62 protein-coding genes and 1 other RNA gene (1 of these 63 running past the window's edge) are annotated in these 56,368 nt (G+C 36.5%); 36 read left to right on the top strand and 27 right to left on the bottom strand.

The genetic code is table 11. The annotated features are described in order from the left end of the window. The 10 genes from ACQWU4_RS06880 to ACQWU4_RS06835 all read left to right on the top strand — a co-directional run. Positions 1–726 carry the 3' portion of a pyruvate dehydrogenase complex E1 component subunit beta gene (locus ACQWU4_RS06880; RefSeq protein WP_034709939.1) on the top strand. Its footprint begins 255 nt before the window's first position, so only the last 726 of its 981 coding nucleotides appear in the window; its start codon lies beyond the left edge, outside the window; the stop codon is at positions 724–726. A gap of 116 nt (positions 727–842) precedes the next feature. After that, on the top strand, positions 843–2,837 hold the full coding sequence (locus tag ACQWU4_RS06875; RefSeq protein WP_429935028.1) for a KUP/HAK/KT family potassium transporter: 1,995 nt from the start codon (positions 843–845) through the stop codon (positions 2,835–2,837). 67 nt (positions 2,838–2,904) lie between these two features. After that, positions 2,905–3,378, top strand: coding sequence for a Fur family transcriptional regulator (locus ACQWU4_RS06870; RefSeq protein WP_034706517.1), 474 nt, complete (start codon positions 2,905–2,907; stop codon positions 3,376–3,378). 3 nt (positions 3,379–3,381) lie between these two features. Beyond that, positions 3,382–5,115 carry an OstA-like protein gene (locus tag ACQWU4_RS06865; RefSeq protein ID WP_429935027.1) on the top strand — a complete coding sequence of 578 codons (1,734 nt, stop codon included), beginning with the start codon at positions 3,382–3,384 and terminating at the stop codon, positions 5,113–5,115. 274 nt (positions 5,116–5,389) lie between these two features. After that, positions 5,390–6,313: a hypothetical protein gene (locus tag ACQWU4_RS06860; RefSeq protein ID WP_429935026.1), complete on the top strand. Its 924-nt coding sequence runs from the start codon at positions 5,390–5,392 to the stop codon at positions 6,311–6,313. Position 6,314: 1 nt separating this feature from the next. After that, on the top strand, positions 6,315–7,139 hold the full coding sequence (locus tag ACQWU4_RS06855) for a hypothetical protein (protein ID WP_429935025.1): 825 nt from the start codon (positions 6,315–6,317) through the stop codon (positions 7,137–7,139). 2 nt (positions 7,140–7,141) lie between these two features. After that, on the top strand, positions 7,142–7,918 hold the full coding sequence (locus ACQWU4_RS06850) for a hypothetical protein (RefSeq protein WP_429935024.1): 777 nt from the start codon (positions 7,142–7,144) through the stop codon (positions 7,916–7,918). Between the two features lie 129 nt (positions 7,919–8,047). Further along, positions 8,048–9,223 (top strand): aspartate aminotransferase family protein, encoded by a 1,176-nt coding sequence (locus ACQWU4_RS06845; RefSeq protein WP_429935083.1) that lies wholly within the window; start codon positions 8,048–8,050, stop codon positions 9,221–9,223. A 189-nt stretch (positions 9,224–9,412) separates the two neighbouring features. After that, positions 9,413–9,799, top strand: coding sequence for an START-like domain-containing protein (locus tag ACQWU4_RS06840; protein WP_040998091.1), 387 nt, complete (start codon positions 9,413–9,415; stop codon positions 9,797–9,799). A 77-nt stretch (positions 9,800–9,876) separates the two neighbouring features. After that, positions 9,877–10,686: an aminotransferase class IV gene (locus ACQWU4_RS06835; protein ID WP_429935023.1), complete on the top strand. Its 810-nt coding sequence runs from the start codon at positions 9,877–9,879 to the stop codon at positions 10,684–10,686. Positions 10,687–10,770: 84 nt separating this feature from the next. Here ACQWU4_RS06835 and ACQWU4_RS06830 read toward each other — a convergent pair whose 3' ends face one another. Together ACQWU4_RS06830 and ACQWU4_RS06825 are read right to left on the bottom strand one after the other, a co-directional pair. Beyond that, a complete protein-coding gene (locus tag ACQWU4_RS06830; RefSeq protein WP_429935022.1) occupies positions 10,771–11,352 on the bottom strand; it encodes an N-acetylmuramoyl-L-alanine amidase family protein in 582 nt (193 codons plus the stop codon). Positions 11,353–11,458: 106 nt separating this feature from the next. Then, complete coding sequence (locus tag ACQWU4_RS06825; RefSeq protein WP_429935021.1) at positions 11,459–12,007, bottom strand: YqgE/AlgH family protein; 549 nt, start codon at positions 12,005–12,007, stop codon at positions 11,459–11,461. A 24-nt stretch (positions 12,008–12,031) separates the two neighbouring features. Here ACQWU4_RS06825 and pdxH point away from each other — a divergent pair, with 24 nt between their 5' ends. Next, on the top strand, positions 12,032–12,673 hold the full coding sequence (pdxH, locus tag ACQWU4_RS06820; protein WP_429935020.1) for a pyridoxamine 5'-phosphate oxidase: 642 nt from the start codon (positions 12,032–12,034) through the stop codon (positions 12,671–12,673). A 316-nt stretch (positions 12,674–12,989) separates the two neighbouring features. Here pdxH and ACQWU4_RS06815 read toward each other — a convergent pair whose 3' ends face one another. Continuing rightward, entirely contained in the window at positions 12,990–13,280 is a 291-nt protein-coding gene (locus ACQWU4_RS06815) for an HU family DNA-binding protein (RefSeq protein WP_002976900.1), read from the bottom strand. A 398-nt stretch (positions 13,281–13,678) separates the two neighbouring features. Here ACQWU4_RS06815 and panD point away from each other — a divergent pair, with 398 nt between their 5' ends. The 8 genes from panD to ACQWU4_RS06775 all read left to right on the top strand — a co-directional run bounded on the left by panD (position 13,679) and on the right by ACQWU4_RS06775 (position 21,200). Further along, positions 13,679–14,029 carry an aspartate 1-decarboxylase gene (gene panD / locus ACQWU4_RS06810; RefSeq protein ID WP_034706528.1) on the top strand — a complete coding sequence of 117 codons (351 nt, stop codon included), beginning with the start codon at positions 13,679–13,681 and terminating at the stop codon, positions 14,027–14,029. A gap of 5 nt (positions 14,030–14,034) precedes the next feature. Continuing rightward, positions 14,035–15,117 carry a lysylphosphatidylglycerol synthase transmembrane domain-containing protein gene (locus ACQWU4_RS06805; RefSeq protein ID WP_429935019.1) on the top strand — a complete coding sequence of 361 codons (1,083 nt, stop codon included), beginning with the start codon at positions 14,035–14,037 and terminating at the stop codon, positions 15,115–15,117. Positions 15,118–15,361: 244 nt separating this feature from the next. Further along, the gene (locus tag ACQWU4_RS06800) at positions 15,362–15,937 is read left to right on the top strand and encodes a TerD family protein (RefSeq protein ID WP_429935018.1); all 576 of its coding nucleotides are present in this window, start codon (positions 15,362–15,364) and stop codon (positions 15,935–15,937) included. A gap of 27 nt (positions 15,938–15,964) precedes the next feature. Further along, positions 15,965–16,636 (top strand): TerD family protein, encoded by a 672-nt coding sequence (locus ACQWU4_RS06795; RefSeq protein ID WP_429935017.1) that lies wholly within the window; start codon positions 15,965–15,967, stop codon positions 16,634–16,636. An 82-nt stretch (positions 16,637–16,718) separates the two neighbouring features. Further along, positions 16,719–17,357, top strand: coding sequence for a vWA domain-containing protein (locus ACQWU4_RS06790; RefSeq protein WP_429935016.1), 639 nt, complete (start codon positions 16,719–16,721; stop codon positions 17,355–17,357). Positions 17,358–17,380: 23 nt separating this feature from the next. Continuing rightward, entirely contained in the window at positions 17,381–18,424 is a 1,044-nt protein-coding gene (locus ACQWU4_RS06785) for a TerY-C metal binding domain-containing protein (protein ID WP_429935015.1), read from the top strand. Positions 18,425–18,455: 31 nt separating this feature from the next. After that, positions 18,456–19,685, top strand: coding sequence for a PP2C family serine/threonine-protein phosphatase (locus tag ACQWU4_RS06780; protein WP_429935014.1), 1,230 nt, complete (start codon positions 18,456–18,458; stop codon positions 19,683–19,685). Positions 19,686–19,688: 3 nt separating this feature from the next. Next, the gene (locus ACQWU4_RS06775; RefSeq protein ID WP_429935013.1) at positions 19,689–21,200 is read left to right on the top strand and encodes a helix-hairpin-helix domain-containing protein; all 1,512 of its coding nucleotides are present in this window, start codon (positions 19,689–19,691) and stop codon (positions 21,198–21,200) included. A 21-nt stretch (positions 21,201–21,221) separates the two neighbouring features. Here ACQWU4_RS06775 and ACQWU4_RS06770 read toward each other — a convergent pair whose 3' ends face one another. From ACQWU4_RS06770 to ACQWU4_RS06755, 4 genes are all read right to left on the bottom strand, one after another. Next, positions 21,222–21,671, bottom strand: coding sequence for a GNAT family N-acetyltransferase (locus ACQWU4_RS06770; RefSeq protein WP_429935012.1), 450 nt, complete (start codon positions 21,669–21,671; stop codon positions 21,222–21,224). A gap of 5 nt (positions 21,672–21,676) precedes the next feature. Continuing rightward, complete coding sequence (locus ACQWU4_RS06765; RefSeq protein WP_429935011.1) at positions 21,677–22,186, bottom strand: exonuclease; 510 nt, start codon at positions 22,184–22,186, stop codon at positions 21,677–21,679. Positions 22,187–22,253: 67 nt separating this feature from the next. After that, positions 22,254–23,447, bottom strand: a complete 1,194-nt coding sequence (tyrS, locus tag ACQWU4_RS06760; protein ID WP_429935010.1) for a tyrosine--tRNA ligase — start codon at positions 23,445–23,447, stop codon at positions 22,254–22,256. 461 nt (positions 23,448–23,908) lie between these two features. Further along, positions 23,909–24,535, bottom strand: coding sequence for a TetR/AcrR family transcriptional regulator (locus tag ACQWU4_RS06755; RefSeq protein WP_429935008.1), 627 nt, complete (start codon positions 24,533–24,535; stop codon positions 23,909–23,911). 88 nt (positions 24,536–24,623) lie between these two features. On the opposite strand from ACQWU4_RS06755, the gene ACQWU4_RS06750 reads away from it, so the two are divergent. Both ACQWU4_RS06750 and ACQWU4_RS06745 read left to right on the top strand, forming a co-directional pair. Further along, positions 24,624–24,758, top strand: a complete 135-nt coding sequence (locus ACQWU4_RS06750; protein WP_429935007.1) for a hypothetical protein — start codon at positions 24,624–24,626, stop codon at positions 24,756–24,758. Next, on the top strand, positions 24,758–25,132 hold the full coding sequence (locus ACQWU4_RS06745) for a hypothetical protein (RefSeq protein ID WP_429935006.1): 375 nt from the start codon (positions 24,758–24,760) through the stop codon (positions 25,130–25,132). The genes ACQWU4_RS06750 and ACQWU4_RS06745 overlap by 1 nt, the downstream gene beginning before the upstream one ends. Positions 25,133–25,138: 6 nt before the next feature. Here the strand turns inward: ACQWU4_RS06745 and ACQWU4_RS06740 are convergent, their stop codons facing one another. After that, positions 25,139–25,777, bottom strand: a complete 639-nt coding sequence (locus ACQWU4_RS06740) for a hypothetical protein (protein ID WP_429935005.1) — start codon at positions 25,775–25,777, stop codon at positions 25,139–25,141. Between the two features lie 267 nt (positions 25,778–26,044). After that, positions 26,045–27,289: a hypothetical protein gene (locus ACQWU4_RS06735; protein ID WP_429935004.1), complete on the bottom strand. Its 1,245-nt coding sequence runs from the start codon at positions 27,287–27,289 to the stop codon at positions 26,045–26,047. A gap of 100 nt (positions 27,290–27,389) precedes the next feature. On the opposite strand from ACQWU4_RS06735, the gene ACQWU4_RS06730 reads away from it, so the two are divergent. Continuing rightward, complete coding sequence (locus ACQWU4_RS06730; protein WP_429935003.1) at positions 27,390–27,953, top strand: TetR/AcrR family transcriptional regulator; 564 nt, start codon at positions 27,390–27,392, stop codon at positions 27,951–27,953. A 60-nt stretch (positions 27,954–28,013) separates the two neighbouring features. Continuing rightward, the gene (locus ACQWU4_RS06725) at positions 28,014–29,393 is read left to right on the top strand and encodes an MFS transporter (RefSeq protein WP_429935002.1); all 1,380 of its coding nucleotides are present in this window, start codon (positions 28,014–28,016) and stop codon (positions 29,391–29,393) included. A gap of 13 nt (positions 29,394–29,406) precedes the next feature. On the opposite strand, the gene ACQWU4_RS06720 is transcribed toward ACQWU4_RS06725, so the two are convergent. From ACQWU4_RS06720 to ACQWU4_RS06710, 3 genes are all read right to left on the bottom strand, one after another. Next, on the bottom strand, positions 29,407–30,483 hold the full coding sequence (locus ACQWU4_RS06720) for a serine hydrolase domain-containing protein (RefSeq protein ID WP_429935001.1): 1,077 nt from the start codon (positions 30,481–30,483) through the stop codon (positions 29,407–29,409). Between the two features lie 111 nt (positions 30,484–30,594). Further along, a complete protein-coding gene (locus ACQWU4_RS06715) occupies positions 30,595–30,945 on the bottom strand; it encodes a hypothetical protein (protein WP_429935000.1) in 351 nt (116 codons plus the stop codon). Positions 30,946–31,340: 395 nt separating this feature from the next. Beyond that, the gene (locus ACQWU4_RS06710) at positions 31,341–32,003 is read right to left on the bottom strand and encodes an NAD(P)H-dependent oxidoreductase (protein WP_429934999.1); all 663 of its coding nucleotides are present in this window, start codon (positions 32,001–32,003) and stop codon (positions 31,341–31,343) included. A gap of 100 nt (positions 32,004–32,103) precedes the next feature. Here ACQWU4_RS06710 and ACQWU4_RS06705 point away from each other — a divergent pair, with 100 nt between their 5' ends. Next, positions 32,104–32,490, top strand: coding sequence for a winged helix-turn-helix transcriptional regulator (locus tag ACQWU4_RS06705; RefSeq protein ID WP_429934998.1), 387 nt, complete (start codon positions 32,104–32,106; stop codon positions 32,488–32,490). Positions 32,491–32,512: 22 nt separating this feature from the next. Here ACQWU4_RS06705 and ACQWU4_RS06700 read toward each other — a convergent pair whose 3' ends face one another. Further along, a complete protein-coding gene (locus ACQWU4_RS06700; RefSeq protein ID WP_429934997.1) occupies positions 32,513–33,337 on the bottom strand; it encodes an alpha/beta hydrolase in 825 nt (274 codons plus the stop codon). Between the two features lie 85 nt (positions 33,338–33,422). Between ACQWU4_RS06700 and ACQWU4_RS06695 the strand changes: the two genes are divergently transcribed. Then, positions 33,423–33,800: a winged helix-turn-helix transcriptional regulator gene (locus tag ACQWU4_RS06695; RefSeq protein ID WP_429934996.1), complete on the top strand. Its 378-nt coding sequence runs from the start codon at positions 33,423–33,425 to the stop codon at positions 33,798–33,800. 38 nt (positions 33,801–33,838) lie between these two features. Here ACQWU4_RS06695 and ACQWU4_RS06690 read toward each other — a convergent pair whose 3' ends face one another. The 7 genes from ACQWU4_RS06690 to ACQWU4_RS06660 all read right to left on the bottom strand — a co-directional run bounded on the left by ACQWU4_RS06690 (position 33,839) and on the right by ACQWU4_RS06660 (position 39,282). Continuing rightward, positions 33,839–34,264, bottom strand: a complete 426-nt coding sequence (locus tag ACQWU4_RS06690; RefSeq protein WP_429934995.1) for a DUF1801 domain-containing protein — start codon at positions 34,262–34,264, stop codon at positions 33,839–33,841. Between the two features lie 93 nt (positions 34,265–34,357). Beyond that, positions 34,358–35,242, bottom strand: a complete 885-nt coding sequence (locus tag ACQWU4_RS06685; RefSeq protein WP_429934994.1) for a hypothetical protein — start codon at positions 35,240–35,242, stop codon at positions 34,358–34,360. A gap of 71 nt (positions 35,243–35,313) precedes the next feature. Continuing rightward, the gene (locus ACQWU4_RS06680; RefSeq protein ID WP_429934993.1) at positions 35,314–35,697 is read right to left on the bottom strand and encodes a YciI family protein; all 384 of its coding nucleotides are present in this window, start codon (positions 35,695–35,697) and stop codon (positions 35,314–35,316) included. Positions 35,698–35,738: 41 nt separating this feature from the next. Then, positions 35,739–36,035: a YciI family protein gene (locus ACQWU4_RS06675; protein ID WP_429934992.1), complete on the bottom strand. Its 297-nt coding sequence runs from the start codon at positions 36,033–36,035 to the stop codon at positions 35,739–35,741. A gap of 40 nt (positions 36,036–36,075) precedes the next feature. After that, positions 36,076–36,582: a hypothetical protein gene (locus ACQWU4_RS06670; protein WP_429934991.1), complete on the bottom strand. Its 507-nt coding sequence runs from the start codon at positions 36,580–36,582 to the stop codon at positions 36,076–36,078. Between the two features lie 44 nt (positions 36,583–36,626). Next, positions 36,627–37,073 carry a hypothetical protein gene (locus ACQWU4_RS06665; protein ID WP_429934990.1) on the bottom strand — a complete coding sequence of 149 codons (447 nt, stop codon included), beginning with the start codon at positions 37,071–37,073 and terminating at the stop codon, positions 36,627–36,629. Between the two features lie 172 nt (positions 37,074–37,245). Next, a complete protein-coding gene (locus tag ACQWU4_RS06660) occupies positions 37,246–39,282 on the bottom strand; it encodes a M3 family metallopeptidase (RefSeq protein ID WP_429934989.1) in 2,037 nt (678 codons plus the stop codon). A gap of 263 nt (positions 39,283–39,545) precedes the next feature. On the opposite strand from ACQWU4_RS06660, the gene ACQWU4_RS06655 reads away from it, so the two are divergent. Beyond that, positions 39,546–40,076 carry an SRPBCC family protein gene (locus tag ACQWU4_RS06655; protein WP_429934988.1) on the top strand — a complete coding sequence of 177 codons (531 nt, stop codon included), beginning with the start codon at positions 39,546–39,548 and terminating at the stop codon, positions 40,074–40,076. A 49-nt stretch (positions 40,077–40,125) separates the two neighbouring features. Here ACQWU4_RS06655 and ACQWU4_RS06650 read toward each other — a convergent pair whose 3' ends face one another. After that, on the bottom strand, positions 40,126–41,421 hold the full coding sequence (locus ACQWU4_RS06650) for a M24 family metallopeptidase (RefSeq protein WP_429934987.1): 1,296 nt from the start codon (positions 41,419–41,421) through the stop codon (positions 40,126–40,128). Positions 41,422–41,497: 76 nt separating this feature from the next. Here ACQWU4_RS06650 and ACQWU4_RS06645 point away from each other — a divergent pair, with 76 nt between their 5' ends. From ACQWU4_RS06645 to rimM, 5 genes are all read left to right on the top strand, one after another. Next, positions 41,498–41,947: a hypothetical protein gene (locus tag ACQWU4_RS06645; protein WP_429934986.1), complete on the top strand. Its 450-nt coding sequence runs from the start codon at positions 41,498–41,500 to the stop codon at positions 41,945–41,947. A gap of 112 nt (positions 41,948–42,059) precedes the next feature. Further along, complete coding sequence (locus tag ACQWU4_RS06640) at positions 42,060–42,698, top strand: DoxX family protein (RefSeq protein WP_429934985.1); 639 nt, start codon at positions 42,060–42,062, stop codon at positions 42,696–42,698. A 41-nt stretch (positions 42,699–42,739) separates the two neighbouring features. Beyond that, entirely contained in the window at positions 42,740–43,252 is a 513-nt protein-coding gene (locus ACQWU4_RS06635; protein WP_429934984.1) for a nitroreductase family protein, read from the top strand. Positions 43,253–43,432: 180 nt separating this feature from the next. Continuing rightward, positions 43,433–43,999, top strand: a complete 567-nt coding sequence (locus tag ACQWU4_RS06630; protein WP_048505936.1) for a 30S ribosomal protein S16 — start codon at positions 43,433–43,435, stop codon at positions 43,997–43,999. 12 nt (positions 44,000–44,011) lie between these two features. Continuing rightward, positions 44,012–44,554: a ribosome maturation factor RimM gene (gene rimM / locus ACQWU4_RS06625; protein WP_429934983.1), complete on the top strand. Its 543-nt coding sequence runs from the start codon at positions 44,012–44,014 to the stop codon at positions 44,552–44,554. Positions 44,555–44,627: 73 nt separating this feature from the next. Here the strand turns inward: rimM and ACQWU4_RS06620 are convergent, their stop codons facing one another. The 3 genes from ACQWU4_RS06620 to ACQWU4_RS06610 form a co-directional block, all read right to left on the bottom strand. After that, positions 44,628–46,274, bottom strand: coding sequence for a serine hydrolase domain-containing protein (locus ACQWU4_RS06620; RefSeq protein WP_429934982.1), 1,647 nt, complete (start codon positions 46,272–46,274; stop codon positions 44,628–44,630). Positions 46,275–46,340: 66 nt separating this feature from the next. Next, complete coding sequence (locus ACQWU4_RS06615; RefSeq protein ID WP_429934981.1) at positions 46,341–47,144, bottom strand: helix-turn-helix transcriptional regulator; 804 nt, start codon at positions 47,142–47,144, stop codon at positions 46,341–46,343. 2 nt (positions 47,145–47,146) lie between these two features. Beyond that, positions 47,147–48,091, bottom strand: a complete 945-nt coding sequence (locus ACQWU4_RS06610; protein WP_429934980.1) for an XRE family transcriptional regulator — start codon at positions 48,089–48,091, stop codon at positions 47,147–47,149. 91 nt (positions 48,092–48,182) lie between these two features. On the opposite strand from ACQWU4_RS06610, the gene ACQWU4_RS06605 reads away from it, so the two are divergent. From ACQWU4_RS06605 to rpoN, 4 genes are all read left to right on the top strand, one after another. Next, positions 48,183–48,824, top strand: a complete 642-nt coding sequence (locus tag ACQWU4_RS06605) for a hypothetical protein (protein ID WP_429934979.1) — start codon at positions 48,183–48,185, stop codon at positions 48,822–48,824. Continuing rightward, positions 48,821–49,420, top strand: a complete 600-nt coding sequence (locus ACQWU4_RS06600; protein WP_429934978.1) for a CDP-alcohol phosphatidyltransferase family protein — start codon at positions 48,821–48,823, stop codon at positions 49,418–49,420. The genes ACQWU4_RS06605 and ACQWU4_RS06600 overlap by 4 nt, the downstream gene beginning before the upstream one ends. 136 nt (positions 49,421–49,556) lie before the next feature. Continuing rightward, positions 49,557–51,005: an asparagine--tRNA ligase gene (asnS, locus tag ACQWU4_RS06595; protein ID WP_429934977.1), complete on the top strand. Its 1,449-nt coding sequence runs from the start codon at positions 49,557–49,559 to the stop codon at positions 51,003–51,005. Positions 51,006–51,164: 159 nt separating this feature from the next. Continuing rightward, positions 51,165–52,628, top strand: coding sequence for an RNA polymerase factor sigma-54 (gene rpoN, locus ACQWU4_RS06590; RefSeq protein WP_429934976.1), 1,464 nt, complete (start codon positions 51,165–51,167; stop codon positions 52,626–52,628). A 336-nt stretch (positions 52,629–52,964) separates the two neighbouring features. Here rpoN and ACQWU4_RS06585 read toward each other — a convergent pair whose 3' ends face one another. From ACQWU4_RS06585 to ACQWU4_RS06575, 3 genes are read right to left on the bottom strand one after another with little or no spacing between them, the layout of a single operon-like run. Then, positions 52,965–54,593: an AMP-binding protein gene (locus tag ACQWU4_RS06585; protein WP_429934975.1), complete on the bottom strand. Its 1,629-nt coding sequence runs from the start codon at positions 54,591–54,593 to the stop codon at positions 52,965–52,967. A gap of 58 nt (positions 54,594–54,651) precedes the next feature. Beyond that, positions 54,652–55,326, bottom strand: coding sequence for a beta-carotene 15,15'-monooxygenase (locus tag ACQWU4_RS06580; RefSeq protein ID WP_429934974.1), 675 nt, complete (start codon positions 55,324–55,326; stop codon positions 54,652–54,654). Next, entirely contained in the window at positions 55,319–55,810 is a 492-nt protein-coding gene (locus tag ACQWU4_RS06575; RefSeq protein WP_429934973.1) for an RNA polymerase sigma factor, read from the bottom strand. Before ACQWU4_RS06575 ends, ACQWU4_RS06580 begins: the two co-directional genes overlap by 8 nt. 194 nt (positions 55,811–56,004) lie before the next feature. Here ACQWU4_RS06575 and rnpB point away from each other — a divergent pair. Beyond that, an RNA gene (rnpB, locus tag ACQWU4_RS06570) (RNase P RNA component class A) lies at positions 56,005–56,328 on the top strand. Positions 56,329–56,368: the final 40 nt, after the last annotated feature.

Raw genomic sequence — 56,368 nt, 5'->3', positions numbered from 1 at the left:
TTCTCATTGGTAGGTATTGATCAGATTATTAACAATGCTGCGAAAATCCGCCAGATGAGTGGTGGACAGTGGAATTGCCCGATCGTTTTCCGTGGTCCTACTGCTTCTGCAGGTCAGTTGGGTGCTACCCACTCTCAGGCTTTTGAAAACTGGTTCGCCAATGTTCCGGGTCTTAAAGTTGTAGTTCCTTCAAACCCTTATGATGCAAAAGGATTATTGAAAACTGCTATCCAGGATAATGACCCTGTAATTTTCATGGAATCTGAGCAGATGTATGGTGACAAAATGGAAATTCCTGAAGAAGAATATTACCTGCCGATAGGTAAAGCAGATATCAAGAGAGAAGGTACAGACGTTACTTTGGTTTCTTTCGGTAAAATCATGAAGCTGGCTATTCAGGCTGCTGAAGATATGGCTAAAGAAGGAATCTCTGTAGAGGTGATTGACCTTAGAACAGTTCGTCCTCTTGACTTTGATACTGTTTTAGCTTCAGTTAAAAAGACAAACAGATTGGTAATCTTAGAAGAAGCCTGGCCATTTGCTTCCATATCTTCTGAAATTACTTACATGGTACAGCAGAAAGCATTCGATTATCTGGATGCGCCTATCAAGAGAATTACTACTCCTGATGCTCCTGCACCATATTCAGCTGCATTATTTGCAGAATGGTTCCCTAAACTTGAAAAAGTGAAAGAGGAGATCAAAAAAGCGATGTACGTAAAATAAACTATTATAGAGAAAAACTTCCGAAAGGAAGTTTTTTCATTTATTATATTCATGAAGAATAATTCTTGACGTCATAAAATTAGTATAAATTTGCGCGTTTAAAAAAATAAGCTGACATGGCAGACCTTACAGAAGATGGTTATCATTTTGACATAAAGAAACTTTCTTTTATTGGAGTTTTAGTATCTCTAGGAATTGTATTCGGAGATATCGGAACATCACCGCTTTACGTAATGAAAGCGATCGTAAACGCAAAAGACGGAGGCAGTAATATGCCTTTCAACGAATATATAGAAGGAGCTCTTTCCTGTATTATCTGGACCCTTACTCTGCAGACTACGATAAAATATGTAATTATTGCTTTAAGAGCAGATAACAAAGGAGAAGGTGGTATTTTGGCTTTATTCTCGTTAGTTAAAAATCTTAAAAAAGGATGGCTGTATCTTATTGCCATTATAGGTGCAGCAGCACTTATTGCAGACGGTGTTATCACGCCATCACTTACAGTAATGTCAGCTATCGAAGGTCTTGAGATATATAATCCACATACCCCTGTTGTCCCTATAACCATAGGAATCCTGATTGTGATTTTTGTGGTACAGCAGTTCGGAACCAGCTTTATCGGGAAATTTTTTGGTCCCGTGATGGTAGTCTGGTTTTTGGTTTTGGGTGGCTTGGGAATAATGCATTTAAGTGAGAATTTCGAAATTCTGAGATCTTTCAATCCTTATTATGCTTACAAGCTTATTGTGAATTCCCCAAGTGCAATTGTTATTCTTGGTGCTGTTTTTCTATGTACAACCGGAGCAGAAGCTCTTTATTCAGACTTAGGACACTGTGGTGCTAAAAATATTAGAGTAAGCTGGGGATTTGTTAAGATCATGCTTATTCTAAACTATCTTGGTCAGGGAGCATGGCTTTTAACCAACCATGGAAAACCTGGATTTTCCGTAGTCAATCCATTCTTTGGAATCATGGAAGAGTGGATGATCGTACCGGGAGTAATTTTGGCAACTGCGGCGGCAATTATTGCAAGTCAGGCCTTGATTACAGGTTCTTTTACTATTTTCTCAGAAGCAATGTCACTTAATTTATGGCCTAATCAAAAAATTGATTATCCTTCCGGGGTTAAAGGACAAATGTACATCCCAAGAATCAACTGGGGACTGCTTATCCTGTGTATCATTGTGGTACTTCATTTCAGAGAGTCAGGAAAAATGGAAGCGGCCTATGGACTTTCCATTACAGTGACGATGCTGATGACTACAGTTCTGTTGGTATTCTGGCTGTTAAAGCATAGAGTAAGCAAAGTATTAATTGTATTTTTCGCTTTAGTGTATATGGCTATTGAGCTGGGCTTCTTCAGTGCAAACATTATCAAATTCATGGAAGGAGGATGGATTACAGTTGTTTTAGCAGGTTCTATTGGAGTTTCCATGTATGCTTGGTATAACGGAAGACTGATAAAAACAAGATTTATCCAGTTTGTGAAAATTGAGAAATACGTTTCTATCATAAAAGATATGAAGCTGGATGAAAGCATTCCAAAGTATGCTACCAACCTTGCCTATCTGAGCAGAGCCAAAAGAAATGATGAAGTAGAATCAAAAATTATCTATTCCATCATCAAAAAACAGCCGAAAAGAGCCGATCATTATTTTATATTAAGTATTGTCAATCAGGAAGATCCGTATACTTTCAAATATACCGTAGATGAAATTCTGCCGGGAACTGTATACAAGGTTAACTTCCTTTTAGGGTTTAAAGTAGACCGTAGAATCAACGATTATTTTAACATGGTATTGAAAGATCTTATGGCAGACGGAACTATCCCTTCAAGAAGCAGCCACCCTTCTCTCAGAGCACATAATATCCCGCCGGATCTGAAGTATGTAATTATAGATAATACATATATTAACGATATACTTTTAACTGTTAAACAGAAGATTACGCTTAATATCTACAACTTTGTGAAGTACATCGGAAGTGATGATTTCAAGGCGTGGGGAGTGTCTACACACAACGTGGAAGTAGAATCTGCGCCGATTACTGAGCTTACGATTTATGACAACAAAATTGAGCAATCCGGTTTCTTCCGTCACAATTCCTAAAAGTACAGATCCCCAACCATAAGGTCTATTTAAATAAAAATCAATAAATTTGTAGATAATTTTTTTGATGGATACAGTACAAAAAGAAAAAAATATTGCTTTGATCAAGGATGTTTTAAGAAATTACCTCTTAGAAAAGGGTTTCAGAAACACACCTGAACGATATACGATATTAGAAGAGATTTACAGTATGGATCACCATTTCAATGTGGATGATCTGTATCTTCTCATGATGCAGAAGAAATATCATGTTTCAAAAGCAACGATTTACAACACTATTGAAATTTTCCTTGATGCAGGCTTAATCCGTAAGCATCAGTTTGGAGAAAAAACATTGACCTCTTCATCTTATGAGAAGTCTTATTTTGACAAACAGCATGACCATTTGGTGATTTACAAAAAAGGCTCTGATAAAGAAATTGAAGAAATTATCGAATTCTGTGATCCGAGAATCCAGGGAATTAAAGAAGCAATTGAAGAAGCATTTGGCGTAAATATTGATTCGCATTCACTGTATTTTTATGGTACCAAGAATGACTAATCAATGAGAATAATCCTTTTTCTGTTAATCTTTATTTCTGCGTTCAGCTCCGCACAGGAGAATAAAACGACGCAGATGGATCCTTATATCCAAAGTAAAGGACAGCCTTCACCTGCCGTAAGACCTGAAGATAAAGTAAAGATTATCCACTCCGATGAATTTAGAAAAGACACCAAGTACGAAGGAAACCAGTACATGGTAGGTCATGTTCAGATAGAGCATCAGGGATCTGTTCTCTATGCCGATGAAGTAATTCTTTATAATGATCAAAGTCTTGTAAAAGCTATTGGTAATGCAAAGCTTCAGAATGCAGACGGTTCCGTGATTACCGCCAGTGAAATGGAATATAATGGAGTAACCCAGAAAGGAGTTGCCAGAAAAGATGTTGTTCTTACCGATCCTAAGCAGACCATTAAAACCGATATCCTTTATTACGACAGACTTGCCAATCAGGCATACTTCAATACCGGAGGAACGATCTCTGACGGACAAAACGTGATGTATACCAAATCTGCAACCTACTTTCTCAACACCAAAATGATAGATTTTGTAGGGAATGTAAAAATTGACAACCCTGATTACATTATAGAAGGCCCCAATATTAAACAAAACCAGAATACAAAGGTTGCTGAGTTTTTTGGACCTACAACAATTACCAACAGAGCCAATCCAAAAAACAGGATTTATACCGAAAGAGGAACTTACAGAATGGAAACCAAGGAAGCTTTCCTTACGAAAAATTCCAAGATATTTTATAACGATAAGATCCTTACAGGTGATGATATGTACTTCAACAACGTCACAGGTTTTGGTAAAGCAACCGGCAATGTTACCCTTGATGATCCCATAGAAAGAAGATATATTAAAGGCGGCTATGGAGAAGTTTTTCAGAAAAAGGATTCTGCTATGATGACTAAAGGCCCGTATGCGGTTAAGATCATGGAAAAAGACTCTATTTATTTTGCAGCAGAAAAGATCCTTTCTTACCAGAAACCCGATGCAGTAGACATAAAAATAAAGAAAAGCTTTCTAAGAGCTTATAAAAAAGCACGTATCTTTAAATCAAATGCCCAAGGAAGGGCAGACTCCATTGCCTTCAACGAAACAGACGGAATCATGCATATGTATACCAACCCAATCCTTTGGAGTGGTGAAAAGCAGGTGACAGGAGACAAGGTAGAAGCTTATTTTAACACGAAGAATGAAAACATAGATTCACTTAAGGTCATTGGAAACGCTTTTGCAATCAGCAAAGTGGATTCACTAAACCTTAAAGATGAATTTAATCAGGTAAAAGGTAAATTCATGACCGTTTACTATGAGAATAATGATATTAAAGAAGCCAGGGTCGTAGGAAATGCCCAGTCAATTGTATATGTGGATGATGTGGATCAGGAGACAAAACAACCTCAGAGAATAGGAATTACACTTTCTACCTGCGGAATCATTGGTGCATTGTTTGAAGAAAGAGCCTTACAGATTATATCATGCAGTATTGGCGCCAATTCAGATACCTATCCCATGAGTAAAATAGAACCGGATAAAAGAAAATTCTCCGATTTTAACTGGAATACCAGAGACCGTATCAGAAAATGGCAGGATATCCTTGTAGACAGCCCGAATTATGAAGAAATAAAGTATTCTGCTGACAATGATCTCTTTAATAAGGCCCAGGAAGCTATAGACAAAGAAAAAGCCAAAGAAGAGGCTAAAAAGCCTAAGCGGGTACGAAAATAAAGTCACTATTTTTCCACAGAAATAATAAATCACCATTTTTTAACTAAGAAATGGTGATTTATTATTTAAAAAAAACAGAAAAAATCTTTGAAATAAAGTAAAATAATTTCTTTTTTTTCAATTTTAAGATAGTTGCTTAGTCTCTGGATCGCCCTTTAATTCTAGGTTTTTTTTGTTTTTCTTTTTATTTAACATTATTTTTTGAAGAATGATATCATTTAAGTTAGAATATTTTATAAATTTAATACACCAAGAATGATAAAAAAATTTAAAAATGAAAATCTACTATTTCCTCTTGGCCCTTATTTTTTGCTTTATAGGGGTCAGCGCACAGGTTGGGATTACTAAAACCGCCGGATTTCAGCCAGACACAAGAACACTTTTGCATGTAAAACAGGATAATAATGCTGCCCGGATGCCAAGATCCAATACCACAGCAGTGCTTCCTGCATCAGCAACAGGTACAACAGGGACCGGTACCCAAGGATCCGTTATTTTCAACAGAGAAACAGGAAGTATAGTACAAAATGACGGTACAACCTGGAAAATTTCTGATGCAATTGTTTCTACGCTGAAAAACAATAAAATGGCCCGCTTTATAAGAAGTGCCGTTATAACAGCAGATTGCGGAACATGCGGATTAGGATGCGGAGGGGTAAACAGGCTTTGTCCTACGGGAGGAGGAGCCATAGATGTTCCTTTTACAACTTCCAGTCCCAGTTATAATGATATTTCTGCAGATGTTTCCCTTGCATCAGCCACAAGCAATGTCATTAACATAAAAACAAAAGGCCTGTATAAAATTTCCTTTAAAAGTGGTGCTATAGATGTTAAGACACCGGCTTTATGTGTGGGAGTAACAATTAATTTATACTCGAAGGTTGATCTTGAAACAAGTACTGCAGCAGCTCCTACAACCTGGAGACCTATCACAAACAATACCTCCAGCTCTACCAGCGGTGCGTTATCTCTGGGAAGTTTAAATCCGACAGCCATTGATGTGGGACAGTCATTAGTGCTTACTTATATAGGCAGCTTTGAAGCAGGTGACAATTTAAGACTTAGATTTTACGGAAACCAGAATATCGGATCAGGAATTTGTACCGGTATCATTGGTGGAAATGTATTGTCTTTCTCTATGAATACTACAGGAAGTGGTGTATCAGAAATTATTGTTGAAAAAATAAATATGCAGTAAGATGAAAAAGATAGTATTAATTTCAGTGCTTTTATTTCAATGTGTTGTAAACGCACAAGTAGTCATTGGAGATAATGTTGCCAGTGGTAAGAATATATTGAAAATCAAGGATGGAACAAGAGGAGCAATACTTCCATATTCCAATACCTATACTACTTTTCCGAAGTATGATGCATCAACAGATCTTTTTAGCGATTATCCTAATCTTGTAGGAGGTCTTATCTACAATAAAGCTGATGATCAGTATTACAAGTACGATGGCTATGCCTGGAATCCTGCGAGACAGATACAGGGAATTTATCAGCCTAAAGGTTCAAGATTAGGAATTTCCTCAGGGATTACAATCCCGTGTATAGCCTTTGGTCTTGGAATATGCCTTGCTTTAGGCTCTCCGGTTTATCTTGCACCGGATGATAAAAGCCAGGTTCTTGTTGATAATCTGCTCCTGAAAAATGCAAGTTCGGTGACCGTAAAGCAAAACGGAATGTATGATATGGCAGCTGCTCTTGGTTTTACCGGTGGAAGTTTAGGGGCTCAGATAGGTGTTACAGAATTTAAATTGACATTACAGGTTAAATATACGCCTGCTTCGGATTGGGAAACTATTGTTACAAAGACCAATTATTCTATTATATTTATTATTGATACTCAGGCAAGTAAAACATCCAGTTTTGCTCAAACCATATCCTTGCCTGCAGGTGCTGAGCTGAGAGTTGTTCCCACTATAACAACAATTGGTGGATCGGGAGGATCTCTGGCTGGGTACGGTACAGATACCAGTTCTATAAACTCATATATTGGAGCACGTTTAATTAAAGCCTATTAATAATGAAAAAATATATATTCTGCCTGTTCCTGTTTTCATTAAGCATATACAGAGCACAAGTCAATTTTACAAATATACCCAATCCTGATTCCAATGCTAACGGGAATGACCAGGTGATGATGTATATAACAAATACAAGTGAAGCAACGGGAGTAAAAGGCTTTGGACTGCCTGCTGTTGAAACTGCTACCGATTTACCTTTTACGGGAGTAAATACCCCGGCAACAAGGATAGAAGTTTTGAGAGGAATGCTTTTATTTGTAAAAAGCACAGGCCAGGCAATGGTATTTGACGGGCTTGTCTGGAGCAAAGCCTTTGAAGTAGAATCCGATAATATTTCCAGATTTACAATAAACCCTGTCAGTACCAGTTCAGGATCTGTAATGTTACCTATTAATTCTTTAATTGATAAGCCCAATTTTTTAGCAGACCCTTTAAGACTTAAAACAAATACAGCAACAACAGGAGCAGACCTGAATAGGCTGTATATTCGCCAGAGTGGTTTGTATAGAGTGAATGTAAACCTGAACTTTACAGGAACTGCAGGATCTTTTAGCAGCAGATTGGGGGCGAGTTTATACGTTAATGATGCTAAGCGATTCCAGCTTTTGGAAAATACGGTGAATTTTGACGGTACAATCAGGAAAATCAGTTTGGATTTTTCTGTATATGTAGTTCAGGGACAGTATATTACTTTAGAAGCAATTTCTGAAGTTGGAGGAACCACTGCATATAACGTAATTGCTAATAGCTTTGTAACGGTGGAAAAAGTGCTATAAAAATAACTTTCTCTCATAAATAAAAAATTACTCTTAACTTATTAAGGGTAATTTTTTTATTAAGGACGGATAATTTCTGCATGTGCTGAATCTTTTTTAGCTTTGCTGAAAATTTTCGCAACAATGGAAATGCATAAAGACTTTTTTACATATCAGGCACAGACCACAAAATTTGCAGCAGGTTTTGAAGTTGAAAAAGCAGAAGGAAGCTTTATCTACGGAACGGACGGGAAAAAATATCTGGATTTCGTAGCAGGCGTTTCTGCCAATACATTGGGGCATTCGCATCCAAAAGTGGTGGAAGCTATCAAAGAGCAGGCAGATAAATACCTGCACGTAATGGTATATGGAGAATATGCGCAGGAAAAACCCATTGCACTATGCAAACTTCTGGCAGAAGCTACTCCTGATCCTTTGGAAATCACTTATCTTGTAAACAGTGGGGCAGAAGCCATCGATGGAAGCCTAAAGCTGGCCAAACGCTATACAGGAAGAGAGGAAATTGTTTCCTTTAAAAACTCATACCACGGTAACACACACGGTGCCCTGAGTGTATCCGGCAACGAAACCCATAAAAGAGAATTCCGTCCCTTACTTCCGATGGTAAGCTTTATAGAATTCAACAATGAAAATGATTTTGATAAAATTACAGATAAAACAGCCTGTGTCATTCTTGAAACAATTCAGGGAGCAGCAGGGTTTTTAGTACCTGAAAAAGATTATCTGATCAAGCTTAAAAAAAGATGTGAAGAAGTAGGAGCACTTTTGATTCTTGATGAGATTCAACCGGGTTTTGGAAGAACCGGTAAATTGTTCTCTTTCGAACATTTCGGAATTGTTCCTGATATACTTGTAATGGGCAAAGGAATGGGAGGAGGAGTACCTGTAGGTGCTTTTATGAGTTCCGGGAAGATTATGGAAACACTCTCACATTCCCCAAAACTGGGGCATATTACGACCTTTGGAGGGAATCCTTTGATTGCAGCAGCCAGCCATGCCACTTTGAAAGAAGTTCTGGAAAGCGGTCTGATGGATGAAACAGCTGAAAAAGAAAAGCTGTTCAGAGAGCTTCTTGTGCATCCTAAGATCAAAAATATCAATGGAAAGGGGCTAATGCTTGCTGTTAATCTCGGAACACCGGAATATACCCTTGAAGCAGCAAAAAAATGCATGGAAAAAGGCCTTATTGTATTCTGGCAGCTTTACAGAAACGAGTATATGAGAATATCACCGCCGCTTACAATTTCTATGGACGAAATCAGACAGGGATGTCAAATCATTCTGGACGTTTTAAATGAAAAATAAACAATAAAATCTCTCCAAAACGGAGAGATTTTTTATGGACTGCATGGCAGTTTCAGGTCTGAAAATTATATTCAATATATATTTAAAATCTGTGATAAATATCATGAAGATTCTTTAAAAAAATAACCGCTTTTTAGTGTAATAAAAAAATTAATTTATATATTGCGGGACGATAAAAACAAAGATTATATGGCGAAACATAAAGTCCATTACGAATTTCCAATGCATTGTTTATCAGAGATTTTATACGAGTATCTGGCGACGGCAGAAGGATTGTCTGAATGGTTTGCGGATGAGGTAACAGAGAAAGGCGATGATTTCTTTTTCAGCTGGGGCGGAGGACCTGCCGAAAAGGCCACTTTGATTAGATATAAGCCTGAAGGTTTCGTACGTTTTAGATGGGAAGAAGATGAAGGGACTAAAAATTTCTTTGAAATGACTATCACAATAGACGACATTACAGAAGACCTGGCTCTGAATATTACAGATTTCTGTGAAGAAGGTGATGAGCAGGAAAATGCACTGTATTGGGAAAACCTTATAGAAAACCTTAGAATAAAATTAGGTGCGGCTTAAGCCGGACGTTATTAAATGGTAAAACTGATGAACGATTTATCGTTCATTATTTTTTTATAAATAAATCACACCAAAAATTGGAAAATCAATATTTTACATCAGACGGATTAAATGTAAAGAACAGAGCGTTTCTTTTGGGCGACGCTGTAAAGGTTTCTTTCTTTGTGAGAAATGGCGGACTGATCATGGATGAAGAATGCTATTTCTTTCTAATGGCTTCCATGAGAAAAATGAGAATGAATATTCCGCTTACCTATACTCTGGAATTTTTCCAGACCCTTTTTCATAAAGATGTAATAGACGGTAAAGGAATAAAAAACGGGATTATCAATTTCCAGGTTTTCAGGAATAATGATGCAGTGACAGCTTCAAAAGCTTCAGTATCCTATTTTTATGAAGTAACAGAGTCGGAAGATGTGCTTACAGTTCATCACAGACCACTGGAACTGGATCTTACCAAAGAAATCAATGTAAATAATAATTTATTAAGTAACATCAGGGTTCACTGCCCGGAAAATATCTACGGTGGAATTTATGCGGAAGAAAATGATCTGGATGATGTGATCCTGCTTAATCCGAATAAAAGAATTGCACGTACTACTTCCGGAAATCTATTGTTTCTGGAAGGAAATATCATCAAAGTTCCCAAGCAGTCTGAAGGAGCATACATCTCTCCTTTAATGGAAAATTTTGTGACTTTTCTGCATAAAAATAACCTTGCAGATATTCAGGAACATGAAATTATTGCCTTTGAATCACAAAAGGCTGAAGAGATTTTAATGATCTCCGACGAGAAAGGCATATTTTCTGTAGGTAAAATAAGAAACAAGACTTTTGAAAGCTCCCGTTTTATAGAAATGGTGGAAAGCTGGAAGAATAGTTTTTAAAAATTGACAAACCCGGTAAACAACAAAGTACCCAAGTCCTTTACCGGGTTTTATTCTGAGTAAATCAGAAATTGTTTCTTTTATTTAATATTCACGGATAATTTCTGTGAATTTTTGAGCGATTTCTTTCTGTCCCTGTTCACTGGTAACATACTCTCTGTCCTTGGTATTATTCATGAAGCCAAGTTCTACCAATACTGCAGGAGCCTTTGTTTCTCTCAGCATATGGAGATTACGTTCCTCAATTTTACCGACAGTAAATTTTTTAGAAATTTTTTCAGCAAGTTTTTTTGAACCGTCAGTATTCTGAACATACACTTCAGTTCCCTGTTTTGGAGTTTCCTTTTGAGGATCGCTGTTCATGTGAAGGGAAATAACGATTTCCGGATTCAGTTTATTGATCATCTCTGTTCTCTCACCCAGAGAAGGGTAAGTGTCAGAATCTCTCGTTAAAACGACTTCATACTGATCCTGATTTTCGTTCAGTTTCTTGATTTCTTTGGCAATGTTTACAGTAATATCTTTCTCCAGAAAATTACCATATACTGTTCCCCTGTCATTTCCGCCATGTCCGGCGTCTATAACGATATATTTTTTGTTGATGGGAGTAAATGATAAAAACGAAGCAGAAAAGGCTGATAAAGCAAGTAATTTGATTCCTTTCATTTCAGTGATTTTAGTTGTTCAAATAACGGAAATTCTTTCTTTAAAATTGGTTAATATAATCTTAAAGTTTGTTAATGTTTTTAAAAGGTATCAGATAGCAATTCAGTTAGTTAAGAGAAATGTCTTCAGGTGAGTTGGCCCAAAGCAGATATTCTCCGCCCAGGTTCTGCATAATAGACTTCCAGAGGGTTTGGTCATTGGGAAGTGTATAGTCTAAATTATAGATATCTACCACCGTCCACATCTTCCTTTGTACCTCATCATCAAGCTGCTCGGCAGACCACCCTGAATATCCTGAAAAAATTTTTACATCATTAATGCTCAGTTCCTTATTAAGAACAGCACTGATGATGCTTTCAATATCTTCCGTAATATAAAAGTCTTTATTGATTTCAGAATAAACCTCAGTTACCTTCTTTTCTTTAACAATAAAAAAGACTTTGTCATTTTCTACAGGTCCGCCATCATATACCTCTATTTTGAAATCAAAAAAATTTTTGAACTTACTACTCATCTGGCTGTTTTTTTTGTTCAATATCAAACCAAACGCACCGCTTTCGTTATGCTCAATGATCAATACCACCGATCTCGAAAAAATATCGCCGGAAATGTCAGGTGTGGAAATTAATATTTTACCTTTGTATGAGTAATTCATACTCAAATTTAATAAAAAATATTTATGGAAAACCTGCACGACAAAAGAAAAGTGTATGAGAAATCCCAACTTATTGAAAGTGAGATAAAACAAAATCCTCTTGAACAGTTCAGGGACTGGTTTTTGGATGCCAGTAATAGCCCGACCGTCTCTGAAGCCAATGCCATGGCGGTTTCTACAGTGGAAGAAGATGGCTGCCCAAGGACCAGAATGGTATTGCTTAAAGAATATACCTACGAAGGATTTATTTTCTATACCAATTACAACAGCAGAAAAGGAAAAGCAATAGAATATAACCATAAGGCCTGCCTGAGTTTTTTCTGGCCACATCTGGAAAGGCAGATCATTATCAAAGCAAATCTTGAAAGAATTGCTGAAAATCTCAGTGATGGATATTTTCATTCAAGGCCTAAAGGAAGCCAGTTAGGGGCAGTAGTTTCGCCTCAGAGCCAGATGATTCCAAACAGAGAGTTTCTGGAAGAAAAATTAAAAGAGCTGGAAAAAGAATACGAAAGCGGTGAAGTACCAAGACCTTCCAACTGGGGCGGATACATTGCAAAACCTTACGAAATTGAATTCTGGCAGGGAAGACCCAACCGTCTTCATGACAGGATTATTTATCAGCTGGAAGGCCTGGATTGGAAGATTTCCCGATTGGCGCCGTAAAGAATAAGAATTTAGATGTTAGAAACTAGAGGTTAGTGGGAAGCTGGAAATTTCATGTAGGTAGACACACTGATCTTTCTATTTCTGAAAAGATATAAATTTAATAGGAGCGGACTTTAGTCCGCTTTTACTTTTAATAGATATACTATAAGCAGCTTTAGCTCAAACTTAAAATAGTAAAATAGAATCCCAAAACTATCCTGTATTTCTTATTGCCGGAACGTTTCTGGGTGGGTGAGGCTCCCGAAGCCTCCTTATCCTAATAAAAAAAGGCCGTTTCCTGAGAAACAGCCCTTGAATTTTTTAATCTGAATGATTATTTTTTCTTAGCACCAGAAACTGCATTTGATAAATCAGCTCCTGCTTTAAATTTAGCAACTTTTTTAGCAGCAATTTTGATTGGTTTTTTAGTTGCAGGGTTGATACCTTGTCTAGCAGCTCTCTCAGCTACTGAGAAAGTACCGAATCCTACTAAAGAAACTTTTCCGTCTTTTTTCTTTAGAGTAGTTGTTACATTACCAATGAATGATTCTAAAGCAGCTTTAGCTGCAACTTTAGTGATTCCTGCATCTTTTGCGATTGCGTCGATTAATTCAGACTTGTTCATAATTTTTAATATTAAGTTAGTTCGTAATTATAGCAAATATAATACTATTTTCTAATTGTGCAATTATTTTATTAAAACTTGTAAAATTTTTTTAGTTTTCATGTAAAACAGTTAAAATATGATAATTTCACTTTTTACGTAAAATCTACGTTACGGCTCACTAAAATCATGCCAAATGCTTATGTGTATTGACTTTAGCAAAAAATTAATATTATTTCCTGTATTTATTAAATCCTGAATTTTGTGTAAACTATTAATATTTTTAATGATATGTTTGCGTAATTTATAAACAATGGCTTGAAAGCTTGTATAATACAAAATTAAATAGCTGGGTTCGTGGGAGTTTTAAAATGATTTCAAAAGCCCGATTTATTAATTTTTATTAATAAATTTGCAGAATGTTAATAGAAGTTTTCAAGTCTAAGATCCACAGGGTACGGGTTACGGCCTCAGACCTTAATTATATTGGGAGTATAACGATCGATGAAGATCTTATAGAAGCTGCCGGTTTGGTAGTGGGAGAAAGGGTCTATATCGTGAATGTGAATAATGGAGAACGTTTTGATACCTATGTTATCAAAGGAAAAAGAAAATCCGGGGAAGTATGCTTAAACGGGCCTGCTGCAAGAAAAGTACAGAGAGATGATATTATTATTATCATTGCTTATGCACAGATGACGCCTGAAGAAGCAAAAGTATTCCAGCCGAAAATCGTTTTTCCGGATGAAAAAACAAATCTTCTCACTTAATCTTCATGGAGAAAAAATCAAAAAATCCTTTAAAACCAATACTAACAATAGTAATCTCGCTTGCTTTTGCAGGCTTTTTTTTATGGCTGGCCTTAAAGGGGCTTGATTTTAAAGTGATCAAGGCATCTTTGGCAAAAGCTAATTATCTGTGGGTATTGTTTGCTTCTGTTTTTGGTATTCTGGCTTACTGGTTCAGGGCTGTACGCTGGAACCTTATGCTTGAGCCAATAGGGCATAGAATTTCCAACTCAAATTCATTGTGGTCCATATCTTTCGGTTATTTAATGAATCTTACCATTCCGAGAAGTGGTGAAGTGGCTAGGGCGACTGCTTTGTATGGTGTGGAAAAAGTGCCGGTTGATAAGTCTTTTGGAACCATTATACTCGAAAGGGTAGTAGATCTTATCTGTATGGTTGCGTTTTTGATTTTAACGTTAATCTTTAAGTTTAATGCAATTCGTTCTTTCTATGATTTTGTAATAAATAAGAAAGATGAGAAAGAGAAATTCATTCCTAATTTTTTTGAAAGACAAATGATGAAGTTGGGAGTGAGGGATTTTGATTCATTTTATTTGTATGCTAAAATTGTTCTGGGAGTATTAGTTTTAATAGGTTTAAGTCTCTTTTATAAATATCAAAAAGAAAAACTGATTAATTTTGGAAAAGGAATTCTTCAGGGATTGACAACAATTTTTAAATTAAAAGAAAAAGGAAAATTTATCCTTTATACTATAGGAATATGGGTTTGCTACTATTTTGCAGCCTATCTCGTATGTTTTGCACTTCCTGAAACTTCTAACTTTACCATTGCTGACGGCTTCTTTATTGTGGTTGTTGGTACCTTGGGAATGATTGTTCCTGCCAGTGGAGGGATCGGAGCATTCAATCTGGCTATGAAATACGGTTTTATGGCTTTGTTCATCTCAATGGGGAAAAATGCAGAGTTAGGTGGTGAAATGGGGTTGACCTATTCATTTATTTCACTTCCTTTACAGATTACTATCATGCTGGTGATGGGACTTATTTCCATTCCTATGCTGGCGAAGGCAAGAGAAAAAGCGGTTGCTGAAAAAGTATTTGAAAATTAATTCAACAATAACTTTTTAATTAATACGGGTCCAATTTTTTAATTGGGCTTTTTTGTGCTTAATGGTTTCGAAAGAGATCAAAGGAGATAGCTAAGTATTGACAGCCATTGTTTTATGTTAAAGTCCTATTAAAATTAAAGATTTATAATAGTTATCACATACCTTTCATTTTTTTATCAATAAATTTGGTCAGTTCACAAATCAAATTTATCTTAAACAAAAAATAATTAATAACTAAAACACTATGGCAATTAACTTACAGAAAGGACAAAAGATCGATATAGGACTGACTAAAATGACGATAGGACTCGGCTGGGACCCGAATGAAGGAACCGGCTTTGATTTCGATCTGGATGCTTCTGCCATCATGATTGACTCTGACAGGAAATTAATAAATGAAGAATGTTTTGTCTTTTATAATAACCTTCAGTCTCCCGATGGGGCACTGACTCACACAGGAGATGACCCGAACGGAAAAAACAGTGATGGTGACGATGATGAGGCAATTATTGTAGATCTTGAAAAAGTAGATCCTAGAGCTGAAGAAATCCTTTTCGTAGTAACGATCGAAGATTTTGAAAGAAGAAAACAGAATTTCGGACAGGTGAGAAATTCATATATCAGAATTGTAGATAACGGGACCAGTCAGGAGATCGCAAAATACGAGCTGGATGAAGATTTCTCTATCGAAACCGGAGTAGAATTCGGAAGATTGTACAAAAGAAACGGAAGCTGGAAATTCGAAGCATCAGGAATAGGCTACAGAGCAGATCTTGCGTTCTTCCTTGAAAAATATTACAAAGGACAAATTATTAAATAATTATTTCAAATACACAAAACTATAACTATGGCAATTAATTTACAGAAAGGTCAAACAATTGATTTAAGAAAAAATGACCGCGGAGAAAGTGTTTACGATCTTTCAAAAGTAACGATCGGTTTAGGATGGGATGTAAGAAAACAGGGCGGTTTCTTTGGGAAACTGTTCAGTAAAGAAGCAGAATACGATCTTGATGCAGTGGCATTTCTTTTAGACGGAAACGGCAAAGTAGCCAATCTCGGAAAAACTGTGCAAACTAATGACGGAAGACAGATCGCTCTTTATCAGGGTGATGTGGTTTTCTTTAATTCCATGCAGCATCCAAGCGGAAATATATGGCTAACCGGAGATAACAGAACCGGAGCAGGAGATGGAGATGATGAACAGATCATTGTTAAACTGGACCAATTAGACGAGAGCTATCAGAAAATCTTATTCCTGGTGACCATTTACCAGGGGAAACAAAATAACCAGCATTTCGGAATGATAGAGAATGCCTTTATCAGAGCAGTAGACGCCAAAGGTAAAGAAATTACAAAATACAGCCTTTCAGGAGATGCAAGCATGAACGGAAAATGTGCTATGGTTTTTGCCGAAGCATACCGTCACAATGGCGACTGGAAATTCCGTGCGCTAGGAGAGCCTCATCAGACAGACAATTTTATTGAGATTCTGAAGCAGTACGCATACAGCAATTAAAATCTGAATTTTATCAAACTTAAAAGCCGGCAGCAGAAGTTGAAAACTTCCCTGCCGGCTTCAGAAATACTATCATCTTACCATGAGCAGGAGATTATTAGCATACTTTTTACTGGATACCTCCGGTTCTATGAACGGAGAACCCATTCAGGCACTTAATAACGGATTTAACGGGCTGATAAGCATGCTCCGTGCAGATCCGCAGGCAATGGACAGCCTTCATCTGAGTGTGATCACCTTCGACCGTGAAGTTAAAAATATTATTCCTCTGACTGATCTGGCCAGTTTTTATCCTATGGAAATCACCTGTCCGGACAGTGGACCTACCCATACCGGTGCAGCTTTGGAAATGGTCTCGGAACTGGTGAAGAAAGAGCTGATCAGAGGGTCTTCGGATGGCAAAGATGACTGGAAACCACTGCTATTTATATTTACTGACGGAAAACCCTCCGATATTCAGAAATACAGACAAATGATCCCGGTGATCAGAGATTTGGAATTTGGGGCTATTGTAGGCTGTGCCGCCGGTCCTAAAGCAGATGAACAGTTTCTGAAAGAACTTACGGATCATGTGGTAAAATTGGATACAACCGACGCCATTACGCTTTCATCATTTTTCAAATGGGTAAGTTCATCCATTACAATGGGAGGAAAATCGCAAGGGACAGGAGAAAGTGCACCGTTGCCTCCACCGCCGTCCGAGCTTAATATTATTATTTAAATCACTTGTCTTTATTATAAATCATGAGAAGACTGCCTATTTATTTTTTAGTCGATGTCTCTGAATCTATGGTTGGAGAGCCTATTGAGCAGGTACAGGAAGGTATTGCCAATATCATCAGAGAATTAAAAAAAGATCCGTATTCGCTGGAAACGGTCTATATTTCTATTATAGGCTTTGCGGGAGAAGCTGAGGTTATTACACCTCTTCAGGATATTATCAGCTTTTATCCACCAAAGATTCCCATTGGAAGCGGAACGTCGCTGTCTCAGGGCCTCATCAAAGTAATGGATTGTATAGACAGGGATATTGTGAAAACTACCTACGATAGGAAAGGCGACTGGAAACCTATCGTTTTTCTTTTTACAGATGGCGTTCCTACCGATGATGCCACAAAAGCTATTGAGAGATGGAACAATAAATATCATGGGAAATCTAATACTATAGCTGTTTCTATCGGTGAGAATACTAACTATAAACTGTTGGGAACTTTATCTGACAATGTTTTACTGTTCAATAACTCTGATGAGAATTCCTATAAAGAATTTTTCAAATGGGTGACAGATTCTATTAAAACAACCAGCCAGAGTGTTACCGAAGCTAATAAAGAAGGAATTAATCTTTCCAAAATTGACTCTATTATTCTGGAAAAAGTAAACCCTGAACTGGAGCAGAAATTTCCGGACAATAATTTTGTGGTCCTGAACGGTAAATGTTCAGAAACGGAAAAATTATATTTAATGAAATTCAAGAAAACATTTGCGGAATCAAGTATACCGGGAATGTCTACAAGATATTACAGGCTGGATGGAGCCTATAAAATTGATGAAAAAGCATATCTGAGACTTTCATCTTCTCAGAAAAACAACCTTAAAATCTCAATCGAAGAGCTTCAGGGAGGTACTTCATGCCCCCACTGTGCCAATCCTATTGCACTGGCAACCTGCTCATGTGGCGGAATTCACTGTCTGAGCGGAGAAGGTTACAATAAATGCCCTTGGTGCGGAACTTCAGATTATTACGGATTTTCCAGTGAAGGATTTGATATTAACAGGACATTAGGATAAGAAAGATCATTTCAGAGGAAAAGGAAGAATCATGGAAAAAGCTGTTATTCACAGGGAGAAGGAAGAATTTAAAGATGTTCATCTGGTGCTTAAAAATGCCAGCTCAAAACAGTTTTATGAATTCAGTTTTGATATGGAGGATTTTCCGAATATAAGGCTCAAAAACATCACCAATCTTCGGGAGACAGGTCTTACCTTCGAAAATAATAGAATATCAGGAATTCCCGGCATAAACAGCCTTCATGAGCTTGATATTGAATTCTATCATACCCATGATGAAAACAATACAGAGACCAAAAAAGTACACCTGCTTGTTAATGCCGACCCAAAAGACCTTTGGAAAAATATACCAAGCGATACAAACGATGCTTATCATAAACCTGACGACACATCTCATAAAGGAAAGTTTTTAGACAGAAAAATTGCTGTTGTATCCAAAAGAGGACGTTCTCATGCCCATGAAGGAAAATTCAGGGATGATGATTTTGCAGTAAACGAACTTCCGGGAGACTGGAATATCATTTCTGTTGCGGATGGTGCAGGCTCTGCAGCTATAGCAAGAGAGGGTTCAAGACTTGCAGCCGTTTCAGTAAATAATTTTTTCAGTTCAGAAGAAATTTTAACCAAAATTGAAAAGAATATTGAAATTACCTACGGTATCACAGAATCATCAGAAGAAACAAAATCCGAAGCAAAAGAGAATATCATAAGACTTTTATATGAAGGCGTTCTGCATGTATATCATGTTTTGGATAAAGCAGCCACAGAAAATTCTTTTACGATAAAAGATCTCCACACTACGCTAATCTTTGCATTAGCTAAAAAATTTGATTTCGGCTATATAGTCCTCACTTTTGGAGTGGGAGATTGTCCGATTAATCTTATCAGCTCCGGTTTTTCTGAAGTAAAGCTTCTGAACCGGATGGATGTAGGCGAATTTGGAGGCGGCACCCGGTTTATTACAATGAAAGAAATATTTACCGATGATATGGTTTCAAGATTCAAAATAAACTGTATCAGAGACTTTTCTTATCTTGTGCTGATGACAGACGGCATTTACGACCCGAAATTCATGACGGAAAGCCGGCTTGAAGATACAGAAAGCTGGAAAGCTTTTTTTGATGATCTCGCCGGAAATAATGATGACCGTGTAAAGGTAGATTTTATCAACGATTCAGACACTGATCAGCAGCTTCTTACATGGACTGATTTCTGGAGCCGAGGAAATCACGACGACAGAACATTGGCCATAATTTATTAAAACATGAAAAAGACCGTTAAAGTTATTTCCATTCTGGATACAGCAAAATCATATGAATATGTAGATGAAAGCCCAATCCGCGGCGGTGTGAAGGACGTTTACTTTTCGCCGGACAGGGAATATGTGGTTGCTTTTTACAGGAATCCTTTAGATGGAGGACAGAAAGAACGTATTATGAGAATTGTTTCCACTTATCTCGGGAATATTAAAAGCGGAAATTCACCGGATTATTTTCTGAACGAAATATTCAGATGGCCATATGATATTGTAGAAAAAAATAAACTGACGGGAATTGTAGTTCCCATTTACCATAATAAATTCTTCTTTGCAAAAGGGTATATAGGATCTGATAATATCCAGGGGCAGGATAAAGTAGGGAAATGGTTTACCGCACCAATGTTCAGAAATCAGCAGTATCCTTTAAGGCTGGATCATTCCGAGCTTGGAGACTGGCTCAGCTATTTTCAGATTACTATCAATATCAGCAGGGGGGTGAAAAAACTTCACCAGATGGGATTAGCACATTCAGATCTTTCCTATAACAATATTCTGATAGATCCGGTAACAAAATCAGCCTGCATTATTGATATAGACGGATTGGTGGTTCCAAAATTATTTCCTCCCGAAGTCATCGGAACTGCAGATTTTATTGCTCCCGAAGTTTTAAAGACCAAGCATCTGAGTATGCAGGATCCCGGAAGACATCTGCCCAATCAGAAAACTGATCTTCATGCACTGGCAGTACTTATTTATATGTACCTGTTCAGAAGGCATCCTTTAAGAGGCGGAAAGATCTGGGATCTGGATTCTGAAAAGGATGAAATTATTTCTATGGGTGAGAAGGCACTGTTTGTAGAGCACCCTAATGATCCGTCGAATAATGTCAAAGCTGATCATCTGAGAAAATGGGACACATTCTGGGGCGATCCTCAAAAGATTCCTTTTACGGCCGCTGGACCTTATCTTTCCGAATTGTTTAAAAAAGCATTTATAGAAGGACTTCACGACCCCATCAGACGGCCTACAGCCAATGAATGGGAAACTGCACTTCTAAAGACTGCTGATCTGATACAGCCTTGCCACAACCCGGAATGTACAGAGAAATGGTACGTATTTGATAACAGCAGCAATCCAAAATGCCCTTTCTGTGGAACATCACATCAGGGAACACTTCCGGTGCTGGACTTATACTATAAATTTGATGATGAGGTATGGAAACCGGAAAATCACAGGCTGATGGTGTATAACAATCAGTATTTATTCAAATGGCATGTTTCCAGAAAAGTGATCAGAAATGAAAACCTTACGATGCAGGATAAAATGCCTGTAGGTTATTTTACTTTTCATAACGGGAAATGGGTATTTGTTAATCAAAGCCTGCTTTCTATGAAAGATGTTACAGAGCAGAAGGAGATTCCACCCGGATCTATGGTTGAACTTACAGATGGAAAAAAGATTCTTTTGTCTTCTGAAGAAGGCGGAAGGCTGATATTGGTGACGATGGCGAATCAGTAAGCTGTATTCTAATCACCCACTCTAGGAATGGGGAGTCTCCTCATGAAATTCCATAAAGAAAGAATGCTCATCTTCACCCACAATTTTAAAGCCAAGGCTTGTATATAAATGTTGGGCTTTATTTGTTTTTAATACACTTAAAGAGACTGTTTTCCCTTCTGAGGAAGCTTCACTCAGGATATCACTCAAAATTGCTTTTCCGAGACCTTTTCCCTGCTGGCCCGGATCGATCTGAAGCTGTAGAACCTCTGTTTTATCCGCAGATCTGTTGATCTTTAACAATCCTGCAGGTTCATTGTTTAAAAGGATGATATTAGCCTTGTCGAACTGATAAAGAATTCTCTGTAACGTAGCTTCCCTGTCCGTTGGAAGATTGGAAGCTGCATAATGCGGATTCATGGTTTTCATTCTTAGATCAAGAAGGTAATCAATATCGTTTTCTGAGGCTTTTCTGTATTGAAGATCTTTCATAATAATTATTTTAATCCGATTTTCAGTCCCATTTCATTTTTCATATGCAGCAGTACCTCTGCATTTCCTCTGGCATCATCTACAGGATTATGTGTGTGTTCTGTTTTACGGAGATGTTTCCATTGGGCAAAAGTATCCTTTTCCAATCCGCAGTACAGATCCGACAGCCTTCTTGAAGAATATCCGAAAGGATTTTTTCCGGTAAAATGATGAAAATACCAGCAGATAAACATCCAGTCAAAACCATTATTGTCACTGATGAAAATAGGTCTTCCCTTCGAATGTTCCCTGATCCATTCTTCAAAAGTCAGCATAACTTTTTCAGGATTATCAAAACCCATGGTTTCCTCCCTGCTGAAACCGGAAACAGCCAGAGCATCAGGATTGAATTTTTCTGAAATAGGTTTCAGTTTTCCGTAAAAAGTAGTATCCAGCTCCTCGTTTACCAGAACTGCTCCGAAACAGATCATTGAAAAATCCCCGGGAATCGGGCCGTCCGACTCGATATCAACCATAAAATAGCTCATCGTTTTTCTTTAATCAAACGAATATATTGAAAATTATTCTTGTACCTCCGAAGTTTTACATAAGTTCAAAAAAACTTCTTCTCCCGATTTTTATTTTAGTTTCCTTTAATAGCTCGATTTCCTGTTCAGGATCCGTTATTTTTATAGTATTGATCTGAATTCCTCCACTTTGGATCAGTCTGCGCACAGCTGATTTGCTGAGCTCACTTTTAAGATGACAGCAAAGTTCTAGCACATTAATTTTTCCGTGACTGAATAAATTTAGATCAACAGGTTCATATACTTTCTCCTCAAAATTTTTACTCTGAAACTGGCTGCTGAAGAATTCTTCTGCAAGTTCTGCCGCTGTTGAATCATGGTATTGGCTAATGATATTTTTAGCAATCAGTTTTTTTATATTCATCGGGTTTTCACCATTTTCTAATCTTAGTTTTATACCTGTCTTTTCTTCGAAGGAAAAATCAGAAGCAAGATCAATGAATTCATCAATCAGACTGTCCGGGATCGACATGGTTTTTCCAAACATGTCATTCGGTTCATCAGTCAGGCCAATGATATTGTTCAGTGATTTACTCATTTTTTCCTTACCGTCAAGACCTTTCAGTAACGGCATACACATTACTGTCTGGGCTGACATTTGATGAATTTCCTGCAATTGTCTTCCCATTGTACAGTTGAACAGCTGATCGGTTCCTCCCATTTCAATATCACATTCAATTTGTACAGAATCAAAGCCCTGAAGAATAGGGTAAACAAGCTCATGCATCGCGATCGGAGTATTTTCTGTAAACCTTTTGCTAAAGTCATTCCTTTGCATCAGCTGGGCTACGGTTACCTTAGACATAAGCTGGATCACTTCCGAAAAACTGAGTGTATCCAACCAGTCAGAATTAAAAACAATTTTAGTTCTTTCCACATTAATCACCTTTGAAAGCTGATTGATATAGGTCTTTGCATTGTGTTCAACTTCTTCGGTATTTAAAGGTTTCCGTGCCTTGTTTTTTCCCGTGGGGTCGCCAATTCTTGCTGTAAAGCTTCCCACTACAATGACGATCTGATGTCCCAGATCCTGAAACTGTTTCAGCTTTTTAAGAACTACTGCATGACCCAGATGAAGATCCGGAGCAGTAGGATCAAACCCCAGTTTGATGATTAATTTCCTGTTCTCTTTTTCAGCCTGTTTCAGTTTCTGTTCCAGACCGTTTTCCGGAAGAATAATGGCTGCATTTTCTTGTAATGTACTGATCATATTGATTTGATTTTAAAATGAAAAAAGCCCGGACAATACTGTCCGGGCTCTATATACGTTAGATTATTTTTTTTAGATTACAGATATAGAAAGTCTTCCCGAACGATTCGCCGGGGAGTAATACTCACTGAAAAAAGGAAGACGTAATATGCTGTTTAAATGTTTCATTGATACAAATGTAAAAGTTTTCTGATACTGATCCAATATTTAAACCACTAAGATTTGCTGTAAAGTTCCATACCAGTTAAGATTTATAAAAAAAACTTACTGTTCTTAACAGTTTATAAGTCTTAATGGTTTAAAATAATGGTTTCAAAACAATTTTACTTAGCGCTTCTGAAGCTAATTCCATGCCATAAATACCTTATGAGCAAAATAAAGAATTGTTATGGATAAATATATTTTGTTGACTTTTTAGTTGGCTATGGCTTTATAAGCAGCACAGAATTACTGATAGGTGATTATAATTCCATAACGTACTTTTCTTCATAAAGTTTCTGCTGTTCTTTCGTAAGTAAAGGATAAAACAGGTTCATCTGGATTAATGCATAGTGTTTTACTGCATCATCTTTGTCCATTTTAAAAGAAAGGCTGTTATGTATGATCCAGTTATCTGCGATGATAAAGATTTGTGTGGTGAGTCCTCTCAGGATAAAATCAGGAATATCGTTTCTGAAAATATTATTTTTCTGGAAGCCCTTGAAAATTACCTGGAACTCATCCTTTCTGCTGATGTTAATAGATTCGTATTGTGATTCTATTGCCGGAATATGTTTCAGAATATCAAAGAAATTCATGAAAAGAAAGCGGTAAGAATAAAAGACATCATAAGTGGAGAAAGTAAAATGATATAGGTCTTCCAGTGTTTTGTCTTCTATTTTCTGCAGATTATTCAGTAAAACGTCCATTTTAAGAACCAATTCAGAAAAAAGGATCTTGATAATATCTTCCGAATGCTTGAAATGATAGTGCAGATTTCCGGGACTAATGTTCAGTTCAGCTGCAATGTGCCTTGTTGTGATATTGTTATAGCCTTTTTCATTAAACAGCTCCATTGCTTTTGATAGTATTTTGTCCTTTGTTTTCATGGTTCAAATATAAGAGAGTTTAAATCATATTTCAAAATTAGAACAATTGTTCTAATTTTAGTATATTTGACTGATTAAATCTACCGGGATGGAAGGAAAGAAAATGTTCAATTATGAAACTGCTGAAAATAAAGATTCGCAAAAAGGGAAGGATATGCAGGAAACCTTGGTGAAGATTCTTCAGGTCCTTATAGGATTCATTATGGCGATACTTCACATGTGATGAAAAATAAAATCTCATATTGGTTTTTGTTGGGGTTGGTGGTCTGGGTGCTTATTATTTTTCTAAGAAGGAAAGGAATTTTTATTCCGGTTATCAGTAATCATTTTACTGATTTCATTACTGTTCCGATGTATACCTGCCTGATAGAATATTTAATGAATGATATCCTGAAATATCAATGGAAACCCGATCTCAAATTTATTTTGTCCTCATTCATTTATTTGTCTCTGCTTTTTGAAGTGGTTTGTCCGATACTTTCAGAAAAATTTACAGGAGATATCTGGGATGTCATAGCCTACCTGACGGGAGGATTAGGATACTATTTTCTGAAACCGAAACTATCTGCATTTCAAGGATTCCATTTTAAATTATAAATGACGTTATCCGGTATGAAGCTGAATAATTGAGCCTTTATAAAACTTTGTAAGATCATATAAATCCCCGAAGTAGCGCTGCAAAGCCGGATCATTTCCCTGATCAGAACCTTTTTTCCGGAACTGGTCTTCTGCAAGAGCATATAAAGCCGGATAATCTGTTTTTAAATAATGGGAAAGGACTGTGGAGTTTCCTTGTTCCTTTAAGGCAATATCTGTGAAAAATAATCCGTAAACAAGGAACTGATTGAAGTTTTGGGCATCTATCATAAAATCCAGATTATGCTTGGAGTAATTTTCGTAATCTGAAAGTATTTCCTGAAATGTTTTTACATTTTGTTCTTTCGGAATTTCATAAAAAAGATCAAGCCCATGGATAAAAAGCTGTGTTTTGGTCTCCTCCCTGTCGGCCGGATAAATACTGCTGAACCATGTTAAAATGCTGGAAAGTTCCTCTTTGGAAAGATTTTCTACAGAATCTTGTATTTTCTTTTTGATGATTTCAAGACTTACTTTGGCATCAGGCTGAAGAAATTTGATAATATTTTCCTCTTCACGGCAAAGTTTATTGTACAAATTGATTTTGGCAACACTGGGATTCGTTTTGATGAAATAAAGTTCTTCTGCCATTGCTCTGTACCACATGATCTTTTTGTAAAGTGGTAACTAAAGATACAAAATATGTCATGATTAAAATGAAAAATGTTATGCAGTGAATTATTAATACCCTTTACGGCTAGCTAATTTATGACCTGTTTAAATTAAAATATAAGGCAAACTTTATTAAAATCTGGGTTTGAATACTTTTATCAGTCTGAGATAGGCTTACCGTCAAGTTCAAAGATTGATTAAAATCATGCTTAATTAAGGTATTTTATTTGAAAAAAGCATCATCATTGAATAAAACAATGTTTAATAATAGGTGAATTCATAAGTCTGATACCATTTCCAGTTTCTCTTATCTGAAGTATCTTCATAATATATCAAATTATCATGCGAATCAAAAATATGGGTAAACTTTTGATCATCATCATCTTTTTCCTGAACTTCAGTTCTGTTTCCATTCTCATATGAAATCCTGGTTATGCTTTTGCTGTCACCGGTTGTGATTTTCTTTATAGTTCTGTTTTCGCTATCAAATTCATAGGTATATTCATAACTTCCGCCGAAATCATGATTCTTTTCCGTTTTACCATAGCTGTGTGCAATTAAAAGATTTCGATCATTATATTTTTTGATGCTGTATTCCAGTAGGGTTAACTGATCTTTACTAAAATGTGGCCAGTAAACATATTTTTTGTAGGAAATCTCCCGGTCCAGATGGTCGTAATCCACATCAGTGAATTCAGTAAAGAAATTTATCGATGGATATCCGGAAAGTTCTTTGCCATCCATATCAAATCTGAATTCGTTGAGTAATTTTTTAATTTCATTGATGCAAGCAAAAGTATCATCTAAAGGAAAGTCTGAAGTTTCCAGTAAACTATTGTCGATACTGTTTTTTAGATCTTCTGTAGTAACTCTAGATTTGTTTTCAGTGTTGTAGGTTTCATAATAATTAATACAGTCATTTTTAATATCATACCTGGAAAATTTAAAGCTCTGTAAAACCCTGTTTTTTTCATCCAAAACCAGATATCGTAGATTTGTCAGACGTCTTTCTGTATCAAATGATTTTCTTGTTATTGTATTTTTGTGGTAAAAATATTGTACAGTATAAATTATATCTCCATGATCCGAAAATGATAATTCTTCAACAGCCTGATTTTTTTTATTAAATTGTTTTTGAAAAAGAACCACATTATCTTTAACAAAACTCACAAGCTTTCCTGTGGAATTATATTTTACTAATGTTTCTCCGAATTCTTTTTTATCCAGAAAATTCTTTTCAGGATCATAATATTCCGTTTTATTACGGTTTCCATGTGAATCAGAATAATGAAGTAGGACCATTTCAGGAGAAGTTTTTCCTAAACGGTGAATTTCTCGGATATTCATACCATCTTTTTCATATCTTTTTTCAGTACTGGACAGAATCCCTTTTCTGTAAAGCTTTATTTCTGAAACTTTCCCTTCAGGTGAGTACATAGTTTCACTCTGAATTACTCCAGCGATGTATTCTTTTACAGATTTTACTTTTCCATGGAACTTACCCATTATCTATTCTTTTAATTGTAAATAAAGATACACAAAGTGAAAAATAAAAAATAGATAGACTTATCTATTTTTTTTGCATAAATTTGTAAAAATTTTTCAGATGAAAAAAGAAAAAGTAAAGGAAAGGATTATCAGGGTAGCTTCGGATCTTTTTTACAGACAAGGTTTTAATTCAACAGGGATTAATCAGATTATTGCTGAAGCTGATATTGCCATAGGATCTCTGTACAACCATTTTTCATCCAAGAATGATCTTCTTCAGGCGTATCTCTTCAAAGAAGAATCTGAATGGTTCAAAGGTTTTGAAGTATATTCTGCAAAAATTTCAGGCTCCAGGGAAAAGATACTTTCTCTCATAGATTATCGTAAAAGCTTACAGAAGTCATCAAAATTTGCCGGCTGTCACTTCATTAAAATCATTTCGGAAGTAGGAGATAGCAGCCCGGTTGTTTCTGATTTTGTAAAACAGCACAAATTGAAGCAGAAAGAAATGATCAGAAAACTGATCGATGAATATGCTGAAAACAAAAAAAATATTGATGCAGATCTGATGACTGAAAATATTTTCCTTTTGATAGAAGGTGCTGTAGTAAGTTCAACCATTAATAAAAATCCGGATTCCTTTGACCGGATCCGAAAAATGATTGAGGCTCAGTTGTCTTAATTTTTTTACTTATTTAAAAATAGATATATCTATATAAAAATGAAAGATAAATATTTGAAAATGATAGTGATATTGTCCGGAAAGTTGCTTACGATCATGGATATTTTTATAATCAATGTTTCCATTCCATCTATTCAGCGTGACCTTCATGCTTCCAATGGTGAAATACAGCTGATGATTGCGTCTTATCTTATCGGTTTTGCCTCATTCCTGATCACAGGAGGAAGGCTTGGAGACCTGTATGGGAGGAAAAGGATATTTATATTAGGTTTGGTATTCTTTATGCTGAGTTCCATTGCCTGTGGTATATCTTCCGGTGTGGTACTTTTCGTAATTTCCCGTTTTGTTCAGGGAACCAGCGCAGCACTTATGTCTCCACAAGTTCTGTCAATGATTCAGGTTCTGTTTACAGGATACGAAGAAAGAACAAAGGTGATGGGGTGGTACGGAATTACTATTGGAGCAGGAACAGTTTTAGGACAGTTTCTCGGAGGCTGTTTTTCATCAATGACCATAATGGAAGAACCCTGGAGGCTTATTTTCCTGATCAACGTTCCTGTATGTATTTTGGCCATATGGCTCAGTCAAAAAATATTAAGTGAGTCTAAAACTTCATCCGGAAAAAATACTTTTGACTTTTTTGGAGTCATTATACTGGCTGCCGGACTTTTCTGTTTTACTTATGCTCTTACGATGTCTGAAAATGGAGAAATCCTTTTTGAAAGAATGCTTCTGATTATTATCTCACTATGCATTCTGATCTATTTTATCAAAAATCAAAAGGTAAGGCTAAAGAAGAGAAAATCCTATCTTATTGATTTTACTCTCTTCAGCTATAAAAATTTTAATCTGGGTATTCTGGCGGTTTCTTTCTTCTTCATTATGCTGGATTCTTATTTTTATATTGTATCACTTTTTTTTCAGGATGGGCTGAGGATAGGGGCAATGGCAGCCGGGGAAATTATCGTTTTCCAGGGATTTGGTTTTATTCTGACTTCTTTATTTTCTGCAAAGCTTGTTTTAAAGTATGGCAAAACGTTTTTAATTGCAGGATTGGGGCTGATTATAAGTATTCTTTTTCTGCAGATCCTTTTATTTGATATGGAAACTCCTTTTTATATACTTTGCCTAGTTCTGTTTATGCATGGTCTTGGTGTCGGCTCCATTATTCCTTCACTGGCTAACATTGCTTTATCCGGATTACCTCAGACACTTGCCGGAAACGCTTCGGGAGTGTACAATACTTTCCAGCAAGTGGCTGCAATAGCCGGAATTATTGTCGTAGGAAGCATTTTCTATTATTTTCTGGGTGTGCAGCCAGATTCAAAAAATTACCACAAGGCTTTTTCAATCGCTCTGGCCGTTAATATAGCCTGTCTGATTGCCGTTTTATTTTCAATTGTGAAAGTTCCGGGATATATACTTCCCAAAAGCAGATGAGGTAAAAGAATGATTACTTTTTCACAGACTGTAAAGTAACTTTTACAATATTCCTGGTGATTTCTGTTGGCGAATGACAGTCGCAGCTGCTCAGTCCTATAACATAAATATCTTCACCCGGAATATAGACTCCCATACTTTTGAACCCAAAAATACTTCCGCCATGCTCCCGAGCAGGTACACCATCCATATCTTTCAGATGCCATCCGTAACCGTAAGTAAATTCCTTACCGCTATTCAGTTTATATTTTTGAAACGCTTTCTGAGTTTCCGAAGCATTGAGCAGTATATTCTGATTAAGAGCCTGTTGCCATTTCAGCATATCATCTACAGTAGACATCAGAGAACCCGATGAAAAAGGAACACTGAAACTGATCACTGTTTTGTTGACAAATCCGTATTCCTTCTGATGATAGCCATAAGCTCTTCCAGGAATAACCTGGCGGTCGGTAGCATAATACGAATGCTCCATTCCAGCTTTTTCAAAAATATTTTTTTTGATAAAATCTTCATACGTCTGCCCTGAAACCTGCTCAATAATATATCCTAATACCACATATCCCGAATTATTATATTCAAATTTTTCTCCGGGAGCAAAATCTGCCGGCTCATTTTTGAAAAAATCAACCATCATTTCAGGCTTCATTTCTTTTTGTGCAATCGTTGATAATGATTTCATCTTGGTAAAATCTTTGATTCCCGAAGTATGGGTCAGCAGATGATGAATTGTGATTTTATCACCTGAAGGATAGTCTTTGATATATTTTGAAACCGGATCACTGACCTTTAATTTTCCCTGTTGTTCCAGCATCAGAATTGCTATAGCAGTAAATTGTTTGGTCATGGAACCAATCTGGAAAACATTATCGGGAGTCATATCTGTATTCAGTTCCAGATTGGATTTTCCAAAAGCCTTCCGGTATAGAATTTTGCCTTTTTGGGCAATAAGGAACACACCGCCAGGTTCATTTTTGTTACCAAATCCTGTTAATATGATGCTGTCTATTTTTTTCTCATACGATTGAGCCTGGCTGATATTGCAGAAGAATAGCAGCATCAGAAGGGGCGCAAAAAGTTTTCTAGTAATCATAATTATTATTTTGTTATACAAAGATATAATTATTTTATATTACTATGTTATGCTTTATAGCGATTGCTTAAAAAGTAGTAATGTTTTTATCGTTTTCAATTTAAAACTTATCTATTTAGCTGATAACACAGCGCTGGTATTTTTTAAATGTAGTTTCAGATCATTAAAAAATGCTTCAAACTTTGGAAGATCCGTTGGACTGATCTGGGATTTTCTTATTTTCAAAGTTGCAGCAACAGTTTTGAAAGTATAATCATCAGCAAAGTATCCTGCTTCTGTAATTTCATTAATGCTGATCTGTTTCTTAGGCAATGTATTTACCTGGATTTTTTCATCTGTAATAGTAAGATACTGACTGAAATATTCATAAATCACCAGAGAAAAATAAGCAATTCCCAGAACAATTGTGAAGTAAGGACTTAGTTTTCTGTTTTCACCTTCAATAAAATAGCTTATCCCCAATGCAGTCCAGACCAGCCCAAGTATCAGGTTGATCTATAAAAAGAATAATCATGATGAATGCAACCCCAAGAACTAATTTTAAATAATGGAAGAAAGAATTTTTAGCTTTTTTGCTTTTCGTGGCCATAGATTCTTATTTTCAGGAATGAAACTCATCCAATTTATAAATAATTTATGAGGGATTTATTGAGTGATTTTATACAGGTTTCTATTTTATAATCTTCTTCACTTAAAGCAGAAAACAAGTGTGTAAGATCTGAAAAACGCATGATATCAATTACGGTCGATTCCGGATGTTTTATTGCTGTGAAACTACAAAAAGAAAACGGGATTGAAAAGTATTGACACTGAAAAAGAAAGAATTTTCAGTTCAAAGATCTGTCCTGCATCAATATTTATAAAACTCCATTTTTTGTGATTTCTTTCTCAATATTGATCAGCCTTTTTGACCAATTATTTAGCAATGTCTTTCTTTCTTCATCGGTAAGCCGTTCTACGGAATAAATTATTTCAGGCTGTAAAACCGAAAATCCAAGGAATTCAAGAATTCCACGATGTATAGGAAATAGAATTGAGTTTATGTCGCCATATCTGTCATCAACATAATTTTTCTGAGGACCGCCGGTTGTCACAGAAAGCATTGCTTTTTTTCCAACTGAAAATCCGTTGCTGAAAATTTTTCCATTATCATAAAACCTACCCATTGTAAAAACTTTGTCTACCCAGCCTTTCAGAATGGCAGGAACCGAAAACCAGTATAATGGGAACTGCCAGATCATGATATCGCACCATTCAATTTTTTCCTGTTCCAAAACAATATTGGGCATCAGAGTTGAGTGTTGTACAGCAAATAATTCTTCATCCTGCTGTTTGAAATAATCCGTGTTTTTTAATCGTGTGAAATTTTCTTTTCCGCTTACAGGCTGATAATTTTCTTTGTATAAATTGGTAGTTCTAACCTCATGGCCTGCCTCTTCCAGACTTTTGATTGCGGTACTGAACATTGCTGCATTGAAACTTTTTTCTTCAGGATGAGCGAGAATGATAAGTATTTTCATAATTTTGAATTTGTACTATAATTAATTGAGTTACAAAATTATTTTTAGTACATTATATTTGCAATAACTATCTAAACGGATAGGTTAAAATACAATTCAAATGAAAACAGAATGCATTGGCGACCACGTAAAACTGAAAGGGAAAACATACCCCTGTACAGTAAGCCTTACTATGGATCTGGTAGGAGGAAAATGGAAGGCGGTTATACTTTACCATTTGAAAGATGAACCCAAAAGATACAACGAACTGCGGAAAGAACTGGCAACAGTTACTGAAATGACACTGAGTCTGCAACTGAAACAACTGGAAAAAGACGGTTTGGTATTCAGAAAGGTATTCGGTAAAAAACCGCCGATTAAAGTTGTGTACAGCCTGACCGGTCTTGGGAAAACTTTTATTCCTGTTTTAGATGCTATTACAGAATGGGGTAACCAGGTTGTTTTAGATAATGGTGAGTTTATAACTGCAGCAGAAAAGGAAAGTTGATTAAACCTTACTTTCCAATTCCTTATTTTTTCAAATGCTGTTGAAAATATACAAAATGATGCTCAATAGATCTGCTCCAGTATTCCGTATTATGATCGCCGGGCTGGCTGATAAAAGTTGTAGGAATTTTCAGGCTGTCGGTTTGATGTTTAAGACTTTCAGAATTTGAATATAAAATATCTTCCGTTCCACAGTCAAAAATAAAAGCTTTGTTAAAATCCGGATGCTGCTTCAAAAGTGTTGAAATGCTGTACTGATTCCAGTTTATTGTTTCCGGATTACCCAGTTTTTTTGTTAAATCATCCGTCATTCTGCTGCTCTGCCAAAATTGCTGGCTTACCTTCTGAAAATGCGGATAATCTATTTCCAGAGCTCCGCTTGTGGAACCTGCCGTGTTGAAATAGTCAGAATGTGAAATGAAATAGCGCAAAGCTCCATATCCACCCATACTCAAACCGCTGATGAAAATATTTTTGTCATCGATATTAAATGAGTGATGTACTTTCGGAACCAGCTCTTTAAAGAAAAAATCTTCGTACCGCGAACTTTTGCTGACTGGGCTGTTGATGTAATAGGATGTAAAACCGTCCGGCGTGATAATGATAAAGCCATATTGATCAGCCAGTTTCTGTAAATCTGTTGTTTGGGACCATTGTCTGTAATTTTCGCTGTAACCATGTAAAAGATAAACCAAAGGAAATTTTTTCGTTTTGTTATATACTTTGGGCCTAAAAACCAGAACTGTATCGGGTTGTGCTAAGTATTCAGACTTGATCATCCATTTTTCCTGCGCTTTCGATGAAATTGCTGTTAATAATCCAACCATTATCAATATTGCTTTATTCATATTTCGTATTTTTATTACAAAATTCAGCAAGCAATTGATTGTATACAATAACGAACAAAATTGTGAGCCGCTAAAATGATGAGTCATGCGTAAAGAAAATTCTACCAATGCAATAAATGAAAAGTTTTTGTTCCAGGTTTGTGAACTAAATTCAGCAGTAGCGATGATTAGCGGCCGTTGGAAATCACAGATCGTTTATTCTATTTCACAGGGAAATAACCGCTTTCACCTGCTGAAAAAGGAATTGCCCAATATTTCTGAACAGGTTTTAGGACGGCAGCTTAAAGAATTGGAAACCCATGCGGTAATTGTTAAGAAGGAAATTCCCGGAACGGTTCCTGCAGGAGTTAAGTATGTTTTAACCAGTAAAGGTCAGGATCTGATTCCTATTTTGGAAAATCTCTGTGATTGGGGGAAAACTTATGCTGAGGGTAAAGAAATTTCAGTTTGTCCTATGGCATAATTTGTTGTAGTTAAAAATTCAGCAGCAGGCTCAGCTTTTCAATTCTGGGCTTCAAACCCATCTTTTACAGCTGCTTTAAGTATTTCAATATTGATGTCTTTTAAAGCTTTGAATCTGATACAATAACCGGTTACACTTGCTTTACCTATTTCTTTTCCATAGGTTTCTGCTAAATAAGCCTTATCACTGATGCTGAGGATATAAACAGAGATTCCGGTTTTGTTTGCGCTGATACCGATTTGATAAAATTCCCTGGTTTTTCCGTCAGTATAGTGTATCGTATAAAATCCATAACCTATATTGGGATTGGAAACAACTTTACCCTCATCGTTTTTGCCATCCAGAAACCATAACTTACCTTCCGGATTTATTTCCAGGATAATATTATGCAATGTTTGCATGTCACTTTGTTTGGATTCAGGCTGGCTGTTAATATATTCTGTGATTTGTTCTTGTGTGGTCATATAGAATCCTGATTGTTTTTGTAATCTGTTATATTCAGTGTGACAGTTCTTACGATAGTAGAGTTGGTATAAAATCTCTGTTGGTACGAGTTTTTATTCATTCGTCAATTCTAATTCTTCCAAAGTTCCTTTTACACTTTTCAGTTCTGCAATTTTTTCTTTCTTATTTTTAATTTCAGCATCTAATTGGTTAATATCTGCTTTTGGCATTTCTATTTTTTTTCCATTAAGAACTAATTCTAAAACACTAGCTTTTAATTCTAAATCAAATTCGGCAAGATCCGGGTTTTCAATGGGATACTTTTGAGCATTCCAAAGTTTAGGGTTTGTTTCTTTTGTTTGGCTTAAGATGAGACTGCTGGTTATTGTTTCTCCACTTTCCAGAACGCTTTCATTGTCACCATTAAAAATGGTTTCTGATTTAATAATTTCACCGTTAGATTTTTTTACGAGTACAAATTCTATGGTTTTAGGCCCGATAAGTTTATTTTTTCCTGTGTACTGATAATCTATCTCTAATTTCGGAACCAATTCATCGAAAAAATCTTCTTTACTTATTTTTATTGAACTGACTTTGAATAGATTTAATGATTTTTGTGCACTTGAAAATTCATTTTTCTGAAGATTTAAACTGTCAATTTCACCAGTTAACTGCTCTATTTCTTTTTTATTTCTATTTTTCAGAATATCTTCTGCCAAATCAATTACGGAAGAATAGGATAAACCATCTATCATTTCCAAAGAAATTTTATTGAATGATTTGTTTTTGTATTTTTCAGGTTCTTCCCATTTTAATGTCATTGCTTCCATTGCAATAACACGCATGGCTTTTTCCAGCTTTGTTTTTTCGTTGGGGTCAAGTTTTTTTTCAATTTTTTCTCTTGAAGTTTTAAAGCTCTGCTCATCTTTTCCGCTAAACTTGTCTTGGCAGGAAGTCATAAGCATGAAGATTATAGAAAGTAATAAAAGTCTTTTCATTTGTTTTATTTTTTACAATGGTAACCTGATGCAAAACTCTTAATAATTATTGTTTTAACCATTAATATATTTTACTTTTTTGCAGGATAAACAAAACCTGTTTCAGTTTCCTTTGTCTTTATGGGTCTTACCTCAATTGTTGCAGAAGGAACATAGGCAAATTCAGGATTATCCTTGGCTGTTTTGATGGCTTCGTCAATGTCATTGGCTAAAATATGATAGTATCCGACCTGTGTTTCACGATCACCTGCAATATCTTTTTCTGTCCAGCCGCTATCAGTCTTTTTAAGAATTACACCTTCACGAACGATTGGCTGGGCAGCAATCAGTCTGTTTTCACTTTTAAGTTGATCAATATAAACTTCACATTGTTTAATAAAAGCCAGGTGTTGCTCTTCTGTTAAAGATTTTTTAGCATCTTTTTCATTCCGGATATAGAGCATAAATTCTTTCATTGTGTGTTTTTGTTTATTATTTAAACTTGTTTAGATTCCGGTTAGTAGGCAGGGACTACCGCTTTCATCGGAAAATATTCGTATGTATTTATTTTTCCTGCCGGATCGTTGGCGATGAAATCTTTTAATTCCTGTTCATTTTCTACCGCTACAACTCCAAGTCCATAAATTTCTTTTGGGTCCATTACCGGCCCGAAAGCATATACTTTCCCTTGCTTCATTTTTTCTGTCCAGTAAGCTACATGCTCCATCATAATTGCTCTTTCGATGTCCGTCATGGTCATGGCAAAGTCAGGTCTTGAAGGGTTCAAATAAACGGCATAAAATTGTTTTTCCATATTGTTGTTTTTAAATGTTTTGCTTGTTAATTACAGTATTTCAGTTGGTTTCTTTTTTGAACAGGATTTTATTTTTCAAATACCAGCATTCTCCGTTATTAGTTCCAAAAATTAAATCCCGATGTAGGTTTTTCAAGCTATCAGAGTTTTCAAGCTCAGAGAGGACCTGCTTGTCAAGCCAATCAAATTTAAAAGCCTTTTTTTGATAGTTTGGAGCTGGAGCCTCTGCATTTTGACTCATTTCCTGTATTTTTTCCATTGTTTTGTCGTCAAAATATAAAATGGCCTCCAGAAAAGAATCGGAAGGGCCGGGAACTCTTCCATTCGAATTATCGATGAAGGTATATTTGAATTTTACCTTTTTAGGTCTGAATTTTGATAAGTCGATCAACTTTTGAAGCTGACCAATATCCGTTGAAATTTCAGTTGTTATATTATTTTTTTTTTCAGTTTTTGGTTCACTTTCAATTTTAGCAGGACTTTTACTGTTTTCTTTGCATGAAAAGAAAATGAAAGTTATCAACAGAAAAAATAAATTTCGGTTCATTGATGCAGTTTTTAGTTAAACTTATTACTATCTAGCAGATGTTTTCATTTAAGTACAGTGTATTTATAATCTTTTAATAAATATCTATTACCTGCTTTTTCAAGGTCGGTTCCTTCCGGTTGAGGTATTCCCTGTTGAATTGTTGAGTCATTTGCAATGAAAACAGGTAAATCACTTTTTTCGGTTAAAGTTCCTGTTACCTTCACGGTTTTAGTTTCAGATTCACTTACATAATATCCATCCGGCCAGCTGTCCATTCCTTCCATCCAGATGCTTTCCCCGTTTTCTGTAATCAGTAATGCGCCAAGCTTCATGTTTATTGTTTGGCCGGTAACGGTTATACTTTTACCGATCGATTCTTTTAAATCCTGGCTTTGTAGTTTTTGTTTTGGAAAAATATTTTCTTTTCCGGCTGGCTTTGTTTTTGAACAGGCACACATCCAAAATATACTGAGGATTAAAAATCCTTTTATTGCTAATATTCTTTTCATAGGTGGTTTTGTGTTTAATATGTAGAAAGGCTAATTTATATATTTTCATGGAGATATAAATTAAAATTCACACGACTCTCCCTGTATTTTACAATATATTTTAAACTGAAACAAAAAAGAACAGCCACAGACTGTTCTTTATAAATTATTTGTTCCAATAATTAATTGTGTTTTATCCAAACGCTCTCTTCAGCAAGCTTTCCACTTTTGGCTCGCTTCCTCTGAAATTTTTATACAGCTCCATCGGATCTTTTGTTCCGCCTGAAGAAAGAAGGACTTTATATTTTGCAGCAGTTTCCGGGTTGAAGATTCCGGTTTCTTTAAAATACTGAAAAGCATCTGCATCCAGAACTTCCGCCCACTTATAAGAATAGTAGCCGGCAGAATATCCGCCCTGGAAAATATGAGAGAAACTAGGGCTCATTGCTGTTTCAGGATTAACAGGATAAAGTGTTGTTGCCTTTGTATATTTATCCTCAAATGCTTTCACGCTTTCATTTCCCAATTCTCCCACTTTCGTGTGGTAATTCATATCCAGAATTCCAAAGCCAAGCTGTCTCATGGTCTGGTAGCCTTCCATGAAGTTTTTAGACTGTTCAATCTTTTCGATCTTTTCATCCGGAAGAACCTCCCCGGTTTTATAATGTTTGGCAAAAGTCTTTAAGAACTCAGGCTCGTAACAGAAATTCTCCAGAAACTGTGACGGAAGTTCCACAAAGTCCCATTTCACAGAAGTTCCGGAAAGGCTCGGGTATTGGGTGTCCGCCATCATTCCGTGAAGCGCGTGTCCGAATTCATGGAATAAAGTAGTTACTTCCTGAAACGTCAGTAAGCTCGGCGTATCTTTAGTCGGTTTACTGAAATTGCAGACGATGGAAATATGCGGGCGGGAATTTTCACCGTCTTTTTTATACTGGTTTTTATAGCTGGTCATCCAGGCTCCGGCTCTTTTCCCTTTTCTCGGGAAATAATCAGCATACAGAAGCGCTTTGAACTTTTCTTCTGAATTTCCGTTTCCTGATTCGGAAACTTCATACACTTTTACATCTTCATGATATTTTGGAATATCATTTCTTTCTTCAAAGCTAAGCCCGAAAAGTTTTCCTGCAAGTCCGAAAACAGCATTTTGTACCTGATCCAGAGGGAAATAAGGCTTCAGTTCTTCGTCATTAAAATCATATTTCTGCTTGCGGAGCTTTTCAGCATAGAAAGCATGATCGTATCCTTGTAATTCCTCTATTCCGTCGGCTTTGGCCAAAGATCTCAGTTCATCAATCTCTTTATCTGCATAAGGTTTTGCTTTCGTTAAAAGTTCATTTAAAAAATCAAAAACTTTCACCGGAGACTTAGCCATTCTTTCTTCCAGTACATAATCTGCGTAATTCTGATAGCCTAATAATTCAGCTTTCTGCTGTTTTAGCTGCAAAAGTTCCTTAATGAGGTTTTGGTTATCAAATTCACCGTTATCAAAAGACTTTTTACCATTTGCCAGAGCAATTTCTTTTCTCAGTTCACGGTTTTCAGCATAGGTCATGAACGGAATATAGCTTGGGTATTGTAAAGTAACAACCCAGCCTTCCAGCTCTCTTTCCTTGGCTTCTTCTGCATACTGCTCAAGGATAGCCTCCGGAATTCCGGCAAGGTCTTCTTTATTCGTAATATGTTTGAAATAAGAATTGGTGGACGCCAAAACATTCTGTCCGAACTGAAGGGACTTCAGGGACAAATCCATGTTGATTTTCTGAAGTTTTTCTTTGTCCGCTTCATTAAGGAGGGCACCGCTTCTTACAAATCCTTTATAAGTTTCATTCAGAAGCATTTCCTGTTCCTCGTTCAGGTTATATTTTTCTTTCTCATCGTATACTTTTTTGATCTTGCTGAAAAGCGCTTCGTTTTGAGAGATTTTTGAAGAATATTCGGTTAAAAGTGGTGAAACCTCCTGAGCGATCTTCTGAATTTCATCACTTGTTTCTGCAGAGTTCAAATTGAAAAAAATATTCGAAACCACATCCAGCTGGTCTCCCGAATAAGCTAGTGCTTCAATAACGTTCCCAAAAGTCGGGGATTCAGGATTGTTGACAATACTATTGATTTCATCTTCAGATTTTGTAATCAGTTCTTTAAATGCAGGAAGAAAATCTTCGTTTTTGATGTCATTAAAAGGTGCTGAGTGATATGGCGTATTGAATTTCTCTGTTAAAATATTCATTTTTCGATTTTTTATGTAACGTAAATTTAATGATTCATCGGGAATCACAGCTGAAATACACAAAAATAATGCCCGGATATCAGGATGTGACAAAAATACTTTATCTTTAATATCTTGTCATATGAAAAGAGAAGGCGAGGGTGGAATGACTAATTTTGAAAACAATAAGCCACAATGCATTAACTTAGGGAATCTGTAATTTTCCATTTTAAATTGGTTTTGTGGTAAAGAAATTTGAACAAATAACTTTAAATATCAAAACTATGAAAACACTCTTAAAAATTCTTGGCATAATCATCCTTTTGGCGGTTGTATATGCAGTTATTGCAATGCTGGCTTTCAGCAAAAATTATCACTTTGAAAAATCAGTAGTCATCAATGCACCGAAAGAAAAAGTCTGGCAGCATGTAGGTTCACTGAAAGAGTACAATGTTTGGGATCCTTTTTCCAAAGCTGATAAAGATATTGTGATTACTTATTCCGGAGATGGTGACAAAGTAGGAGATTCTTACCACTGGAAAGGAAATGATAAAGTAGGTGAGGGCGAACAATCGGTTACCGAAATTGTACCTAACGAAAAAATGCTTACCAAGCTTCATTTTATTAAACCTTTTGAAGGTGATGCTAAAGCAACTTTTGTTTTAACTCCTGAAGGAAATGGAACCAAAGTAACCTGGTCATTAGATAACGAGCTGAATACCATGATGAAGATTATGAAACCTATGATGGATATGAATATGAATAAAATGTTTGATCAGGGACTCGGAGACCTTAAAAAAGTTGCAGAAAAATAAAAAAAGCCTTGTAGAAATACAAGGCTTTTTTTATTTTAAAAAATATTTTTTATTCCGTTTTGGCAATACGGTTCGTAAGGTTTTCATTACCGTCTTTTTTAATCAGGATATTGTCTTCTATACGAACGCCGCCGATATTGTGCCACTTTTTAAGTTCATCCCAGTTGATATCATCATAAAATTCCTTCTGCTGGTGAGCACTTTCAAGAATAGCAGGCATGAAGTAGCAGCCGGGCTCTACTGTAATCAGATGATTTTCTTCCAGTTCAAGATCTACCCTTAACCGCGCTCCGAAATAGGTCTTCGGGTTGAGGTTTTCTTCCTGTCCCGTGTCGCGCACTCTCAGGCCAACAAGATGTCCTACTCCGTGCGGATAAAAAAGTGAAACAATCTCTTTCTCAATAAGATCACTAAGGTTTCCTTTTAAAATGCCTAACTGTAGAAGCCCTTCTGTAATAACTTTGGCGGAATGAATGTGAACATCTCTCCAGAAAACTCCGGCTTTTGACATAGCTACACATTCATGATAAGCTTTCAGTACAATTGAATAAAGGTCTTTGTGCTGGGAAGACATTTCTCCCGAAGAATAAAATGTTCTCGTAATATCTACACAGTAATCAAAAATATCTGCACCGGCATCCACTAAGACAAATTCATTTTCTTTAATAATTTTTTGAGAAGGTAAGGCGTGCAGAAGAGCCGAATTACTTCCGCTTCCTACAATGGTTTCATAAGGAACCGTATCTGCACCTTTCCTGAAAATTTCTGATTCATAAGCAATCTGAACCTCTCTTTCCGTAATTCCCGGTTTCAGAACAGAAGCGATTTTCTGATATCCGTAATTGGCAACTTCTGCAATATGCCTGATAAAGCTGACTTCTAAAGCATCTTTTTTTCTTCTTGTTTTATCTAATAAAGTTCTCAGTTCAAAAGCCTCAGGTGAAGCATCTTTTGCCTGCCCTAAATAGAAGATCCTTGAAAAATGCTGACTTTCCAGAAAATTTTTCAGGCTGTTAATGTTTTTCCCCGGTGATGAAACCAAAATATCATTCTTTTCTCCTTCCCAGAAAATATCCTCATTGGAAATCTCTTTATGAAACTCTATCCATCCCAGATCCCTGCTGTATAATAGCACCTCCGTTTCCCGTCTTCTTAAAGTGAGCCAGAAATAGGAAGGGTGAGGCAGAAAAGGGTAGGTAGAATCAAGCCCTCCCGGCTTCTGTATAGGTTCTCCTGAGTGGATCAGTATGGCATCATTTGATTTCAATACCGTATTCCATAACGAGCTTATCTGCTCTCTGCGTGTCTTGATCTGTTCTTCTGAAAAGTACATATTGTGAATCATTGGCTTGTTTTTATGAAGAACGAAAATATCAATTATTATTTTAAAAAATTATTATCTTTATGTAAAGATTAGATTCATGGAGAAGATTGTATTTGAGAAAAGTGATATAAGAGATTATGTGAAAGCAGTAATTTCTGAAAAAATAGAAAAGCTTAAAAATTTTATCGAATTTACCCTGGAAGCAAGCCGTGATATTAAAAAGACTCCAAAATATGACAGTATGAGGGAGGAGATGCAGGAAGAGATTTATCAGATGCAGCGCCAGCTTGGTGCTTTGAATGATCTGAAAAGAAATATGTCGAAAGTTCTGAATACCTCCACCGAAAGAGTACAGCTGGGTTCACTGGTGATTACGAATAAGGCCCGTTTCTATATTTCGGTTTCTTTGGGAGAATTCTTTTATGAAGGTGATCGGTTTTATGCCATTTCCCCGGAAAGCCCCATGGCTAAAAAAATGATGGGAATGAAAGCCGGCAATGCCTTTACATTAAATAACATCCATCAGCAGATTGTTGAGGTAATTTGATTTAAAGCCCGGATGACGGATTCCAGATGTTGAATCTTCTCCAGATATTTTATAAACTCACATACTTTTAAATCTTCAATTCTCAATCCTATCATCCAGAAACTTATCAGCTATGACATTTCAAAAACTCCGGACAAACAGATGGAATCATTGGATCATCATTCACTTAAGGTATTTGGTGGCATTTGCATTTTTTCCTTCTGGCCTTACCAAGCTAATGGGAAACAGATTTACCGTGCTTTCAACGGATACTCCTATCGGATATTTTTTTGAAGCCATGTACCGTACCGGATTTTACTGGAATTTTTTAGGATTTTGCCAGATTGCAGCTGGGATTTTACTGATGACTCAACGTTATGCGTTGTTAGGTGCCCTTATGTTCCTTGCTATATTAAGCAATATCTGGGTCATTACCATAAGCCTTTCCTTTACCGGGACATGGGTAATAACTTCCCTGATGATGGTGGCAATTATTATATTACTGATCTGGGATCACCATAAGCTGATGCCTATTCTTAGCTATAACCGTTCAGTGACCGTAAAACCTTATCCCGATGCAGGCCGCGTATGGATTAATGCAGGAATCATTTATGCAATTTGTCTTTTTGTTTTATCGTTGCCGGGTCCTGTAGATCAAGAATTGGAACGATGGCTTTCTTTAGGGCTGATTTTGGTGATCATAATCACATTTCTGATAACTAATTATAAAGCCTATAGAAACCGCAGCTTATTGTTGAAAAATCAGTTATAAATGAATATAATGCATTCGATTACATGTTGTAAATTTGCAGTATGAATAATGCAGAAATTTTAAAACAAATCATAGAACAGAGAAGAAGCATCTTTCCAAAAGATTATTCTGAAACCGAAATATCTCAGGAAATTATAGATGAAATTCTACACTCGGCAACACTGGCTCCAAATCATAAACGTACGAAACCATGGCGATTTAAGCTTTTCAAAGGAGATGAAAAAGCAAAATTAGCTTCCGAAATGCAGGCTATTTACAAAGCTACCCAACCCGAACAGACTTTTTTGGAGAAGAAATATCAGGATATCGGTTTTAAAATCAATAAAGCGGATGTTGTAGTTTCCATTGTGGTTAATTTCAGTGGTATGGTTCCTGAATGGGAAGAGATTGCGGCTGTTTCTATGGCAGTACAAAATATGTATCTTACCTGCACAGCAAATAATGTAGGATGTTACTGGAGCTCTCCCTCGATTGTAAACCATCTTAGGGAATCTCTGACCATTGAAGAAAACCAGAAATGTCTGGGACTTTTCTATATGGGAAAAGTAGATTAAATACAGCAATGCAAATTTAACTAATGACCAATAAATTCTTATTTAAGGAGTATCAAAAGCATTGTTATATTGTTAGACCGATAAATTGTTACATTTTATAATTGTTGGATAAGAATTTTTGTCTATCTTTGCACTCTTAAATATTTAACTGGGACGAGTTCCCATAAAATTCACAACATTATGTCAGTAAAAATCAGATTACAAAGACACGGTAAAAAAGGTAAGCCTTTCTTCCACATCGTGGTTGCAGATTCTAGAGCTAGAAGAGATGGTAGATTCATCGAGAAACTAGGAACTTACAACCCAATTACTAACCCTGCAACTATCGATTTGAACGTTGATTCTGCTGTAAAGTGGTTAAACAACGGTGCTCAGCCAACTGATACTGCAAGAGCTATCCTTTCTTATAAAGGTGCCCTTTACAAAAAACACTTACAAGGTGGTGTTGCTAAAGGAGCTTTTGACGAAGCTGAAGCTGAAAAAAGATTCAATGCTTGGGTAGAATCTAAAGAACAAAAAGTACAAGGTAAAGTTGAAGGTTTATCTAAAGCTCAGGCTGACGCTAAGAAAGCTGCTTTGGAAGCTGAAGTTAAAGTAAACGAAGCTAGAATCGCTGCTGCTGCACAAGCTGAGGCTGATGCTAAAGCTGCTGAAGAAGCTGCTAACGCACCTGCTGAAGAAGTTGTTGCTGAAGCTACAGAAGGAGAAGCTCCTGCTGCTGAAACTGAAGAAAACACTGAAGCTTAAGAAAAACCCTGTATGCGTAAAGAAGATTGCTATTTATTAGGAAAAATCACGCGCAGACATGGCCTTGCGGGAAATGTTATCCTTAAACTGGATACCGACCAACCCGAGCTTTACAATAAATTGGAATCAATATTCGTTGAAATCAACGGATTATTGGTTCCTTTTTTTATTGCAAAGTCATCTTGGAGCAAAAACGATGCTCTTAATATTGCTTTTAAAAATTCTTCCGAAGCACTGGTAGACCAGTCTTTGGGAAAAAACGTTTATTTACCGCTTGCCTCCCTTCCGAAACTTACCGGGAAGCAGTTTTATTATCACGAAATCATTGGATTTGATATCCTTGATGAAAACAATAAAGAATGCGGTGTGATAAGATCTGTAAACGACCAGACCGCTCAAAACTATTTCGTGACCAACCTGGACGGAAAAGAAGTAGTGATCCCTATTATCAAAGACTGGATCCTTGAGGTGAACAGAGAAGAAAGGTTCATCAAAATGCAGCTTCCGGAAGGACTTATCGATGTATTTTTAGTTTCCGCTAAAAAGGACGAATAATCAATAATTTTTTACAGACAGCAGATCTGAAATTCAGACATTATTTACTGTCCGTTCTCATTCAATCCCATCATTACTTATTATTAACTGCCGGAAGTAAATATTCTTCCACTATTTTATCTGCCTGTTGGTGAGCATACGGTTTATTGTAAGCTTTTGCTGTAATGACGATAACAACAGGTATTTCTGTGAATATAATGATCTTGTTCCCGCCGTTTCCGCTGCATTGGTAAGCTTCAAAATTCTGATCTCCCACTTTATATATTTTTCTCCAGAATAAATATCCATAGCCTTCAAACTCCTTATCATTGGTGAAATAATTGGTAAAAGATTTCTTGATCCAATCTTTGTTAATAATATTCTGTCCCTTCCAAACACCATTATTTTTATAAAGCTGTCCGAATTTTGCAAAATCGAGCGTTCTCATGCGCATTCCGCCAGCTAAAGACGGTTTTTGTTGCGGTGTAAATTGCCATTTGTAATTTGTGATTTCAAGCGGTTGAAATAACTTTTTCCCTGCATAATTTTCCAGACCTTCCGGAACAGATTTGTCCAAGATATCTCCGGTCACCACAACACCGGCCGTAAAATAATTCCAGATTTTTCCGGGCTTATTTTCAGTGGTAGGTAAATCCAGTGTAAACTTTACCCAATTCTCCGTAGGGTACATATTTTCCTCATTTCCCGGGGAGTTTTCATCTGCATCATTTCCGTCAAATCCTGAGCTCATTGTAAGTAAACTTTTGAGAGTAACACTATCTTTACGGGACGAATAATTTTTAAATTCTTTCAGATTATAAAATTCTTTCAGCATCTGGTTTTCACTTTTAAAATAACCATCTTTAATCGCAATACCCATTAGAGCCGAAGCAAAAGTTTTTCCGACCGAACGTGTATCCTGCAGGGAATCCCTTCCGGAATTGCTGAAATATTCTTCCAAAAGGAGCTTTTCATTTTTGACGACCACAATTCCTGTAATATCCCTAAACCTGTTTTCTGCAATTTTTCTGTTTAAAAGCCTGATCTTTTCTTTATTCAGTTTTTCATTGGACACTTTCCATCCACTGTTGGGCTGTATATTTTGTACAGCAATTTGCTGCTCAGGAATGTTTTTGTGAGGAATTGTTAAATGAACTTCACCTGCTGCAATGGTATTTCCAGTCTTTAAAACCGAAGCTTTTAAATATGGCCTGATTTCTATTTTTAAAAGATGATTTCCCTCTTCCAGTGCATCAATTCCACCATTTGCCAGGTAAAATCTCATCCACATGTATCGTCCCCATGAATCTTCATTTTTTGAACTTAGCAAAGGAATTCTAAAAGTTGTTTTCTTCTTTTTATCTTCCGGAATTCCGGCTCCCGTATTCAGATTTTCTGTATAGATTAATTTTCCGTCAACATAGAAATTGAATTGATAGTTTCCTTTTTTGAGCAATTCCTCGGGTGATAAAGCCGGATCAAGCTGATGTAAATAATTGATCAGGGAATTATCCATAAAAACACGGATATCAAGATCTTTATCTTCCTGAAATACTTTTGCAGTAATAAAATCAGATTCTTTTAACTGGTCTAATGCAACAGTTTTATCCAGAAAAATAATTTTATTGACGTTTTTTTTATGAACAGGATTTATGATAATATCAGGATCTGTAATATTTTTGAACTGTCCTAAAGAAAGTCCGAAACTGAAAAATAAGACGAATAGCAGAGTCGATTTCATTTTAATAGTTTATCTGAACAAAAGTATAAATCGGTTTTTAGAAAAAATAGAATGAAATTAACATGGCTATTTCTTCATAAGGTTTCTGTACTGTAAAGGAGTAATTCCCATACCTTCTTTAAATGACCTGATAAAATGACTTTGGTCTGCAAAACCACATTCCAGGGCTACTTCAGCTAGAGATTGATGAGTGCTGAGAAGAGGTAAAGATTTGTTGATTTTCAGTTTTCTGACATACATTCCTAAAGTACACTGAAAATGCTTCTGAAACCCCCTGCTCAAATGAACCGGATGAATATCTAACGTTTTTGAAAGCTCAGTCAGGCTCAATTTTTCCGTGAAACTTTCGTGAAGTATGTCATCAACCTTGCGTATCCATCCCGGTTTTTTGTCAGAATTGCAGCTTTTATCAGATAATTGATCGAAAATATGAAGTAAAAGCTCATGAACAGAAAGCTCAAATGATGAATCGTGAATTTTTGTTTCTTTGAAAATCCGGTACATTAAAAGTTTTAAAGCAGGATTTTTTAAATTAAAACTCCCTTCAACAGAATCTTTTGAGATCTGAAACTTTTCAAACCAATCTTCCGTAAGTTCAAGATGGAATCCTCTTGTAAAAATGTCCGGTTTAATATTGTAATGGGCATCTTCCCAATGATGATAGAGCAATGTTCCGGCGGGACAGTCGTAGATTTCTTTCTTGTTTCCTTCCGTCATATTTCCCTGCAGCAGAAAAGTGAAATAAGCATTTTCATGATAATGCCAGTCGACGTAGGGATGGGTGTATTCTGTATCCGTAATGGTTAGTCCATCGAAACGCAGGGTTTCATTGGTCTGTCCAAAAAATTCACCATTATGGAGGCTTTTCATAACTATAGTTTTTGCTTTAAATTTTCAATCTGTTCATACATTTTATTGAAAAATATCTTTCTGTCACGGTTTCCGGAGGTATTCAGAGATTTTGAATTCTGAATCTGATGTTCAAAATAATTCCGTGTTTCACCGGAGGTTTTTGCATCATTAACCAAAATATATCCAAACATATTCACCGGTATGGCAAAAAGAGACTGTTTCGGATGGTGGAAAAAGATGTCATTGGAAAGATGCATCAGTTCATTTTCATACAGATGAAACTTTGGATTGCTTTCTGTTTTCTGTTCAACATATTGTATAAGTTCTTTCAGCTCTTTCAGTATAATTTCACCTTCATTTTTTTGTAAAAGTCCCGTGTCATAATAATATAAAATTTGTTGCAAAATACTGGAAATGGTCCTGTCATTCCATAATTCCACTACATTTTGCGCTTCATATTTTTTCCTGAGCTCCTGAGTGTCCGATTCAAAGTAAGGAGGTGAAAACTGCAAAAAAGGAATGAAAACCTGTTTTGCATTCAGCAGATTCATCCAGACATAAATTTTAAAACGGGAAAGCAGTGTATCCGAAAGTGTATAAAAAAATGGAATATCCTTCGCGGAATAATAAATAGTCATCTCATCAGAAAGCGGCAGGTTTTCAAAGATATTGAGGTTATTCTGAAAGAAAGACTGCAGGTCTTCTGTCTTATCCACTGCTGAAGTTTTCTGAACCACAAGCTGCTGATCCGAGGTTATAAACTGATTAAGTGAAATCTGATAATATTTTGCCAGTTCCAGAGCCTCTTCAAAACTGAACTTTGCTTTCAGGGATGTTCTCCTGTGTGCTGCATCATAACTTATATTCAGAATGTTGGCAATCTCATCGTTCAGAGATTGAGTGCCAATTTTCCTGCGGATTTCCTTAAGTAAAAGTTCCTGATACATGCTTTTTGTGATTTTCACAAATGTACTTATTTATTTTAATTTTTTTTCGCATTCGGATTTGTGTTTTCTGCAGATAATTTTGAGGTATAATTTTTAAAGACAAACCATTATGAAAATAAAATTTTTGCTGATGATTAGCCTGTTTGCAGGTAGTATCATCAATGCTCAGGATAGTTTAAATACTAAACCGGACAAACCCAGGCTTATTGGTTTTTCACCTTCCAAAAAAACGAAAAATGTTAATGGGATGCTTATTAAGTATTATGATGAGGTTGATAATGAGATACAGCCTAAAAAAGTTAATGGTGTTGGATTGGGATTTAATGGCCTGGGGATTTTCTTTCCCGCATTGCTGCTCGTAAGTATTCCTTCCATTGATAATTGGGCTATTAATGATATTGATAGTGAACCTTTACCGGATAAAATGAATAAAATCAACGGAATGCAGCTTTCCATCATCAATATGGAGCCTACCGTTACCAATGGCTTGGAGGTTAATATATCAAGCAATATAAGCGCGCCTTCCGTGACAAATGGAGTGGCTGTTTCACCGCTGTACAATTTTCATCATACTACAAAAGGAGTGGCAATTTCTACTTTTGCCAATGTGAGTCAGAAATGCAGAGGACTTCAGGTTTCACTGATCAATGTCTGTAGAGATTCAAGAGGAATTCAGATTGGCTTCTGGAACGAAAACGAAAGGAGGAAATTTCCCTTAATCAATTGGAATTTTAAAAATAAAAAATCATGAAAAAACTACCATATCTGCTTATAGCAATCAGATTTTTGCTCGCTCCGGTTATTTTGCTGTTGGCATATCTCAAAGGAACAGAAGCAGGCTTTTTAATTTTAGCATTAATGTATTTTGGTTTATTAACTGACATTTTTGATGGAATTATTGCCCGAAAGGTTGGTGTCTCCTCAGAAAAGCTAAGAAGGCTGGACAGTCAGACCGATTTGATTTTCTGGCTGTCATTAGGATTTGCCGCCTATTTTCTCAACCCTGAATTAATTAAAAGGGAATGGCAGGGAATCCTTTTAATCTTTGTCATGGAAGCGCTCTGCTACGTTGTCAGCATCTGGAAATTCGGGAAAGAAACCTGTACCCATGCTTTTTTGTCAAAAATGTGGGGACTGAGCCTGCTGATTGCTTTTACTTATTTAATCGGGTTTCAACAAACGGGCTGGGCATTTTATCTAACGGTAGGATTGGGGTTTGTATCTCATATTGATGTTATCCTGATTGTTTTGCTGCTTCCCAAATGGCAATACGATGTGCCAAGTTCTTATCACGCCTGGAAAATCCGAAACGGAAAAGAGAGAAAAAAGACCGTATTCTTTAATTAAATCATATTCAGAACATAGTTTTTGATTATATATTTTGACAAATGATTTTTTAAAAAGACAGTGCAATCATTAAGTTGCGCTGTTTTTTTGTAACTTTGCGGACATTAATTTTTATAAGAAAATTTATAATCAACAAATGAAAAAGCAAACGATTAAAGAAGTCCTACAGGATTACAAGAAAGTATTACATCATGACATTACGGTTTACGGTTGGGTAAGAACATTCCGTGCAAATCGCTTTATAGCGCTAAATGATGGTTCTACGATTAATAATTTGCAGATTGTTGTTGATTTCGAAAATTTCGATGAAGAGATTATCAGTAAAATCAGTACAGCTGCCTCATTAAAGGTAGTAGGTGAAGTGGTGGAAAGCCAGGGAGCGGGACAGAATGTAGAGATTGTAGCAAAGAAAATTACCATTTTAGGAGATAACTTTACGGAAGACAGAGACAAAACGATTCTGCAGCCTAAAAAGCACTCTTTGGAAGTGTTAAGAGATCAGGCACACTTAAGATTCAGAACGAATTTATTCGGAGCTGTTTTCAGAGTGCGTCATGCAGTGAGTTTTGCAGTACATTCATTCTTTAACAAAAACCAGTTTTTCTATATCAATACACCCGTAATTACAGGTGCTGATGCGGAAGGAGCTGGAGAAATGTTCGGGGTTACCAACTTTGACCTGAACAATATTCCAAAAACGGAAGACGGAGAAATTGATTTTGCACAGGATTTCTTCGGAAAGAAGACGAACCTTACTGTTTCCGGGCAGCTTGAAGGTGAAACTGCAGCAATGGGATTAGGCAGGATTTATACATTCGGGCCGACTTTCCGTGCTGAAAATTCAAACACCACAAGACACCTTGCAGAGTTCTGGATGATAGAGCCGGAAGTGGCATTCAACAACCTTGAAGATAACATCGACCTTGCTGAAGATTTCTTAAAATATGTGATCCAGTATGTTCTGGATAACTGTAAAGACGACCTTGAATTCCTTGATAAGCGTTTTGAGGAAGAGCAGAAAGGGAAAGCTGAGAAAGACAGAGCAAAAGAAGGCCTTATTGAAAAGCTTCAGAATGTTATAGCTAAACGTTTCAAGCGTGTAAGCTATACGGAAGCTATTGAGATCTTAATGAACTCAAAAGAAAACAAAAAAGGAAAATTCCAGTATCCTGTGGAAAGCTGGGGAACAGACCTTCAGTCAGAGCATGAAAGATTCCTGGTTGAAAAGCATTTTGAAAGCCCGGTGGTATTATTCGATTATCCGAAAGAAATCAAAGCTTTCTATATGAAGCTGAACGAAGACAATAAGACCGTTGCAGCAATGGACGTTCTTTTCCCTGGTATCGGGGAGATCATCGGAGGATCCGAAAGAGAAGCAAGATTAGACGTATTAAAACAGAAAATGGCAGATATGCATGTAGATGAGCACGAGCTTTGGTGGTATCTTGATACCCGAAAATTTGGTTCTGTGCCGCATGCAGGATTCGGTTTAGGATTGGAAAGACTGGTTCTTTTCGTAACGGGAATGACGAACATCAGAGACGTGATTCCTTTCCCTAGAACACCGAAAAGTGCTGAATTCTAGATCAATAAAAAAGCCTTAATGTAAAAAATTAAGGCTTTTTTTATTTTTCAATAGTTTATTATGTTAAAAGTATAATGCAAAAATCATGCTAAATGTGTTCTTTTTCAAATTAATTCATTAAATTCGTAGAATATGTTATGTTAAAACACAAGGATTAATATGCTTAAACAACACTTACAACTCAAATTAGGACAGAAGCTGGCCCCTCAGCAGATCCAGTTGATGAAGCTCATTCAGCTTCACACATTGGAATTTGAAGAGGAGCTGGAAAGAGAGCTAGAAGAAAATCCTGCTTTGGAAATTGTAAAGGAAGATTCTAAAGAGGATGAATATTCTTCTATTGAAGATGCTTATCAGGACGAGGGAACAGAAAGCATTGAAACGGATTTTGACGTCAACGAGTACATCTACGATGACGAACCTAGCTATAAAACCGCATCCAGCAACTATTCTCCGGATGATGAAGAGTTCGATAATGAAAGTCTTCTGACAGAAGGTCAATCCCTTTATGATTACCTGTTGGAGCAGATTCATCTCGTGAATATCAGCGAAGAAGATGTAAAGATTGCTGAATATATCATAGGAAATTTAGATACGGACGGATATTTGAGAAGGGAGATCAAAGCTATTGTTGATGATCTTGCTTTCTCACAGGGAATTTATACTACCAGAGAAAAAGTAGAGGATATCCTAGAAAATTATATCCAGAAGCTTGATCCGCCAGGAGTGGGAGCCAGAGGTCTTCAGGAATGCCTTTTGCTTCAGATTGAGAAAAAAGTAAGCTCTGATAAAGCCGTTTCCCTGGCTGCCAATATTTTAAGACATCAGTTTGATGCTCTTACGAATAAGCATTATAACAAGATCATTCAGAAATATGATATTGAAGAAGATGACCTTAAAGATGCTTTGGACGAGATTTCAAAACTTTCACCTAAAGTAGGAGGAAACTTTGACACACAGACAATCACCATTAACCAGGAGATTATTCCTGATTTTGTAATCCAGGTAAAGGATGGTATTGTAATTCCAATGCTTAACAGTAAAAATGCACCGACTTTAAGAGTTTCTGAAGAATATAAGGATATTTTAACTACTTATTCTCACGATAAAAACTCTTCTGAGCATAAGCAGGCGGCATTATTCATCAAACAGAAATTGGATGCTGCAAAATGGTATATAGATGCCATTAATCAACGCCAGAATACTTTGTTGCAGACGATTACGGCTATTGTGAAGTTCCAGAAGGATTATTTTATTACCGGTGATGAAAAATCGCTGAAGCCAATGATCCTGAAAGATGTTGCAGATATTACCGGATTTGATATTTCTACCATTTCAAGAGTAGTAAAAAGCAAATACGCCGATACTCCGAACGGAATCGTTTACCTGAAAGATCTTTTCTCTGACAGTCTGACGAATGATGATGGTGAAGAAGTTTCTACGAAAGAAATTAAGACCCATCTTCAGGAAGTAATCGGAAAAGAGAACAAAAGAAAGCCTCTTACAGATGACGCACTGGTAGTAATGCTGAAAGAACAGGGGTATAATATTGCCAGAAGAACAATTGCCAAGTACCGTGAACAGCTTAATATTCCGGTAGCAAGATTGAGAAAAGAACTTTAATAATGAGTCACATATAAATAAAAGCCCAGTACTTCTGGGCTTTTATATTTTAATTGAAAGAATTTGCTGGCCTGATTCGTGATCTGGGTATACGGAGTAAATCTGCCAAATCTGCGAGAATTTTTTTAACGCAAAGTTTTCATTATAATAATGTATATTTTAGCTGAGCCAAGAAGGATCAATTTCATTGATCCGAATAAGCGGGCGTATTATCCATACAGCTTAATCAATGGCGCAGCCAGCACTCTTTGCTTTTCTCAAAATGAAGCAATATTATAATGAAAACTTTGCGTCAAAAAAAGATCAGTACACAAAATAATTTATAAAAAAGCTTATTTAGGAACGCTGCTTCAAAGCATCCAGCTGTAATTCTTTTATAGAAATCTCCCGCATTTCCACCTTTCTTATCTTCCCTGAAATTGTCATTGGAAATTCATCTACGAACTTCCAGTATTTCGGAACTTTATAATGAGCAATTCTTCCCTGACAGTATTCTAAAAGCTCAGTTTCTGATACTTCAAACCCTTTTCTTACTTTTACCCATGCCATCACTTCTTCCCCGAACTTTTCACTAGGAACCCCTATGATCTGTACATCAAGGATATTTGGATAAGTATACAGGAAGTCTTCAACTTCTTTAGGCGATATATTTTCACCACCACGGATGATCAGGTCTTTGATTCTGCCGGAAATGGTAATGTAACCGTCATTATCCATTACAGCCATATCACCGGTATGCATCCACCGGGCATCATCCAGTACTTTTTTGGTGTTTTCAGGATCGTTCCAGTATTTCAGCATTACGGAATAGCCTCTTGTACATAATTCCCCGTGTTCTCCGCGTTCCAGTACCTTTCCGTTTTCGTCAATGATCTTTATTTCAAGATGATCCTGAACGGTTCCTACGGTACTGACCTGCTTTTCTAAAGGGGTTCCTATCAGGGTTTGTGTGGAAACGGGAGAAGTCTCCGTCATTCCGTAACAGATGCTCATTTCTTTAATATTCATCAGGTTTTCCACCTTTTTCATAATTTCAGGAGGGCAGACAGATCCTGCCATAACACCGGTTCTTAAGTTTGAAAAATCATAGGTGTCAAAATCCTTAACAGCCAGCTCAGCAATAAACATTGTTGGAACTCCATATAAAGAGGTACATTTTTCAGTTGATACAGTTTTTAACGTAACATCCGGATCAAAACTGTCATTAGGGATCACTATGCATGCACCGTGGGATAAACAGCATATATTTCCAATCACCATTCCAAAACAGTGATAAAAGGGCACAGGGATACATACACGGTCCTTCTCCGAATATTTTAAGCGTATACCAATAAAATATCCGTTATTTAAAATATTATGATGAGAAAGAGTAACACCTTTTGGGAAACCTGTTGTTCCCGAGGTATACTGAATATTCACAGGATCATCAAACTGCACGTGTTCTTCAAAACTGTGAAGCGTATCATCTGAAATATCCTGCCCATTATTTAAAAAATCTTCCCAATTATCGTCAAAGAAGATTTCATGCTCCAGACTGGGGCAGACTTCCTTCGCATACTCCACCATTTCCTTATAATTGCTTGTTTTAAAGCTTAAGGAAGAAAACATAAACCTGATACCGGATTGGTTAATCACGTAAGTAAGTTCATGGGTTCTGTAGGCCGGATTGATATTTACGAGTATAGTTCCTATACGGGCTGTAGCATACTGAAGCAGCACCCATTCATAACGGTTTGAAGACCAGATTCCGATCCTGTCTCCCGCTTTCGCACCGGAAAAGATCAAAGCTTTTGCAACAGCAGTTGTCTGATTATAAAATTCCTGGTAGGTAGCTCGGTAACCCTGATGAACAGAGACTAAAGCTTCTTGATTTGAATATTTTTCAACAGTCTTTTTAAGATTTCCACCGATGGTTTGTCCCAGTAATGGAATAGTGGAAGCTCCATAGACGTAAGATAATGGCATAGTTTAAGATTTGGTAGGATAAAATTAATGAAAAATCTTGAATTGATGCCTGTTTGTACTAATTTTCCTGAGAATCTATGTCTTTAAGCTGTTTTAGATTTTTGTCCAGTTTTCTGATGATAATTCCATATACAAGTCTGTAGTAAAGCCAGATAAGCACCACACACAATACAGTACTTACAATGATCCCGATGATAACGATAATCAGATTGGAATTGTCGGGACGTACATTCTGGGAGTTTAATGCATAGAAAATAAAGGCTGTAAACACAAAGGTAAATGCAACGAGTATGGCAATACTGATAAGGATAAAAGCATTGACCGTTTTCTTAAATTTAATGATCCGTATAATAAGACCTTTGAGGTTTTCTTCAATCTTTATTTTACGGTAATTCTGATAAAATTTAAAAACAAAATAGGCTGTAATTAAAAGGCTTAGAATTTTTATGGCCAAATAAGCATGGTCGAAATTAGTCTCTATTTCAGGAGCTTTCTGCGCGCCTAACTTTTCCAGTATCTTACGGAAGCTGTCCGATTCATCATCCTGAAAGAAGTAAAATAATCCCAGAACGGAAAAGAATAAAAATTCTGCCACGCTGATCCAGAAAATATATTTCACATAATTGCGTGATTTTCTGTTCAGCATCTGAAGGATTTCATTGCTGTCGTATTTCGGCTGAACAGGCTGCTCCTGCCATGTTTTCTTAAAGCTGTCTAAATCAAAATCAGGCATATTTTTGCATCTGTTCTTTAAGGGTTTTCTTTAATCTGTTCATTTTCACGCGTGCATTAACCTCAGTAATACCAAGGTTTTCTGCAATATCCTTATAAGGCAGGTCATCAAGATACATCATTACAATAGCTCTTTCTACATTGGGAAGTGTTTTGATCACAGTATACAGAAGTGAAATCTGCTGTTGTTTTTCGTCATCATCTTCCACGAAATCCTTATGGTTGATATCCAGTTCGTTCGTAGGAAGGCTTTTGCTTTTTTTTCTGAAAAGAGTAATGGCTGTATTAAGGGCTACACGGTACATCCACGTAGAAATTTTAGAGTTTCCTTTAAAAGAATCGTAGCTTCTCCAAAGCTGCAGTACGATCTCCTGAAACAAATCTTCTTCATCTTCAAGAGAATTGGTATAGAGGCGCGAAACTTTAATAATCAGGCCCTGATTATCCTTAATAAGCTGCGCAAATTCTTTTTCTCTGGAAGTCATAGATTTATAATGGCACGAAGATAATAATAATGCTGTAATTTTTAATGAAGAATTATGAAGTAAAATAGGTGAAAGACAAAAAATAAAGAAAGCTGTAAAGCAAATTTTATATTTCTCCATAATAGCTTTATCCCAAAACTGGCTTTTGAAATTTCCTTATTGCCTTTCTGAAATTCTCCGTATCTTTGCAACCGCGAGAAAATCGGCTTGTTGATTCCTGTTTCGGCAGGGGTAGGAAAGTCCGGACACCATAGAGCAGCAAAGCGGATAACATCCGTCACCCGTGAGGGTAGGACAAGTGCAACAGAAAGCAGGTACAGTTCGGCTGTAGTGAAACCAGGTAAACTCTTTGCGGTGCAATGATAAGTATATCGGTTCTTTTCAGTAATGAAAATAGGGGCGGCCCGTCCTGAAAGCCGAGGGGTAATCAGCTCAAGTCTTGGAGCAATGCAAGACGCAGATAAATAACAGGCGCTTCTTCGGAAGAACAAAATCCGGCTTATAGATTTTCTCGTGATTTTTTAGAAAGATTTATTGAAGGATAAATAAAAGCGGAGA

The organism is Chryseobacterium sp. MIQD13 (assembly GCF_050496705.1).
GTDB lineage: Bacteria > Bacteroidota > Bacteroidia > Flavobacteriales > Weeksellaceae > Chryseobacterium.
This window is presented reverse-complemented; position numbering and strand designations above follow the sequence as displayed.

Bases quoted from the DNA above. Each gene is read 5' to 3' on its own strand.
- ACQWU4_RS06875 (WP_429935028.1), top strand. From the start codon at position 843: ATGGCAGACCTTACAGAAGATGGTTATCATTTTGACATAAAGAAACTT.
- ACQWU4_RS06870 (WP_034706517.1), top strand. From the start codon at position 2,905: ATGGATACAGTACAAAAAGAAAAAAATATTGCTTTGATCAAGGATGTT.
- ACQWU4_RS06865 (WP_429935027.1), top strand. From the start codon at position 3,382: ATGAGAATAATCCTTTTTCTGTTAATCTTTATTTCTGCGTTCAGCTCC.
- ACQWU4_RS06860 (WP_429935026.1), top strand. From the start codon at position 5,390: ATGAAAATCTACTATTTCCTCTTGGCCCTTATTTTTTGCTTTATAGGG.
- ACQWU4_RS06855 (WP_429935025.1), top strand. From the start codon at position 6,315: ATGAAAAAGATAGTATTAATTTCAGTGCTTTTATTTCAATGTGTTGTA.
- ACQWU4_RS06850 (WP_429935024.1), top strand. From the start codon at position 7,142: ATGAAAAAATATATATTCTGCCTGTTCCTGTTTTCATTAAGCATATAC.
- ACQWU4_RS06845 (WP_429935083.1), top strand. From the start codon at position 8,048: ATGCATAAAGACTTTTTTACATATCAGGCACAGACCACAAAATTTGCA.
- ACQWU4_RS06840 (WP_040998091.1), top strand. From the start codon at position 9,413: ATGGCGAAACATAAAGTCCATTACGAATTTCCAATGCATTGTTTATCA.
- ACQWU4_RS06830 (WP_429935022.1), bottom strand. From the start codon at position 11,352: ATGAAAGGAATCAAATTACTTGCTTTATCAGCCTTTTCTGCTTCGTTT.
- ACQWU4_RS06825 (WP_429935021.1), bottom strand. From the start codon at position 12,007: ATGAATTACTCATACAAAGGTAAAATATTAATTTCCACACCTGACATT.
- pdxH (WP_429935020.1), top strand. From the start codon at position 12,032: ATGGAAAACCTGCACGACAAAAGAAAAGTGTATGAGAAATCCCAACTT.
- ACQWU4_RS06815 (WP_002976900.1), bottom strand. From the start codon at position 13,280: ATGAACAAGTCTGAATTAATCGACGCAATCGCAAAAGATGCAGGAATC.
- panD (WP_034706528.1), top strand. From the start codon at position 13,679: ATGTTAATAGAAGTTTTCAAGTCTAAGATCCACAGGGTACGGGTTACG.
- ACQWU4_RS06805 (WP_429935019.1), top strand. From the start codon at position 14,035: ATGGAGAAAAAATCAAAAAATCCTTTAAAACCAATACTAACAATAGTA.
- ACQWU4_RS06800 (WP_429935018.1), top strand. From the start codon at position 15,362: ATGGCAATTAACTTACAGAAAGGACAAAAGATCGATATAGGACTGACT.
- ACQWU4_RS06795 (WP_429935017.1), top strand. From the start codon at position 15,965: ATGGCAATTAATTTACAGAAAGGTCAAACAATTGATTTAAGAAAAAAT.
- ACQWU4_RS06790 (WP_429935016.1), top strand. From the start codon at position 16,719: ATGAGCAGGAGATTATTAGCATACTTTTTACTGGATACCTCCGGTTCT.
- ACQWU4_RS06785 (WP_429935015.1), top strand. From the start codon at position 17,381: ATGAGAAGACTGCCTATTTATTTTTTAGTCGATGTCTCTGAATCTATG.
- ACQWU4_RS06780 (WP_429935014.1), top strand. From the start codon at position 18,456: ATGGAAAAAGCTGTTATTCACAGGGAGAAGGAAGAATTTAAAGATGTT.
- ACQWU4_RS06775 (WP_429935013.1), top strand. From the start codon at position 19,689: ATGAAAAAGACCGTTAAAGTTATTTCCATTCTGGATACAGCAAAATCA.
- ACQWU4_RS06770 (WP_429935012.1), bottom strand. From the start codon at position 21,671: ATGAAAGATCTTCAATACAGAAAAGCCTCAGAAAACGATATTGATTAC.
- ACQWU4_RS06765 (WP_429935011.1), bottom strand. From the start codon at position 22,186: ATGGTTGATATCGAGTCGGACGGCCCGATTCCCGGGGATTTTTCAATG.
- tyrS (WP_429935010.1), bottom strand. From the start codon at position 23,447: ATGATCAGTACATTACAAGAAAATGCAGCCATTATTCTTCCGGAAAAC.
- ACQWU4_RS06755 (WP_429935008.1), bottom strand. From the start codon at position 24,535: ATGAAAACAAAGGACAAAATACTATCAAAAGCAATGGAGCTGTTTAAT.
- ACQWU4_RS06750 (WP_429935007.1), top strand. From the start codon at position 24,624: ATGGAAGGAAAGAAAATGTTCAATTATGAAACTGCTGAAAATAAAGAT.
- ACQWU4_RS06745 (WP_429935006.1), top strand. From the start codon at position 24,758: ATGAAAAATAAAATCTCATATTGGTTTTTGTTGGGGTTGGTGGTCTGG.
- ACQWU4_RS06740 (WP_429935005.1), bottom strand. From the start codon at position 25,777: ATGTGGTACAGAGCAATGGCAGAAGAACTTTATTTCATCAAAACGAAT.
- ACQWU4_RS06735 (WP_429935004.1), bottom strand. From the start codon at position 27,289: ATGGGTAAGTTCCATGGAAAAGTAAAATCTGTAAAAGAATACATCGCT.
- ACQWU4_RS06730 (WP_429935003.1), top strand. From the start codon at position 27,390: ATGAAAAAAGAAAAAGTAAAGGAAAGGATTATCAGGGTAGCTTCGGAT.
- ACQWU4_RS06725 (WP_429935002.1), top strand. From the start codon at position 28,014: ATGATAGTGATATTGTCCGGAAAGTTGCTTACGATCATGGATATTTTT.
- ACQWU4_RS06720 (WP_429935001.1), bottom strand. From the start codon at position 30,483: ATGATTACTAGAAAACTTTTTGCGCCCCTTCTGATGCTGCTATTCTTC.
- ACQWU4_RS06710 (WP_429934999.1), bottom strand. From the start codon at position 32,003: ATGAAAATACTTATCATTCTCGCTCATCCTGAAGAAAAAAGTTTCAAT.
- ACQWU4_RS06705 (WP_429934998.1), top strand. From the start codon at position 32,104: ATGAAAACAGAATGCATTGGCGACCACGTAAAACTGAAAGGGAAAACA.
- ACQWU4_RS06700 (WP_429934997.1), bottom strand. From the start codon at position 33,337: ATGAATAAAGCAATATTGATAATGGTTGGATTATTAACAGCAATTTCA.
- ACQWU4_RS06695 (WP_429934996.1), top strand. From the start codon at position 33,423: ATGCGTAAAGAAAATTCTACCAATGCAATAAATGAAAAGTTTTTGTTC.
- ACQWU4_RS06690 (WP_429934995.1), bottom strand. From the start codon at position 34,264: ATGACCACACAAGAACAAATCACAGAATATATTAACAGCCAGCCTGAA.
- ACQWU4_RS06685 (WP_429934994.1), bottom strand. From the start codon at position 35,242: ATGAAAAGACTTTTATTACTTTCTATAATCTTCATGCTTATGACTTCC.
- ACQWU4_RS06680 (WP_429934993.1), bottom strand. From the start codon at position 35,697: ATGAAAGAATTTATGCTCTATATCCGGAATGAAAAAGATGCTAAAAAA.
- ACQWU4_RS06675 (WP_429934992.1), bottom strand. From the start codon at position 36,035: ATGGAAAAACAATTTTATGCCGTTTATTTGAACCCTTCAAGACCTGAC.
- ACQWU4_RS06670 (WP_429934991.1), bottom strand. From the start codon at position 36,582: ATGAACCGAAATTTATTTTTTCTGTTGATAACTTTCATTTTCTTTTCA.
- ACQWU4_RS06665 (WP_429934990.1), bottom strand. From the start codon at position 37,073: ATGAAAAGAATATTAGCAATAAAAGGATTTTTAATCCTCAGTATATTT.
- ACQWU4_RS06660 (WP_429934989.1), bottom strand. From the start codon at position 39,282: ATGAATATTTTAACAGAGAAATTCAATACGCCATATCACTCAGCACCT.
- ACQWU4_RS06655 (WP_429934988.1), top strand. From the start codon at position 39,546: ATGAAAACACTCTTAAAAATTCTTGGCATAATCATCCTTTTGGCGGTT.
- ACQWU4_RS06650 (WP_429934987.1), bottom strand. From the start codon at position 41,421: ATGATTCACAATATGTACTTTTCAGAAGAACAGATCAAGACACGCAGA.
- ACQWU4_RS06645 (WP_429934986.1), top strand. From the start codon at position 41,498: ATGGAGAAGATTGTATTTGAGAAAAGTGATATAAGAGATTATGTGAAA.
- ACQWU4_RS06640 (WP_429934985.1), top strand. From the start codon at position 42,060: ATGACATTTCAAAAACTCCGGACAAACAGATGGAATCATTGGATCATC.
- ACQWU4_RS06635 (WP_429934984.1), top strand. From the start codon at position 42,740: ATGAATAATGCAGAAATTTTAAAACAAATCATAGAACAGAGAAGAAGC.
- ACQWU4_RS06630 (WP_048505936.1), top strand. From the start codon at position 43,433: ATGTCAGTAAAAATCAGATTACAAAGACACGGTAAAAAAGGTAAGCCT.
- rimM (WP_429934983.1), top strand. From the start codon at position 44,012: ATGCGTAAAGAAGATTGCTATTTATTAGGAAAAATCACGCGCAGACAT.
- ACQWU4_RS06620 (WP_429934982.1), bottom strand. From the start codon at position 46,274: ATGAAATCGACTCTGCTATTCGTCTTATTTTTCAGTTTCGGACTTTCT.
- ACQWU4_RS06615 (WP_429934981.1), bottom strand. From the start codon at position 47,144: ATGAAAAGCCTCCATAATGGTGAATTTTTTGGACAGACCAATGAAACC.
- ACQWU4_RS06605 (WP_429934979.1), top strand. From the start codon at position 48,183: ATGAAAATAAAATTTTTGCTGATGATTAGCCTGTTTGCAGGTAGTATC.
- ACQWU4_RS06600 (WP_429934978.1), top strand. From the start codon at position 48,821: ATGAAAAAACTACCATATCTGCTTATAGCAATCAGATTTTTGCTCGCT.
- asnS (WP_429934977.1), top strand. From the start codon at position 49,557: ATGAAAAAGCAAACGATTAAAGAAGTCCTACAGGATTACAAGAAAGTA.
- rpoN (WP_429934976.1), top strand. From the start codon at position 51,165: ATGCTTAAACAACACTTACAACTCAAATTAGGACAGAAGCTGGCCCCT.
- ACQWU4_RS06585 (WP_429934975.1), bottom strand. From the start codon at position 54,593: ATGCCATTATCTTACGTCTATGGAGCTTCCACTATTCCATTACTGGGA.
- ACQWU4_RS06580 (WP_429934974.1), bottom strand. From the start codon at position 55,326: ATGCCTGATTTTGATTTAGACAGCTTTAAGAAAACATGGCAGGAGCAG.
- ACQWU4_RS06575 (WP_429934973.1), bottom strand. From the start codon at position 55,810: ATGACTTCCAGAGAAAAAGAATTTGCGCAGCTTATTAAGGATAATCAG.